The following is a 57,671-nucleotide window of genomic DNA, read 5'->3' as shown; positions in this document are numbered from 1 at the left end:
TCGCCGTGCAGTATGCCGTGGCTCTCGGTGCACGCGTCATTGGCATTGCGGGGGCCGCGAATGCCGAGTTTATCAGGTCGTTGGGGGCCGTGCCGGTTGCTTATGGCGAGGGCGTGGGGGAACGAGTGCTCAAGGCGGCCGAGGGTCGCGTGACAAAGTTCCTGGACTGCTACGGTGGCGACTACGTGACCCTAGCCTTTTCGCTGGGGTTGAAGGGCAAGGACATGGGAACCCTCGTTCCCTCGCCCAAGGTCATGATTAGGGGAGCACAGTTTACGGGCCCCCGCCATTCGGAACACGGGGACTTCGAGACCCTAGCCGAGCTGGTCGCCGATGGGAAGGTGTCAATTCGCTTGGATCGCGTGTACGGGTTCACGATTGAGGATGTCCGTGCGGCCTACCGCGATTTGCAGGCCGGTCACACGCGTGGCAAGAGAGTCATTCGCATCGCCGGTGAATAGGGGATTGGCGCTACTGATTGATGCGAGACCTCAAAAACCTTACACCCGAAAGAAAATAACTATATGTGCATAAATGTGCACATATAGCACTGTAGAGTCTACCTATTTACGTTCGCTTTAAACCCTCACCTTGAAGGGAGAGTTGAGGTATTTTACCTAGTCGATATGTTTTGCGGATGATTAGTGGGGGAGATTTGGGTAAAAAACCCGTTTTGTGGTTCATTGCATAAAAAAATAGTTGGCTCGTAAAGCGTATTGGGCCTCAAGAGGCTTTTTCTATTGATAGTGTGGAACTACCGATAAATAGAGCGATTCCCCTCGCGCGGACTTCCACCTCAGATGGAGATTGAGAGTTTTACCTCTCGGAACCCATCGCCCATGCCGAGGAGACCCCTATCGCAAGGTTACCAACCTCGCGAAGGAACCAACCGTACATCTTCCCGCCGGGAATTGAGGCGTCGTTGTCGCGTAAAGGGTATCGTTCACACTCACAGAAAAGGTGTGTTTCATGCCCGATCCCGCTCACTCAAAGACCCGAGCAACGGCCGCCATTGCGGCCTCCGTTCTGACCGCCGGCACCGGTGCGGCCCAGGCCGCGATTCCAGTGCACAATGCGGGCGGCCTTTCCTCCTCTAGCGTTCAGCAGAACCGCGCCCAACATTCTGACCGCGATGTGCGCCCCTCGGTGCAGGTCGAACAGGGTGCTGCTATCAACCCCGCGCGTTCCCAGAGCATCACCGTTAGCGGTAGTGGTTTTCTGGGCGAGGACGTTGAGAAGCATGGCATCGCCGTGTACGTCAGTGAGTACCGCAAGTACCCCCTGGCTGCCCTGAGCCGTGCCCGTGCGGTGACCATGACCCTCGTCCCCGTCTCCGATGTGCACGAGGGTAGCTTTAGCACCCAGCTCACCCTGCCTGCGGGAATCCTCGACCCCAACCAGCAGTACGTGGTGGCAACCGCCGTCGTCAACCCCGATCTCGGCTATTCCGTCGAAGACACCTCCTACAATTCATGGACGCCCCTGGAGGTGCAGCCTGCGGATACTCAGGACGAGCCGCTCAATGCCCAGATCCTGTCGGGTCAGTTGGAAATTCCGCAGGAGCAGAACCTGATCGTCTACAAGGCCACCGGCCTGGGCGATGCGCAGGCCTTCGAGATCATGACCTCGATTTACGCCGTTGATGAGCAGGGCAATCGCCACGTACTGGCTGCCTCCCCGGCACGAGCCGATGTTGTCAACGGCACGCTTCTGGATGGCATCGAGGTACCCGGTGCGCGCCTAGCCGTTCTGCAAGATGTGCATCCCGATCTGCGCTACGTGCTGAACGTTGAAATTGCCCCTTCGGCTTCCCGAGGCCTAGCAGCTCAGAGTGTCGAGATTCCCTTCATCAATGGCTGGAGCGTTGCTGAGACTGCAGTCGCGGAGCCTGCCGACGAAGAGGTTGAAGCGGTTGAAGCGCAGGCGGAAGAGACCCCGGCGGCCCCTCGCCCCGCGACCTCCGAGCCGGAAGCTTCTGAGGCTTCCATTGTTCCCGCTGAGGAACAGGACCCCGTGCTCCCGGAAACCGACCCTCGACGCCACTACGACCTGCCGCGTAACACTCAGTTCGACCGGGTGCGCGACGCCTCGGCAGACCGCGCGGAGGAGCAGGAGTCAGCCGAATCGACGAATCATTCATCCGTGGCCGTGGGTGCTCGCCTGCGCGTGGAAGAGACCGCAGTCCCCGAGAATGACTCGGAAAAGACGCTCACTTTCACCGGTGAAGGTCTCGAAGGTTCCGGTCCCGTGGCCCTGCAGGTGCACGCGCTGGATTCTAACGGCCGAACCGCCGGTGAGGCCATTGCCTCCGGGGAAGCTCGTGTGGAGGATGGTTCCTTCTCCGCGCAGCTTCAGGTGCCGGGCAACGCCCTGAAGCCGGGTACGACCTACCGGGTAAGCGCAGTCTACGAGGATTCCCGAGGAACCGTGCAGATCGTGACCGGCGGCTTCACAGTGGAGCGTGACGGCGTGGATGCTTCGCGTCCTTCCGACTCGCTGCCTGCCGAGCAGACCGAAGCGCCGGCAACTGAGGAGCCGAGCTACGGTGACTCTGTTGCTGAAAAGCCGACGGAGGAGAAGCCCTCGGTTACTCCCTCCGATAGCGCCCCGGCACCGGCCGAAGAGTCGAAGGAGTCCGCTCCTGTGGCTGTCGCATCCGAGGCTCCTGTATCCCACGAGTCGGCTTCGCCCAAATCTGCTCCGGTTACCGAGGGTGCTACCGGCGGCGCTACCGACCGTGCCGGACAGAAGCCTCAGAAGGCTACGGCTTCGACCTCCAAGGGTGAGCGTGAGCAGCTGGCTGCAACGGGTACCTCCGGGATGCTGACGATTAGCGCGGTAGGGTCGCTCTCTCTGGTTGCGGGAGCCTTCCTGACCCGCCGTGGCCGCCGTGATGTGCAACTCACTTCCCGCTCCTAAAATGCTGATAAATACCCTCTCACAAGCCATAACGTGAGATAAGACGAGGGGATGCTTCTTTGTAACAAAAGAGGCGTCCCCTCGTCTTTAACTTTTTCTAAGGTTATACCTATAATTTAGAGTGCATTGACCGGCGGTACTGCCACTCTCTCTATGCTCCGCCCTCGCGGAGCAAAACGCGTTCTGAAACGCACATGGTCACCGATAAGAGAGGCCGCCTCCCCGCTCTCACTTCCGAACTTCTGAGCGTGGGGGATTGCACAACCTATCGCTCACTTACTCACTCACGAAAAAGGTGACCATGTTTACCACGCAGCGAACTGCTCGCGGCGCGGCCCTCGTAGCATCTGCAGCCCTCGGGCTGGGAGGTACGCTGGCCCCTGCAACTTTGGCCCCCGCTTCCTTCGTATCGTCCGCCCATGCACAGCCGCATGGTGCGACTCCCTCTGCGAAGACTCCTGAACCCCACGCTACGAACGTTGATGTTTTCATCATGGATTTGCTAGGCCAGAGTGAGGATTACATCCTGATTGGTCTGGGCGGGGTGAAGTCTCTCGACCACGTGCAGGTGCGCCTGGTGGCAGTTACTATGGAGGGTCTGGAAGTTGCCTCGATGGTGGTCCCCGCCTCGCAGCTGACCGTGTCAAAGAATGATGACGGCTATCTCGATGTGAGTATTCATCAGCGCCTAAATATTGAACAGGCCTACATGGTGGAGGTTACCGACCTTCAGACCGGCAACTCCTCTTTCGTTGAGCTGAGCCCCGAATACGGTGAGAGTGTTGAGGGTCTTCTCGCCTCACGTCAGAATCTTTTCTTCCCCGATACCCCGGGTGTACAGCGTGCACCCATCAATGCGGTGAGCCCCGTGCCCCATCCTGTGCCGAATCCCGAGCCTTCGAAGGATGAGCGAGAGGAGCGTCCGCAGCCCACGGCCGCTCCGGCCCCGGCTCCGGTTACCTCGGAGAGCGCCTCGCCAACCCCCTCCGCTACTGCATCTGAGAAACCCGGTGATGTGGGGGAGCCCCGTAGTTCCGAATCTACCACCGACGTTTCTGATACGCCCAAGCCCGAGGGGGACCGTATCCTGGTGCATAACCGCTCCTCGAATCAGGTCCCCGCAGACACCCGCGAGGCCATTCTTGAGATTTCCACCGCGGAGCTGCGAGGCTCAAGCGATCTTCAGACGATTCGCACGCGCGTCAAGAACGTGGGGGAGAGCTCCCTGGGCTATGACGTCATGGTCTTCGAGATGCCTGCCGACGGGGGAGCCGTCGGCGCACCCCTGGCCACGACCCACGTGAGCCCCGAGCAGGTCAGGGACGGCGCGTTCTCGGCTGATTTGAAGGTCCCCGGAACCTCACTCGTTGGCGGTAAGCGGTACCGGGTGGTGGCGGTGGGGGGCGAGTCTCCCGATGAGCTGAGGCTCGTGGCAACCTCTGCCTTCAGCGTGAGCATTATTCAGCGCGCCAGCTCGGCGGATTCAACTGCAGACGCCAACAATCAGCCTAGGCGCACTGTGGTTCATTCTTCGAGTGAGCAGCTGCCGGCAGATATCTCCTCACCGAGTGATGCTTCACCCTCTGCGGTTGAATCTTCGTCGGCTCGAGGAATCGCTGGGGAAACCGTTCCCCATATTCCTTCGACAGATGTCGCTCTGAATCATGTGGCTCATGCCCATGCCTCGGCTGCGCGGGCAACCCCGCAGGCTCATGCGGTCACGAGTAACCCCGTTACCGCATCGAACGTCACCCCGGTCATGTCGGGATACGCAGCCTTTATTGGCGGACGCACCATCGTGAATCTGATGGGGTATCAGACCTCAGCGGGAAGCACTGAGAGCGTTGCCCCTGCCACACGGGAAGGTTCTCGCCTGAGCTCCGACGGGTTCTACACGCGAAGCACGAAAGCTCGCGGTGGTTCCGATTCTCAGAAACTGGAGGCAAGCGCTTCGGAAGATGTACCCCTGCCGGAGGGTACCGTGCCGCTGGGAATTGCGCTGGCCGGTTCGGTTGTCTTCGTGGGTAGCGCCGTGGTGGTGAACCGGTATCGTCGTCGGGCGGAGGCCTCTGCTGAAGCGGTGGCAACTGAGACGATGGACGCGAACGCATAGGCGCGGGGGAGTAGAAAATTTACCTCGAAGGGCGCCCCGTGGCGGTGATGCGTAGCATTACCGACCGCGGGGCGTCTTTGCACTATGTGAGATGTGTGTCGCATTATGCAATGGATTTTTGTCAAATCTTGTACGGCATGTAAATGATTTTGATTGTTTATAGGAGGTGGATTTGCGGGCCCCCGGTGCGAACGTTTATGCGTTATAACACCGTGAGCGGCCTGTGTTCAGGGCTTGGATTGGACACTATATGTCGTGCACCTGGGCTTTTACGGCGATTGAAATAATTGTTTGCGGGGTGTTCAGCCCTCCCTCTAAACATTCGCATTTTTCGATAACGATGTTTTATGGGGTGGCCATACAGTGTTTTACTCTGAGGTGCATATACTGCCTAATAATAAGCACACAAATGCAATGAATTTAAAATCTTAATACTCGTGTTAGGCTGGGATGTAACCGATGTACCGGCACGCATAATTATTGCATTAGAGGGGCTTGTGGTGAGCTACTCCTTATCAGCGCGTTGTGCGTCCGCTTCGATTGAAATGGCACTATTATGATCACTCAACGACCTCGAACTTTCCGCGCCCTGACGCTTTCCGTTTTAGCAACTACGGGTATGTTTGTGTTACCCAATGCTTCCGCGGTGGAGGGAACCGGTTTTTCTGTCGATCAGCAGTGTATTATTACTATTCTCAATTCGGAGAATCCTCAGAATTGTCCCTCGCAAGATTTCGACCTTGAACTCGATACGCTTGAGGTTCTAATTCATTCTGTGGAACAGAACCGGGTGACCCTCAATCTGCAACCTCTCTACGAAGAGAAGTACATCAATGATTCGAGCCGCTATCTCGTGGCCGTTCAGTACTACACCCTCTCCGGTAAAGCATCCGGAGAGGTAGTCACTTATACTCCCCAGCAGCTGAGCGCAGTGAAAGCCCAGGATGGCTCTACCCTTCTGACGCTCACGCTACCGAGTACGCCGAAGGAAGGCTACTACACCATCTCCGTCCTCGACATAGACAGCTTCGATGAGGGATACGGGGAGTTCAAAATTACTGCCGGCTCGCTTATTCCCCATACCGTTCCTGCCGGTGACGGGGACGTCGACAGTGACTCGTCGGGAATCCGTCTTGACGACGAAACGCAAAAGATTCTGGCTAAAGCGCGTGAAGAGGCCCGTTATCCGCAGCCCTCGATTTCGTCTACCCCGAAAGCGGCGGGCGATCTGGAGCACGGCACTCAGATTGTGAGTGAGGTACCCGGAGGCCTGACCTCCTCCCGAGACACCGCGAACCTGAACGCTCCAACGCTGAACGTTCGCTACGCCGAGCTGCGTTCTGACGCAGAGACGAAGCCCGTGACCGTTGTCGGAAAGAACCTGCCCGCCCGAGAGAACGGGTACGACCTGATAGTCCTTGAGACCGATATGCAGGGTAATCCCCGAGGCGATGCCGTCTCGTACACCCACGTGGACGCTGCACACATCGCCGGAGGAGAACTCGAGGTGGCTGTTGGCGTTCCGGGGTCGCTTCTCAAGACCGATTCGGTCTATACCGCGTACCTGGTGTACGTCGATGAGCAGAACAACGACACCGCTGTGGCCTCAGTTCGGTTTAAGGTGAGTGCCGGAAAATCGCAGGATACCGCGGAATCCTCCGCCACTCGCCGCGATGAAACGGGCGCTACTTCAACGTCCACTACCGCGAATAGCGATAACTCCGCGAGCGCCTCCTCCCATACTTCTTCTAATGCAGCCGACGGTAGCTCGAACGCTTCCCGTTCTAGCGGGGCCGGTTCCACCGCAACCCGTGAGAGTCAGGCGCGTGCCGAGCGCCGTCAGCAGGGGCTTCAGGCTCTGGCGCAAGCGCGCACTATGGCGCCCCAGACCAATGCATCCGCCGGGCAGTCACCCCTGACCTCGGCATACGCCGCGGGGTCCGATACCGCAACGCCTAATGGGGAGGACGGCGCCTCCGTAAAGAGCGGATCGGCATCTGCCGTGCAGCCCGTGACCCCTACCGATGGCGCCAAGGGACTAACCCCCACCCGTCAGACGGAGGGTAATTCCCGTTCCGCTGAGGTTAACGCCCCTATCTCTCAGGTGCACTCCGGGTCGACCGCGGGGCAGCAGGAAGGCGTGAAAGCGGCGTCCTCTTCGGAACACGTTATGGAGGAAGCCTCCGACTATAGGGTGACCTTCTGGACCGTAGGGCTGGTGGGATTGGGCCTGGTGGCGGGCGCCGTATGGATGGCCATTCGGAGGAATGCCTTCTCCCTGTCTCGGGTGTTCCACCGGTAAACACCTACGGGACTTGCTGACTCCCCCGAGCGTAAAGACAGCGTTTAGGGGAGTCAAAATACCCTTGAGTGAATAAACCTCGGAGTTCATGGTAGGGTTGAGGAAGCCGATATATAGACGTGGACTCCTCCTTACCCTGACCCCACATCTCAGTGGTCATATGGCGTGGATGCCACCGGACAGATACTCTGTCCAGGGCTCGGTCGATTACCCCGTGTGGGATTGGAAGAATAATCGGGGATGGGAGCACCTCGTTAAACACCACGAAAAGACACATTGCATGAGCACATTATCTATAAAACGCCGTGTAGTTGCCGTTGCGACCCTTGCTGCGGGACTGCAGAGTGGGGTGCTTGCCCCATCCATGGCCGCCGATACTGTTGCCGACCCTACGCCCTCTTTACACGATGTCGCTGGAGTAGGCGACTCGGACGACCCCATAACGCAACGTCGCGAGGGGGAATCGAACGTCGACTTCGATGGCCCTAACGAGGGCGATATCCACCTGACCATTCACCGTGAGAACGGTGCTGCCCTGCTCGTTTGGTCGGGTTTCCCTCAAGGGGTCTCTGCCGAGAGCGTGCTGGTAGAAGTTACTTCGTGCACCTCGACGGAGGAATGCACCCACCGTTTTGTCTTCCCGACCGAAGGGGGTTCCCCCGGGGAAGTAGCGCTTCTGCTTGATTTGCCCGCTGGGGGAACGTTCTACGTCATCACCCTGACGGATGCGGCCTACGGCATCACGCGCGTAGATTTTCTGACGCTAGATCGCGACACCCTGGTGGAGGTCCCCTCCGATCCTCGGTATTCTACTCAGCCGGGAGTTACCCCGCCCCACGGCGAGGATGCGTCCTCGAAGGGCCCCTCAGCAACCGACTCCACGCCGGTAGAGAAGAAAGAAACCCCGGAGTCTCCCTCGCCGCAGCCCAGCCCCACGCATATTCCTTCTACCGTAGCCCCCACTCCTCAGCCGGTGGTGACCCAGTCCCCGAACGTCACAAAGGAACCGGAGCATATTCAGCTGATTAACTCCGAAACGACAGAGGATCAGGCAAATAGGCAGAATCACCGAGACAGTCCTCGCCTGACAATCCAGAACTCCCAGGTTAACTCGAGCGATTCGGTAAAGCCCGTTACGGTGCGCGGCAAGAACTTTGCAACGAATGACAACGGGTATGACCTGATGCTCATGGAGCTCGACGGTGATGGGCATACGGTGGGTGACGCCCTAGCTATTGTGAGGGTGAACCCTTCGGACCTCTCCTCCGGAAGTTTTGAGGCGGTGCTGGGTGTACCCGGCGCCTCCCTGCAGACCGGCCGCACCTACTTGGTAGTGGCAATAGACGCCACCAGCGGTGGAGATGTCCAGGTCAGCACGGTACGCTTCACCGTCTCTCGGGGGAGTAGCGCTACCGGAAGTTCCCAGGGGGAAAGCGGCGACACCTCCACTGATGATTCCTCGGATTCTTCATCCTCAGCAGTGGCTGGCACCTCTTCTGCGGCCCCCTCAACGGCCTCGAGCGGTGAGGAACAGAATGCCGTGAAAGTGGCTGACGGGAATAAGACGAAGATCCGAGGCGTACGTTCTGCAACCGCCTTGGCCGGGGACCGGAAGGACCCCACCATCTCTGTCGAAGAGGGGACGGAGGCCGTTGCCCGCCCCGCTGCCTCTTCTTCATCTGCGCTAGGCTACCGCACACGCGATGCACAGGACGAGCAGGCTACCGCTCGTACGAGTGCGCCCGCAGAAACCGAGCCCGCTACCCAATCGCGACGGTCTTCGACGCTGGATGGTTCCTCCTCGCAGGTGCGTTCCGAGCAGAAGGGCCGTGACGGGGTGAAGGCCTCAGAAGCCGATTTGGCCCATGGCATGATGGCCTCCTCATCTGCACTGGCCGTACTATTGGCCATCGGTGGTGGAATGGTTCTGGGTGCTTTGGGTATGACCTGGGCCCATTCCTCGCGCCGCAAATAAGGCTTTCAGGAGCTGAGGGTGACGGGGCGTAAATTCCGGTTGCCGCCGGTGACTCGCCGGGCGTGGGCGCTCAGCAGTGCTGTCACCTCAACTGCTTTCGGGCCTCGAGTTTGCCTCGCCAGCCCCCGCTGTCTCACTCGATTTGAGTGGGGCAGCGGGGGCTTTTGCGGCTCATAGATTTGTGTGGGCCGGGTATTTTGCCCCGGGAATTTTTTACAATGGGAGCATGACTGTTTTGAATGTTCTCGCGACCTCTCACGGTACCGACTCCGCTGCCGGCCGTGAAGCCATCGCCCTGATTCGCGAACAGGTGCGTTCCCTGCTGGACCAGCGTACTGACGGCGTGGAATACCGCGTGCACGAGGCTTACGTTGATGTCGAATCGCCCAGCGTGGATGATGCTGCGGCGGCTCTGCCCAAGGACGAGCCCTGCGTTATTGTCCCGATTCTGCTCTCCACCGGGTTCCATACCCAGGTGGATTTGCGCCGGGCAGCCCGCGCGAGCGGTATCGAACGTATCGTAATCGCCGAGTCTCTTGGTCCCGATTCCCGTCTGGCTCGCCTGGCTCGGACCCGCCTTGAAGAGGCCGGCTGGACCCCCGAGAACGATTCCGTCGTGGTGCAGGGTGCCGCCGGCTCCTCCCGCGCCGATGGCCGCGCCGATATGGAGCGTGCCGCCGAGTTGCTCTCCGAGGCCTTGGGAACCCAGGTTCAGCACGGCTTCATTGCCTCCATTGACCCGAAGTTCCACGAGGTGGTGGCCGAGTATAAGCCGGAGTTCGCCGCAACCTACCTGCTGGCGGAGGGTTTCTTTGCCGGTAAGATGCGCCGTGACGCCGCTTCGACCGGCCTGCCGGCGAAGGTTGCCGCGCCGCTGGTGAACGCACAGGACCCTGCATCCGCCAGGGTGGTGGCCGAGTGCTTTGTCAATCGCATGGATGAGGCGCTTGCCGCCTAAGAACTATTTGGGCTCGTTCCGCGCGAAAGGCCTCCGCTTCCTCAAAGGAAGCGGAGGCCTTTCGTCAATTTGAATTGTCTATGAGCCGTCCGAATTAGTTGGCCAGCAGGTAGACATCGCCGTCACGAACCTCAACGGGGTACACGTTGAGGGAGTAGGAGGAGTCCGAGAGGCACTCACCGTTGGTCAGATCGTAGACCTCCTTGTAGAGGGGGGAGGTAATGGTCGAGTGGCCGTTCTTCTCGCCGATAATGCCGCGGGCCAGAACGAGTGCCTGGCTGTGCGGGTCGAGGTGATCGCTGGCGTAGATGCCGTGCTTGGTCTTGTAGATGGCGTACTGATGGTTGTCGACCAGAGCGACTTCGCCCCAGTTCTCTTCAAGATCGGATTCGGCGCAGATGCGGACCCAGTTATCGGCCATGGGGTTTTCCTTTCGAAACGGTGTGTGTCGCGCGGGGGCGAGCTCAATCACGGTTTGGGCGTAATTGCGATTCACGTGTTCTTTGTTTGGAGTTTACCCTATGAAACCCACATTGGGAAATGGGGCACGCGAGAAAGCTAAAGGTTATTTTCACCCTAAAATACAACCCTAAATTTTATAGATTAGCCTTACCTAAATCCGCTGCTGCCGGAGGTATGTATGCCCTCATCTGGGCTGTTATTTCGCGGAAGTTTTTCAGAATTTTTTCTCACAAAATGCTGATTTTGGCTATCCGTACCCTGCGCTACCATGTACGATGAAAGTCGTAGCTCGGAATCGCTTTTGAGCACCTGAAGAAAACAACATAATCCCACATAAAAATGTTTCGTAATTTTCAGGAGTTGCAGAAGATAAGAGGTTTCGCGGGGCCTTGCGCTCCGTTGGTACGACCCCCTTATCTTGGCAAATCCGGGATTTCCGTGTTGCGGCATGTGCGCCGCAAATAAGTTACGGGACGAATCCCAGGGACATAATCGCCGCCCGCGGCGAGGATGCAGAGCTATCGCATCGCAAACTAGGAAAGGAAAATCTATGTCGAACACCCCCCGCAACATTCTCGTTGTCGGTGCAGGACCCGCCGCATGGCGTTTTGTTCGCGCATACCACGAGGGCGCAGAGGCAGCCGGTCGTGCCGCAGACACCATCACCGTGCTGAACGATGAGCCCTACACCCCTTACGACCGCGTTGCCATTGAGCAGCTCTTCAAGGACCCCGAGAAGGATCTAACCCTCGGCGATCCGGAGCTGTGGAACGCTGAGAACATCAACCTGGTCAACAACTGCCATGCCGAGAAGCTGGACCGTAACCGCCGCGTCGTCACCGACACCGAGGGTAACGAGTACCCCTACGACGTTCTGATTTTTGCAACCGGTTCCCGCGCGGTTCGCATCCCCATTCTCAACTCGGACGCAGCACACGTCTTCCGCACCGTCGATGATGTGAAGAACATGGTTTCCGAGGTCAACCGCCTGCAGTCCACCCTGGGCCGCGCACCCCGCGGCATCGTTGTCGGTGGCGGTCTGCTCGGTCTCGAGGCTGCTGAGGGCCTGAAGGAACTCGGCGCGGAGCCCACCATTCTGGACGTGGCTCCCTGGCTGCTCTCCGTCGAGGTGGACCAGGGCGGCGGTTACGCCGTGAACGCCCAGATCAAGGCAACCGGCATTGATATTGAGACCGGCGTGTTCATCTCCGGCATCAACAAGGATGCCGACGGTAACGTCGTCTCCGTCTCCATCGCAGACTCTCCCTCCGAGGACGCAAACATCCGCACCCTGCCCGCCGACATGGTGGTCTTCGGTGCCGGTATTCGCCCCAATGACGAGCTGGCTAGTGCCGCCGACATGCACATGGGCGAGCGCGGCGGTATCGTCGTCAACGACGCCTGCCACACCTCCGACGAGCACATCTGGGCTATCGGTGAGGTTGCTTGCGTGCTGGGCCGCACCTGGGGTCTGGTTGCACCGGCTAACGCTATGGCCGACGCAGTGGCAGCCAACCTGCTCAACGACAACGAAGAGGCAAAGGTCGAGGAATTCGACATCGCCACCAAGCTGAAGTTCTCCGGCGTTCAGGTGGCCGGTTTCGGTGACCGCCGTGGTACCACCGAGGGCTGCCTCGAGGTTCTGTTCGCTGACCCCGCTCGCGGCATGTACCAGAAGATCGTGACCAGCGGCGACGCCAAGACCCTGCTGGGTGGCGTGTTCGTCGGTGACACCGCCCCCTTCGACTCCCTGAAGCCCCTGCTGGGTCGCGAGCTGCCCGCCGAGCCGAACGTCTACCTGACCGCAGCTGGCGGCGGCGACGGCATCCCCGACACCGAACTGCCCGACGACGCAATCCTGTGTTCCTGCAACAACATCAGCTTCGGCACCGTGCGTGAGGCCATCGTTGACGGTAACCACGACGTGGCATCCCTGAAGGCCTGCACCACCGCCGGTACCCAGTGTGGTTCCTGCGTGCCCATGCTGCAGAAGACCCTCGAGCAGCAGATGAAGAAGATGGGCCTGACCGTCTCCAAGGCCCTGTGTGAGCACTTCGACTTCTCCCGTGCGGAGCTGGCCGAGGCCGTGCGTCTGACCAACCTGGACGACTTCGACTCCGTGATTGCTCGCTTCGGTCACGGCGGCGACGGCTGTGCCATCTGTAAGCCGACCGTTGCATCGATCCTCTCCTCCTTCCGCAACTCCTACGTGCTGGACTCCGGCCGCGGTGGTCTGCAGGAGACCAACGACCGCGCACTGGCAAACATGCAGAAGGACGGCACTTACTCCGTCGTCCCGCGTATTCCCGCCGGCGAGATTCCCGCCAAGAAGCTGGCCGTCATCGCCGAGGTTGCCGAGGAGTTCGGCCTGTACACCAAGATTACCGGTGCACAGCGTATCGGTATGTACGGTGCCCGCCTCGAGCAGCTGCCCTACATCTGGGAACGTCTGGTCGACGCTGGCTTCGAATCCGGTCAGGCCTACGGTAAGTCCCTGCGTAACGTGAAGTCCTGCCTGGGCTCGAGCTGGTGCCGCTTCGGCGTTCAGGACTCCGTCGGTATGGCAGTCCACCTGGAGAACCGCTACCGCGGCCTGCGCTCCCCGCACAAGTTCAAGTTCGGTGTCTCCGGTTGTAACCGCGAGTGTGCCGAGGCTCAGGGCAAGGACGTCGGTCTGATTGCAACCAGCAACGGCTGGAACCTGTACCTGGGCGGTAACGGTGGCGCAACCCCCGCCCACGGCCGCCTCTTCGTCAAGGACGCTTCCAGCGAGGACGTCGTGCGCTACATCGACCGCTACCTGATGTACTACATCCGTACCGCGGACAAGCTGCAGCGTACCGCTCGCTGGCTTGAGGACCTGGACGAGGAGCACGGCGACGGTCTGGCACACCTGCAGTCCGTCCTCATTGAGGACTCCCTGGGCGTGTGCGAGGACCTCGAGCGCGACATGCAGCGTCACGTGGATTCCTACGAGGACGAGTGGGCCGCAACCCTGAAGGACGAGCGTCGTCTGCGCCGCTTCCGCGCCTTCATCAACGAGCCCAACGGCAGCGACGAGGCATCGCACCTGTTCGTGCTGGAGCGCGAGCAGATTCGCCCCGCAACCCCCGAGGAGATTGCGGCTGTCAAGGCTGGCGAGTCCAACACCGTTCTGGTGACCGGTACCAAGATTCCCGTGGGTAAGCCCAGTGACCTCAACCCGGTTCCGGCAGCCTAGTATGGGCCCGAAGATTCCGCCGTTCCCGCCCCGCGAGTTCGCCACGATTGACGAGGTGCTCGCGGGCGGGGCGCCCGGTCACAGCCTGGATGACAGCGTGACCGAGCGCGGTATCGCCCTGCCCGGTGAGCGCGCCGAGCACCCCGGCAAGGTCTACATTGTCGGTGGCGGCCCCGGCGCCGTCGACCTGCTGACCCTGCGCGCTGTGCGTGCTCTGGGTGAGGCGGACGTGGTCCTGCTGGATCACCTCGCCCCGCAGGAGTACGGCGAGTACGCCCCCAACGCCCTCATCGTCGATGTGGGCAAGGTGCCCGGTAAGCACGCTGTTCCGCAGTCCCGCATCCAGCAACTCATGATTGACTACGCGCTTTCGGGTAAGACCGTGGTGCGTCTGAAGGGCGGCGACCCGTACGTGTACGGTCGCGGCGCCGAAGAGCTGGATGCGTGCATCGCGGCGGGCCTGGAGGCCGAGGTGATCCCCGGTATCACCAGCGCTATCGCCGTTCCCGGACGTGCCGGTATCCCGGTGACCCTGCGCCGCGTGTCCTCGATCTTCACCGTGGTATCCGGCCATTCGGGTCTTTCCGAGGATGACCTGGCTGCGGTCGAGGCAACTCTGCGTGCCTCCGGCACCGTGGTGTTGCTGATGGGCGTGCGCACCCTGCCCGATACGGTGGCGTCTCTGCTCTCTCGTGGGATTGAGGGCGAGATGCCGTTGGCGACCATCGAAAACGGGTTCTCCGAGAACGAGCGGGTTACCGTGACGACCCTGGAGAATGCGAAGGCCGATTGCGCCCGAGTGAAGCCGCCCGCCATCACCGTGATTGGCGAGGTTGTGTACTACGCCCGCGATAATCAGAACCGTTTCGTGAGCGAGGTTCACGAGCGTCTGCGCGAGCGTGCCACCTCGTAACGTTCCGCTGTGTTCATGCTCCGTTTGTACTCCCGGTGCGATGCCCGCCGCGGGGGAGGAGCGTGAGGCATCAAGGCATAGCCCCGCGTCCCTGGTTTTCCTAGTTGCCAGGGATGCGGGGCTATCGTCATGTTCGGAACGCGCGCGTGGGCCGGCTGCCGGACTGGGGGGCTTAACACGGGCTTCCGTTCGCTCGGCATAATTGGCCGTGCAATTGGTTGCGTCACAATCGTCACCAGCGCAGACGGAAGGCACAGGCTAAAGGTCCAGACGAAGGGCGGGGCGGGTATCAGATGAATTGATACCCGCCCCGCCCTCATAGCGTGGAAGCAAATCGGCCAGCTCGGTCTAGACTCCGGTACCGGAATATGAGCCACCGGAGGAACTCGAAGAGGAACCACCGGAACCAGCGAAAATCTTCTTGAAGCGTTCGCTGTATTCAGACCTGAAGAATTCCGCGCTGGTCACGTTCCACTTACCCTGGTCAAAGACCAGAATCACGGGAACCTGAATCGTGCTTGCCTCCTGAACCTGGCTCGAGCCGTTCTGATAGGTCGTAAACTCGCTCGCCCAGTCTTCGCAGGGGAAGGACACCGCGCTCAGCTCAGTCGAGGCGTAAGCGCGCGTCCTGTACTCCGAGAGAATACTCATCTTATTCTCGTAGCCCTTGACCCAACCGCCCCTGGAATACAGGGTGTGGACGTTGAGAAGCTCGGCGCTGAGCTTGGTATCGTCCTTGTTCATGAGGTTGATAGCGTACTCAATCGTGCCGGTACGCATGAGGTAGACGTAAGAACTCTGATAGGCGCACAGGGTCTTGTAGGCGCCCTCGAGGGTGTTGGTGCGCCGCGCCGTCTGATCGATGACCGGGGTGGGGACGTTCTTCGCGGGGGAGGTATCGGTGGCCTCGACGTACTTGTTCGACAGCTCCTTGTACTCGTACTTCAGGGGACCGAGGTACTTGTCACTATCCTTGAGGTATTCATCCTCGGGGATAATTCGGGTGCTGCCCGAGGCGCTGGAAGAAGCCGAAGCGGACGCGCTGTCGGAAGAGCTGGGAGAGGTGCTGGGAGAACCGCTGGGCGAGTCAGTGGGGGAAGCCGACCCGTCGGCAAGCGGACGGACATCCTTGGCGCATCCGGCCAGGGCAAGAGCGGCAAGGCCAATACCGCCCAGAAGGATATTGCGTCGGCTGGGTGCTTGATTGAGGAAAGACATCGTGGCCTCCTGATGTAGGCCCGCGTGGTGCGGCGTTTGTGTGTACGCCGGTATTGCGGGGGTCCTGTCGTATGGTGCGCGGTACGGATATACCCGGATGCTCGGCCCCAAAACCTCGGTGCGAGGAACGCGGGGGAGCATACGGGTTCGACTATAGGTGACCCGTTTGAAAGGTTCGTCAAAAAACCCTGAGCGTTATCTTTAAGTGCACGCTAACCCGAACTCGGGGAGGAACAGATGCTGAACCTACCCGATGAGAATCACCCAGAATCAAGCGGCCCTAGACACCGGCGGGTCCGTGAGAATCGCCGGAGCTGCCGGAAGAATCCGAACCGGTTCCTAGACGCTCGTTCATGTAGGGGACGCTAATCCTCCACCACTTACCCTCGGCGAAGAGCATGACGTGTGGCGTGGAATTCTGGGTGATGGCCGGGACCTTCCGCTCGGTGCCGTCGGGCTGGTGAACGGCGGTGGCTGAGTACTCGGCATCAACATAAATCACCACGTACCCGTCGCCGTCCTTCACCGCGCCCACCGGCTCCGTCTTCTGCATCGAAATGCTACAGGTGAACTCCATGTACCAGCCCTTCTGCTCGTAGAGTTCCTTGACCGCGTTAATCTCAGCGATAGCACTTCGATCTTCTGGATGGATCAGCTCCACCGCCTGAGACGCGTAGTGTCCATCCTTAAGCGTGGTGATGAGGGCGCTATAGTACGCACGCAACGTCTCGTAGGCACCCTCGAAAGTCGGTTCGTCACGGTGGGGAACAGTCTTGAGGGGCTTGGGCACGTTCTGCGCCGGGGCGGATGAAGTGGCCGGCTGATACTCGCCGGTGTACTGGCCGGTCAACTTCAAAGGGCCCGGATATTTTTCCCAACCTTTGACGAGCGCATCCTCAGATTCCGGGACGCGCGGGGCGTCAGCGTTCGCGTCGTTCGTCCCGTTTGTCGCGTCGTTTGTCGCGGCGCTCGAAGGGGGCGTCGAGGTGCTCGCTGCGGGTGAGGCTGAGGCGCTCGCGGAGGGGGAGGCAGTGGGTAGCTTCCGCTTGGCTTCTTCGCTGAGCGGATGGACCCTGGCGGCACATCCTGCCGTGAGGACTGCCAGACCGCCCAGCAGGAGGGTGCGGCGGGCTAGGGGAGCTGAAGGGCTAACGGTGTTGGAACGGGCGCTCGAAGAGGGTGAGAACATCGGTGAACTCCTTGAATCTAGCCCGAGATGGGCTCGGGGCACCCGGGGTGGGTGCGTGGTTGTATTCGTGATAGGGGTGGTTCGCGCGGGACAAACCCGGCTGCGTAACCGGAAGGCCGGAAGGTGCCTTGGGCGTGCTCTGCCGTTGGGACGGAGCGCACGCATGAATCAACGATGAAACCGCGAGATGTGCGCCGTTACGGCTTGCACTAATCCAGCTCGTGCAGGTCTGGAACCGTCAGCTTTGACGGGTTCCTCATGACAGAAGCCCTAGAATCATCATTGATGCATATATGGGTTATTTTATATTAATTGAGTTCAAAATGCATTAAATTAAGCCTTAGTAATCCCTGGGGGAATTTTGAATCCGGGTGGCGGTAGCCGATTCCAAGGTGTCGAGATTGCATCACGATGACAGGAGTAGGGGAGGTGACAGGCGGGTGCGAAGCACATGGAGAACATGATTTATATCATATTTAAGACCTGGAACCTCTGGGGGAGTGACTAAATTTCTGGCAATGAGACAGGGTGAGTGGGGCGCGCAACTCCCCCTCGGGAGGGTCTGGAATCTATCGAATGGGCGAAGAAAGCGGGCTAATTAGCCAAGGAAAATCGCTCCGCAATCCCCGAATATGCACTCTATTCACTCGCTATACATCACCCCGTGGGTCGCAAGAATTAGTTCCCACACCGGGGGTGGAGGGGCGAAAAAATTCGCGGGATGAATATCTAGTGGACGAGTCTTCTTCTCAACCCAATATCTTGTGGTCGCCCGAAAGGTGCTTTCAAAAATTCGATGCCAAAATTCAAAACCAACTTAAAGCCACAATGCGTCGATGCAAAAACATACATTGGGTGGCACATCCGAGTACGCGGCTCGCGGGGGTCTATTAAGGACCCTCGGGGCTCGGAAACTCGCGGAAGAGTGACCCGTCTATTCCCCGGACCCTGTGGGGACAGTAGGGGAGTGAAGGCGTTCAAACCCACACCGATCGGGGTTGCATTCGGAACCAAAAGCCACATAAACTATTAGTGTTTGCAACGACCCGGCCATCACCGGCGAGCAATTCGGAAGAACGGACCGCACCTGCGGGCGCCCGTCAATCGCTGCGGCGAGGGCGTCTTAGCGGAAGAGATGTAGTCCCAGTAGAACCGGACGGTTAAGCCCGATATAGCTGTAATAAGCGACTGATACCCGCCCAACGCGCCGCTCTTCCGGTGGCTAGGCATCGCGGACACGCGACGCCACGCAGCCCCGGAAGGGTTCGGTGCGTTGAGCTGGTTAACTCAGTAAGCAAGGTGGTACCGCGCCGCATCCTAAGCCCCGGCACAGCCCGGCAGTCTAGTGATGCCCAGGCGTCCTTGCACCCGTCATGTCAACCCTCACCGGCTGAGAGGCGACGAGTGCACGCACCCGCGTACCGCGCCCGTTGCCTCAACGATGAGAACAACAAGATAAGGGCGCACCCAATGTCTAACGTATATCCCAAGGCGAGTGCCTTCGAAGCCGCAGGAAGCGGCGTCACCGCATCGCCCAAGTTCCCCGCACTCGAAGAAGCGGTCCTCGACTACTGGAAGAAGGACAATACCTTCGCCGCATCCATCGCGAACCGCCCCGCCGGTAAAAACGGCGAGAACGAGTTCGTCTTCTACGATGGCCCTCCCTTCGCCAACGGCCTGCCCCACTACGGCCACCTGCTCACCGGCTACGCCAAGGACCTCGTCGCCCGCTACCAGACCCAGCGCGGCCACAAGGTCGAGCGTCGCTTCGGTTGGGACACCCACGGCCTGCCCGCAGAGCTCGAGGCCATGAAGCAGCTCGGCATGACCGACAAGCGCGAAATCCTCGAAATGGGCATCGACAACTTCAACGATGCCGCCCGCGCCTCCGTGCTCAAGTACACCAACGAGTGGGAAAAGTACGTCACCCGCCAGGCACGCTGGGTCGACTTCGAAAACGACTACAAGACCCTGAACGTTGAGTACATGGAATCCGTCATCTGGGCGTTCAAGCGCCTCTACGACAAGGGCCTGACCTACCAGGGCTTCCGCGTGCTGCCCTACTGCTGGAAGGACGAGACTCCTCTCTCCAACCACGAGCTGCGCATGGACGACGACGTGTACAAGGACCGCCAGGACCAGACCGTCACCGTCGCATTCCGCATCACCGCAGACACCTCCCTTGGCGCCGACGATAAGGTCGCCGCAGAGCTCGAGGGCGTCGAGGCAATCGCCTGGACCACCACCCCCTGGACCTTGCCCACCAACCAGGCGCTCGCCGTCGGACCCGAGATCGAATACTCCGTCGTACCCGGCGCAGGTAAGTTCGAGGGTCGCTCCTTCCTGCTCGCCTCCGAGCTGCTCGGCTCCTACGCCAAGGACCTCGGCTACGAAGGCGACAACCCCGCCGAGGACGCCGCCGCAGCCGTCACCGCACGCTACACCGGCTCCCAGCTCGAGCACGTGCGCTACACCCCGCTGTGGGACTACTTCGCAGACGCCGAAAAGTGGGGCACCGAAACCTCCTGGCAGATCCTGGTCGCTGACTACGTCTCCACCACCGACGGTACCGGTATCGTCCACCAGGCACCCGCCTACGGTGAAGACGACCAGAAGGTCTGTGAGGGCTACGGCATCCCCGTGATCCTCTCCCTCGACGAAGGCGCAAAGTTCCTGCACCTCTTCGCCGAGCCCACCGCATCCGGCTCGACCGCCCTGGCAGAAATCGCGGGCGTGCAGGCGTTCGATGCGAACCGCACCATCATCAACGCCCTCAAGGCAGACGACGTGCTGATTCGCGAGAAGTCCTACGTGCACTCCTACCCGCACTGCTGGCGCTGCCGCACCCCGCTCATCTACCGTGCAATCACCTCCTGGTACGTGAAGGTCACCGACTTCAAGGACCGCATGTACGAGCTGAACAAGCAGATCAACTGGATCCCGGAAAACGTGAAGTACGGCCAGTTCGGCAAGTGGGTTGAGAATGCACGCGACTGGTCCATCTCGCGTAACCGCTTCTGGGGCTCCCCGATTCCCGTGTGGGTTTCGGACGACCCGAACTACCCGCGCATCGACGTGTACGGCTCCCTCGAAGAGCTCAAGGCAGACTTCGGCCGCCTGCCCCTGAACAAGGACGGCGAACCCGACCTGCACCGCCCGTACATCGACGAGCTGACCCGCCCGAACCCGGACGACCCGACCGGCAAGTCCACCATGCGCCGCGTGGAAGACGTGCTCGACGTCTGGTTCGACTCCGGCTCCATGCCCTACGCACAGGTGCACTACCCCTTCGAGAACCAGGAATGGTTCGAGAACCACTACCCGGCAGACTTCATCGTCGAGTACATCGGCCAGACCCGCGGCTGGTTCTACGTGCTGCACGTACTGGCGACCGCGCTCTTCGACCGCCCCGCGTTCAAGAACGTCATCAGCCACGGTATCGTGCTCGGCTCGGACGGCCAGAAGATGTCCAAGTCGCTGCGCAACTACCCGGATGTCTCCGAGGTCCTCGACCGCGACGGCTCCGACGCGATGCGCTGGTTCCTGATGTCCTCGCCGATTCTGCGCGGCGGCAACCTGATTGTGACCGAGCAGGGCATCCGCGAGGGCGTTCGCCAGGTTATGCTGCCGCTGTGGAACGTCTACCACTTCTTCGCCCTGTACGCCAACGCCGCCAACAACGGTGAGGGCTACAGCGCCAAGCTCAAGTACGACTCGCAGCACGTGATGGACCGCTTCATCCTCGGCAAGACCCGCGAAATGATTGAGCAGGTCACCGCGGCGATGGACTCCTACGACATCTGGAACGCCTGCGAGTACCTGCGCCAGTACGCCGACGCGCTAACCAACTGGTACGTGCGTCGCTCCCGCGAGCGCTTCTTCAACGAGGACACCGACGCATTCGACACCCTCTACACCGCGCTGGTAACCGTGTCGAAGGTTGCCGCATCCCTGCTGCCGCTCAGCAGCGAGGAAATCTACCGCGGCCTGACCGGTGAACGCTCCGTGCACCTGGCTAACTGGCCCGAGGCATCCGCCTTCGCCGACGAGTCTGACCTGCTGGCTCTCATGCAGACCGTGCGTGAGGTCTGCTCTGCCGGTTCGGCACTGCGCAAGGAGAAGAAGATTCGCGTGCGCCAGCCGCTGCAGCAGCTGACCGTGGCGATCGCCCCCGAGCAGTTCGCAGCCCTGGGCACCGCTTTCGGCGAGAAGGGCGCGGAGTACTTCGCGACCATCGTCGAGGACGAGCTGAACCTGCGCGAGGTGACCCTGGTCAGCGCCGACACCGTCGACCCGGCTGACTACGGCATCTCCCAGCAGCTGAAGGTGAACGCTCGCGCCGCTGGCCCGCGTCTGGGCAAGCAGGTGCAGGTGGCCATCAAGGCCTCCAAGTCCGGTGACTGGACCGTGACCGAGGACGGTACCGTCCTGGTCGGCGTGAAGGCTCTGGACGGCGGTCTGGCCCTGGAAGAGGGCGAGTACGAGCTGGTGACCGTGGTCGACGCCGACGCTGAGGGCGCCGAGCACACCGCCGCGGCTGTTCTGCCCGGCGGCTTCCTGGTCCTCAACATCGAGCTGACCGACGAGCTGGTTGCCGAGGGTATCGCCCGCGACACCATCCGCGCTATTCAGCAGGCACGTAAGGACGCCGACCTGAACGTTGCGGACCGCATCAACCTCTCCATCGAGGCACCCGAGGAGACCCTGGCAGCCCTGCGCGCCAACGAGGCACTGGTGACCGGCGAAACCCTCGCCGTGTCCCTGCAGCTGACCGAAGGCCCCGAGCTGTCCATCAGCGTGGCTAAGGCCTAATACGCCTGAACCGTACGGCCGTCCCGCCCCTTCACGGGCGGGGCGGCCCGTCGTCTATCCCGCCGCACGGCGGGGACTCGGCCGGTGCCGCAACCGGCTATCCCAGTGAGGAGAACAATGAGCGAGAAGAATTACCCCGCAATTCCCGATCCCGAGGGCGTGGAGCGGGTCTACGGCGAGCTGCTGGCGCGCGCCCCCGAAAACAAGATGGCACCGCGCCTGGACGCGGTAGCCCGCGCCGTCGAAATCCTCGGCGACGTGCACCGTGCCGCGCCGGTGATTCACATTACCGGCACGAACGGCAAGACCAGCACCGCCCGCATGATTGAGGCGCTGCTGCTCGGCCACGACCTGCGCGTGGGCCGCTTTACCAGCCCGCACCTCGAAAGCGTTACCGAGCGTATCTGCATCAACGGCGCGCCCGTGCCGGACGCCACCTTCGTGCGCATTTGGGAGGAAATCGCCCCCTACCTGCAGATTGTGGACGCAGAGATGACCTCCCGCGGCGAGCCCGCCCTGACCTTCTTCGAGTCCATTACCGTGCTCGCCTTCGCGATTTTCGCGGACGAGCCGGTGGATGTGGTGGTGCTCGAGGTCGGTATCGGCGGCACCTGGGACTCCACGAACGTTGCCGACGGCGTGGTCTCCGTGGTCACCCCGATCGGTCTGGACCACACCGACATGCTCGGTGAAACCCTCGCCGAGATCGCAACCGAGAAGTCCGGCATCATCAAGCCCGGTGGCTTCCTCGTCTCGGCCGTCCAGGAGCCCGAGGCCGCCGACGTCCTGCTCGCCTCCGCCCGCGAGAAGGAGGCATCCTTCGCTTTCGAGGGCGTGGAGTTCGGCGTGGTCTCCCGCGAGCTCGCGGTCGGCGGTCAGCTGCTGACCCTGCGCGGCCTGGCGGGCGAGTACCCGGATGTGCCGCTGTCGTTGCACGGCGCGCACCAGGCGCAGAACGCCGTGGTGGCTCTCGCCGCCGTGGAGGCGTTCTTCGGCGGCCAGCGTCAGCTGCCCGAGGACGTGGTGCGTACCGCGTTTGAGACGGTGCGCTCGCCGGGCCGCCTGGAGGTGGTGCGTACCGAGCCGCTGACCATCCTGGACGCTGGCCACAACCCGCACGGCGTGCGCGCCTCCGCGGCCGCGCTGACCGAGGCGTTCAAGCTTTCGCACCTGCACGCCGTGGTCGGCATCCTGGGGGAGAAGGACGCCCTGGGCATGTTCGAGACCATGCGCGAGGAGTACGTGGACGCCTCGGACGGCACGTTCCGCCTGTACCTGTCGGCCTCGGATTCGCCGCGCGCGATTGCCCCGGAGCGCCTGCACGAGCTCGCCCTGGACGCTGGCATTGACGAGGACTCGATTGAGGTGTTTGAGCACCTGGACGAGGCGATTGCCACCGCCATGGAGAACGCCCTCTTCGAGCAGGAATCGGCGGGTGTGCTGATTACCGGCTCGATTACCGTGATCGGCGAGGCACGTACCCTGCTGGCCAAGCACGCGGAGGCGAAGACCCCCGGTGCCGAGGCCGAGGAACTGCCGGACGAGCTGCCCGCCGAGGCGGGCCTGTACGCCGGTTCTGCGGGTGCCGCCTCCGCGGCGACCCTGGCGGCTGCTGCTGCGGCGGCTTCTGAAGCCGAGCCGGACGAGCTGCTGAACGACATCATGGCCGAGCTGGGCGGCGAGCCCGGGCAGGGTTCTTCGCTGGAGGACTCGCTGGGCCTGCCGCTGGGCGACTCGTACACCGAGGATTTCTTCGGCGACGAGGACTCCGAGGAGGACTAGCCCGGCTAACCGCCGGACGGCCCAAATCCCCGAAGACCCCGGGAAAGAAGCGAGAGAGAACAAACGGTTACGTCTGACCCCGAACGGGCCAAAAAAGCGCGGTATCGCGAAATAATTGGTCGGATGACGTACTGATTACCGCCGGAAGAGGCTAGGATAGTTGAGATGCCGAATCCGGGGTGCCTCCGTGCACCACCGGATATCGCCCGTTCCCGAAGCCTCGGCTCGGGCCCGCCCAGCGGGACGAAACCACCCGACCCGAGCTCGCCTCCGGTCCTTCCGGGACCGCGAGTAGAACGGGGCACGGCATATTCCGGACAAACCACGGTGACACACCACGGTCAACCAACTACCACAAGGAGTCGCATGAGTACCGCCGCATCGAGTACCACCGAACCGCCCCAGGCCGAGAACGAACACACCGGTCGGCTGGAGGGAGCGGAGGGAACGACGACCTCCATGGATCGCCGACTGGGGTGCTGGCTGATTTGTGCCGGTCTCATCGCCCTGGCCTCCGCTGCCATTCTGGTGTACGAGCGACTGCAGATTTACGTTGACGCCGGCCACACCACGGTCTGCGACATCAACGGCCTGCTGAGCTGTGGCACGGTCATGCGCACCCCGCAGGCCGAGGCCTTCGGCTTCCCGAACCCCTTTATCGGCCTGGTCGGTTTCTCCATCGTGGTGACGATTGGCGCGGCGATTCTGGCCGGGGCACAGTTCAAACGGTGGTTCTGGATTTGCCTGAACATCGGCCTGGGTGCCGCGGCGGCCTTCATCATGTGGCTGTGGTTTGAGACGACCTTCCACATCAACGCTCTCTGCCTGTTCTGCATGATCGTGTGGGTCATGACCATCACCCTCTTCGTGAAGACCACGGTGCGCAACATCTCGGCTGGCGTCATTCCCGCCTCGCCGTCGGTTCGCGAAAGCGCCCGCGCCTGGTCGTGGTTCGCGATTGGCCTGTGGCTGATTCTGATTTTTGGCATCATCGTGATTCGTTTCTTCGACGTCATCATGGGCATGATGCAGTAACCCCTCGGTTTCGGAGCCGAAGGGAAAGCCCCGGTAGCCCGGCTGCCGGGGCTTTTCTGCACCCCGTTTCTGCACCCTGTTACTGCGCCCGCTGCACCGAATAGGGCGGAGCGGATGCGCGCCCGCCTCAGCCTCTGCGAGGGGAGGGGCCCCGCACGTGCGGTTCCTCGTGCGTATAATGGACGGGTACATTCCTTTGCCCACTGAGGAGAACCGTGAAGACTGCCGGAATGGCCACGATGGGTGGCGCCGCCGTAATTTTCCTGATTGCCCTTCTGTTGCTGACCGCCGGTCACTTTTCGCTGCTGTGGGTTATCCTGCTGGTCCTCTCGCCCTTCGTCTTTATCCTGGGGGTTCCCTTTGCGACCGGTTCGGGCCCGGAGTATCTTCCGACCGACCCGAAGCTGGCGCAGCAGGCACGCGAGGCTCGCGACGCCGAGCTGGGCCTGGACTAACCTCTCTCTTTGGCGATTCCCGCAGGGTCACCGGGGGAGTTCCGCCCTATGCGCACCCCGCTTCGCGCGGGTGTCTCCAAAATTTTTGAACGAAGCCGGATGGTGCACGCGCGCCGTCCGGCTTTCTTGCGCTTCGCCGGGTTTTCCGCCCGCCTCTTAAGCCCGCATCCCGGGTAGCCTCGAGGGGGCCGCGTACGGGTATAATGAAAGACGGTGTCTTGTGCGCCCCGCACGCGCAGAAGATCCCCACCACCGCATCGAGGGAGAGTACCCGTAAGCACCGGCCGTAAGCCGCGGAGCATGACTGTCGCACCGCGCGGACCGGACCGCATCGGCGAAGAATCCCGAAGACCGGCAGGACGCCCAGGGAGGGCGTGGCCGTGCTCGATTGCGGGGTGGCTGTGACCGTTGCGGTGCGCGTTGCGTTCCGCCCGCTCGCCCCCACGAATGACGGCGCTGAAAGAGATAGCGCCCGGGCCGCGCCCCACGTATGCGCGCTCGCAGGGAGAGGCTTGAGCCACGGTGACGGCAACTAGGCTTTGCGCTGTATGCGCGCTGTCAAAAATCCTCGCGATGCGGAGCGGGGTATGACGAAAGAAGATTAATGTCTGACGAGAAGAACGTCGAACTTGGGGTTTTTGAGGCGCTGAACGCCCTCGCGGAGGAGAAGAACGCCTCCGCAGAAACCCGCGAAACTCTGCGTAAGAATGTTCGCCAGAGCTCCGAATCTCAGGCCGCTCCCGCCGAGCGTCGCCGCCCGGGACGTCCGAAGAAGGAGAAGGCTCCCGAGCTTCCCCTGGACGAAGCCATCGCCACGGGCCTGACCAATCTGCGTAACGCTAAGGCTAAGCACGCCCCCGCGCCGAAGGCCGCCGCTCCCGCGGTGTCCGAGGCCGAGGTTGCTTCGACCCTGAACAGCCTGTTCGCGGCAGCTGAAAAGCAGCCCGCCGAGGCTGAGGCGGCGGAGGCTCCCGCCGCCCAGGAGCGCGTGGCGAAGGTTGAAGAGGTCGCCAAGGTTGAGAAGGTGGCCAAGGTCGAGACCGTCGAGAAGACCGCCAAGGTCGAAGAGGTCGCCAAGGTCGAGAAGGCGACCACGGCGGAAAAGGCCGAAGAAGCCGCAGAAGAGACCGCCGAAGCCGAATTTGTTGAGGGCGAAGCCGCCGCGGAAGCCGAGGTTGAGGCCGAGGCAGAGGAGGCCGCCGAGAAGCAGGCTGAGAACGCCGAGGCCGGCTCCGCAGACGCGGAGCCCGCCGCAACCGAGGGCGTGGCCGAGGTGCTCGAGGCCGAGGTCTCCGCCGTCGAAGAAGCCGCCGAGGAGAAGGCACCCGAGGAGCCCGCCGAACCCGTTAAGACCCTGAGCGACCTGCAGCGCGAAAAGTTGCAGGAGCTGCGCTCGCGCACCCCCATGGGCGCGATGCCGCTGTTCGTGGCCCCCGAGCCCGAGGAGCTGAGCGAGCTCGCCGTGGCCGCCAAGCTCGAGCGTGAGGCCCGCCGCGCCGCCGCCGAAGAGCAGAAGCGCAAGGACCGCATGGAGCGCCGCCGCGAGGAGGCCGCCGCGGAGGCAGAGGTCACCAGCCACCGTCGCCGTCGCCGCCGCCGCGGTACCGAGGACATCGAGATTGAGGGCGGTGCTGAGGATGACGTCGAGACCGTCACCAAGGTGCGTGCACCGCGCCTGGCCGATTCCCACGCATCCAACACCGTGACCGGTGTGCGCGGCTCCACCCGCCTGGAGGCCAAGCGCGTGCGTCGTCGCGAGTCCCGTTCCCTGGGCCGCCGCCGCCACATCGTGACCGAGGCCGAGTTCCTGGCTCGCCGCGAGTCCGTGGACCGTCAGATGCTGGTTCGTCAGAAGGATGGCCGCATCCAGATTGGTGTGCTCGAGGACGGCGTGCTGGCCGAGCACTTCGTGTCGAAGACCCAGCAGGACTCCCTGATTGGCAACGTGTACCTGGGCAAGGTGCAAAACGTGCTGCCCTCCATGGAGGCCGCCTTCGTCGATATTGGACGCGGCCGTAACGCCGTGCTCTACGCGGGCGAGGTCAACTGGGACGTCACCGGCCTGGACGGCGTGCCCCGCAAGATTGAGAACGCCCTGAAGCCGGGCGATTCGGTGCTGGTGCAGGTCACCAAGGACCCGATTGGTCACAAGGGCGCCCGCCTGACCAGCCAGGTCTCCCTGCCGGGTCGCTTCCTGGTGTACGTGCCGGGCGGTTCCATGACCGGTATTTCCCGCAAGCTGCCCGACACCGAGCGTGCGCGCCTGAAGAAGATTCTGAAGGACAAGCTGCCCGAGGGTGCCGGCGTGATTGTGCGCACCGCGGCCGAGGGCGCCTCCGAAGAGGAGCTGACCCACGACATTAACCGCCTGCGCGCGCAGTGGGAAGAGATTCAGGAGAAGGCCAACTCCCGCAAGGTGCTGGCCCCCGAGATGCTCTACCAGGAGCCCGACCTGATGATTAAGACCGTGCGTGACGTCTTCAACGAGGACTTCACCGCGATGATTGTTCAGGGTCAGGACGCCTGGGACTCCATCGAAGCCTACGTGACCTATGTGGCACCCGACCTGATTTCGCGCCTGCAGAAGTGGGATGGTGAGGACGACCTCTTCGACCACTACCGCATCAACGAGCAGCTGGCTAAGGCACTGGATCGCAAGGTCTACCTGCCCTCGGGCGGCTCGCTCGTGATTGACCGCACCGAGGCCATGACCGTGGTGGACGTGAACACCGGTAAGTTCACCGGTAGCGGCGGCAACCTCGAAGAGACCGTCACCAAGAACAACCTGGAGGCGGCCGAGGAGATTGTGCGTCAGCTGCGTCTGCGCGATATCGGCGGCATCATCGTGATTGACTTCATCGACATGGTGCTCGAGTCGAACCGCGACCTGGTGTTGCGCCGACTGATTGAGTGCCTGGGCCGCGACCGCACCAAGCACCAGGTGACCGAGGTGACCTCGCTGGGTCTGGTTCAGATGACCCGCAAGCGTCTAGGCACCGGCCTGCTCGAGGTCTTCTCGGAGCCCTGCGAGCACTGCGCCGGCCGCGGTCTGATCGTTCACGATCAGCCGCTGAGCGGCCGCAGCGGTGGCGCCTCCGACTTCATTCACCGCCACGACCGTAACGAGCGCAAGCGTGCCCGTTCGGCCTCCCGCGAGGATTCGCGCGACCAGCAGAAGCAGGACGCCCTGGAGTCGAAGAAGGCCGAGCGCCGCAACGCGATGGCCGCCGTGGCAGCCGCCTCCGTCCAGAACGAGAGCGGTTCGGAGGAGACCACCTCGACCCGCAAGAAGCGTAAGCGCCGCAAGCGTTCGCGCCGCGCCGAGACCGCTGAGCTCTCGCTGGAGCAGGAGATTCAGGGTATCGCCGAGGCGAGCGAGCAGGCCCACGCCGAGGTCGCCGAACGCGAGCAGAAGGTCGCCGATGTGACCGACGGCCAGTGGGTCGGCGAGCAGGGCGGCTTCTCCCTGGAGCAGCTGGCCAGCGCCTTCGACCGCGTGGAGGAGGAAGCGGTCGCCAAGGAGAAGGACGAGGAACAGCCTCAGCGCGAGGAGAAGAAGTCCCGCTCGGGCCGCTCCCGTAAGAACCGCTCCGAGAAGCGTCGTGAGCTGGACGATACCGCAATCGCAGCGGTGGAGGGTTCGGATGCCGGCGTGCTGGATCACCACGTTGATCCCGAGCTGGATCCGCGATTCAGCCGCTCTTCGGATCGTTTTGAGGCGATTCGCGCGGGTGAGGCGAAGGCCCGTGCCTCGCAGAAGGCCGGCCGCATCGCTCGCCCCGAGGGTGAATCTTCCCGCCCGGATCGCGAGGAGCGTTCCTCCAAGCGTCGTTCTGAGCGTGCGGAGCGCGCCGAGCGTTCTGAGCCGAAGAAGGCCGAGTCGAAGCGCGTTGAGCGTGAGGACCTGCGCATCGAGGACGTCCGCGAGACTCCCCGCGCATCGCGTCGCCGCGCACGCCGCGCCGCCGAGTCGGCCGAGCAGAACGGTCAGCGCGAGCAGGGTACCCGCCCGGTTGTGACCGGCGTGATTGGCACCCCCTCGGCTGAGCCCGCCGCGCCGCAGCAGGAGAAGGCGGAGCAGAAGCCGGCCCAGCCCGCAACGGTTGTGTCGTCCGCTCCGGCCCCGCGCAAGCGCCGCACCCGCCGCGCCGCTTCGAGCGCCGGCGTGGGTTCGAAGGTCGTGACCGTCGATACCGCCGAGAGCGCTCACGGTTCCGTGGTGGCTTCCGCATCCGTGGCGGATGTGGCCCCGGCCATCGAGGAGGCTTCGGCTCCGACGATGCTCGGCATCGGTGTTGCCGCCGCCGATATTAAGCGCCTGGGCAAGGACGACTAGCCCCGCGGCTCACGCGTAGCCCCAACTGACGAAGGCCCCGACGGGTGGAGAAATCCATGCCGCCGGGGCCTTCGCCGTTTCAGCTTTGTTATTTCGCGCCCGCCGTTCGCCCGCCGGGGGAGCGCGTGAGGGAAGCCTACCGAGAATGTGCCGGGGGAATGCGCCGGGAGGCGGGGTTGAGGAGCATCACGCCGCATCCACACATTTCGGTGAGGTGACTCTATTGCGCGGCCCGTCCCTCATGCCGTATTCTTAAGGACTGGTGTTTATCTCAGTGAAGCCCTATCGACGCAGGGCCAGCGGGAGACACCGCTCCCACCCGCATCGTCTTCGGCTCGGTCGAGTACTCGGCCAAGGTTGGAACGTGCGGGAGAGAGACACCACCGGTGAGCCTCGCGTGTTGGCTCCGGCGGGCAATCCCGTCGGAACGCACGGGCCGTTCCTCCTTTTCGCGGTTATTCGACCGGCGGGGGAGGGCGCACAGCAATGAAAGCGCAGGCTGCTCATTCGAGTGAGATTCAAGAAGCAAGTTGTCGAGAAAAGTGAGTCCCATAGTGGCATACGCGATTGTACGCGCTGGCGGCCGCCAGGAGAAGGTTTCCGTCGGCGACCTCGTTACCCTTGACCGTGTTGCAGGCGAGCCCGGCAGCACCATCGAGCTGCCCGTGCTGCTGCTCGTCGACGGTGACAAGGTCACCGCTGACGCAAAGTCCCTGGCTTCCGCCAAGGTTGTTGCTGAGAAGGTCGAGGACCTGCGCGGTCCGAAGATCGTTATTCAGAAGTACAAGAACAAGACCGGTTACAAGAAGCGTCAGGGCTTCCGCGCTGAGCTGACCACCGTCAAGATTACCGCTATCAACGCGTAATCGAAGCGAACCGGAATTCAACCCTAAGGTAGGAATACAGAATGGCACACAAGAAGGGCGCAAGCTCCACCCGTAACGGTCGTGACTCGAACCCCCAGTACCTCGGTGTTAAGCGCTACGGCGGCCAGTCCGTCAACGCAGGCGAGATCATTGTTCGTCAGCGCGGCACCCACTTCCACCCCGGCCTGAACGTTGGCCGCGGTGGCGACGACACCCTGTTCGCTCTGGCAGCAGGCACCGTCGAGTTCGGTACCCGCAAGGGCCGCAAGGTCGTTAACATCCTGGCAGCAGCTGAGTAATACTCACCGCTAGGGCAGAGGGGGTAGGCGCGAGTCTACCCCCTCTCGCTATAACTCCCATTCCGCGAGCAACCCGCACGCTGTGCGGTCCTCGCGAGGAGGCGCGCCCCAACCCGGCTGCGCCTGCCGATGCATCCGCCCACCGGGCGTTGAGGCGTCGGCGAAGAGAAGACTTTCCAAGATAGGAGAACCCGTGGCGGAATTCGTGGACCGCGTGGTCTTGCATGTTTCCGGCGGTCGCGGAGGCAACGGCTGCGTCTCCGTGCGACGCGAAAAGTTTAAGCCGCTGGGCGGCCCGAACGGTGGTAACGGTGGTAATGGTGGCGCGGTGATTCTGCGCGTCGACAACCAGACCACGACCCTGCTGGAGTACCACCACAGCCCGCACCAGCACGCCCCGAACGGTGATATCGGCCGCGGCGATATGCACCACGGCTTTAATGGCGAGGACCTGATTCTGACCGTGCCGCAGGGCACCGTGGTGAAGGACCGCGAGGGCAATGTCCTGGCTGACCTGTTGCACGTTGGCGACGAGTACATCGCCGCGCGCGGCGGTATGGGCGGCCTGGGTAACGCCGCGTTGGCCTCGACGAAGCGTAAGGCCCCCGGTTTTGCTCTGCTGGGCACTCCCGGTGAAGAGGCCGACATTGTTCTGGAGCTCAAGTCCATTGCGGATGTGGCCCTGGTGGGTTACCCCTCGGCGGGTAAGTCCTCGCTGATTGCCGCTATCTCCGCGGCACGCCCGAAGATTGCGGATTACCCGTTCACGACCCTGATTCCGAACCTGGGCGTGGTGCAGGCCGGCGATGTGCGCTACACCGTGGCCGATGTGCCGGGCCTGATTGAGGGCGCTTCGGAGGGTCGCGGTCTGGGCCACCGCTTCCTGCGTCACGTGGAGCGCTCCTCGGCGCTCGTGCACGTGATTGACTGCGCGACCCTGGAACCCGGCCGCGACCCGATTAGCGACTTCGAGGTGATTCGCGGAGAGCTGCAGAACTACGAGGTCGACCCGACCGCGGGTGTGACCGTGCCGCTGCACGAGCGTCCGCAGATTGTGGTGCTGAACAAGATTGACGTGCCCGAGGCCCGCGAGCTAGCCGAGTTCGTGCGCCCCGAGTTCGAGGAGATGGGCTTCAAGGTCTTCGAGATTTCGACCGCCTCGCACGAGGGTCTGAAGCCCCTCATCTTCGCGATGGCCAAGCTCGTTGAGGAGGACCGCGCCGCCCGCGCCGCCGCCGAGAAGGAGGCCGAGCGCGTGACCGTCGAAACCCCCGTGATTCGTCCGAAGGGCTTCCGCAACAAGAAGAAGCAGGAGTTCACTATTCGTCGCGAGGAACGCAACCTGGAGCCGCTGTTCCGCGTGATTGGCGAGAAGCCCGAGCGCTGGATTCAGCAGACCGACTTCAACAACGATGAAGCGGTCGGCTACCTGGCGGACCGCCTGGCCCGCCTGGGCGTTGAGGACGAGCTGTTCAAAGCTGGCGCCCGCGCCGGCGACGCCGTGGTGATTGGTGAGAGCGACAACTCGGTGATTTTCGACTGGGAGCCGACCATGATCGGTGGCGCCGAGCTACTCTCCTCGCCGCGCGGTACCGACGCCCGCCTGGAGGAGATTATCCGCCCGACCCGCGCCCAGAAGCGCGTGGAGTACAAGGAGCGCATGGACGCGAAGGCTGCGGCTCGTGCCGAGCTGGAATCCGAGCGCGTGGCAGGCGTCTGGACCGAGTCCGTGGAGTACCGCAAGAAGCTGAAGGAAGGCAAGGTCGACGAGAATATCGACATGCCCGGCACCGAGGACTAGGTAGAGTCCACATCGTGGCGACGGGGGTGAGCCGGGTCGCGGGTATTCCACCCGCGGCTTAGCTCACCCCCGTCATTTCGTTGTTTTTAGCGCCGAGACGGTAGCATAGATGGGTGTACGCACGTGCATCCGGCGTCCCGCGTGGGCCCGCCGAGTGGCGCGCGTGCATCCGTGTATTTGCCCGTATCCTCACCGGTGGGCGCGTTGTTTTCCGGTGCGGTCTCTGTCCCCAGCAAGGACGGCTTCTGTGAGTGATCAGCCTATTCAGCTTGATTTCGGTGCCCCGAGCTCCGAGTCGATTCCCCCTCGTATCCCTGGACGGGTGCGTTTGGGCGTGATGGGTGGAACGTTTGACCCGATTCATCACGGGCACCTGGTGGCGGCCAGCGAGGTCGCCGCGGTGTTCGACCTGGACGAGGTCGTGTTCGTTCCGACCGGTCAGCCCTGGCAGAAGGTGGGGGAGCGGCACGTGAGCGATGCCGAGCACCGCTACCTGATGACGGTGATCGCGACCGCGTCGAACCCGCGTTTTACGGTGAGCCGTATTGATATTGACCGTGGCGGCGCCACGTACACCTTTGATACGCTTAACGAGCTGCGCAGCCTGCGCCCCGATGCTGACCTGTTCTTCATTACCGGGGCGGACGCAATCAGCCAGATTATGACCTGGCGCAATGCCCATAAGCTGTGGGACCTCGCGACGTTCGTGGGCGTGACCCGCCCCGATCACACGCTGGATCCTCCCCTTGCGGAGGGGCGTCATATTACGACGCTGAAGATCCCCGCGATGGCGATTTCTTCGACCGATATTCGCCGCCGCGCGGCTGAGGGCGCCCCCATCTGGTACCTGGTACCCGATGGCGTGGTGCAGTACATTGCGAAGTATGGGCTGTATAAGAAGGACGCTTTGACGGCCTACCGTGACGGCCTGCCTCGAGTTAAGGATGAGGCGGAGCAGTCACCCGAATCGACGAATAATGAGGGAACACATGAGTGAAGCTGCGGGTTCGAAGCCCTATAGCGAGGACGAAGCGTACCTCTACGAGACGTACGTGACCGAAGACGGCATTGAGGTGCCGCCGCCGACTAAGGTGATGGGTCCGCGCCGTCTCGCCCGTTACCGTGAGGAAGTCGCCGAGTACCTGCGCGCACACCGCCGTGGGGAGAACCCGAAGCCCGTTGAGAATATGGGTTCCGTGGTGAACACCGGCGCGATTGATCCGCAGGTTCTGGCGGTTCAGCGTCGTTTCGCGGCGCTGGCGGCCCAGGGCAAGATTGAGACCGAGGCGAACGACGAGGAGAAGCTGCACGAGCCGGCCCCTCTGACCAGTAGCCTGCGCGTTCTGCGTCCCGACGAGATCGCGAAGAACCGTGTGGATGCCACCAGCCCCTCGGCGGTGGATAGCCCGCTGACCTCTTCCATTCCGGTGATTACCGTGGTCAAGGAGGAGGAGCCCGAGCCGAAGATGCACGAGTACCTCGTGCGCGATGAGCCGAAGGTTGACGAGAGCGTCGTCGGCTACGCCTCCGCGCCGGCTGAGGACGAGGAATCCCCCGAGCCCAAGGACGCCCAGGAGCCCAAGGAAGCTCAGGAACCCAAGGATGCTCAGAAGCCCGAGGCTGCCGAGGCGCAGAAGGAGGACGCATCCTCCAACCTGCCCACCCGCGTGAGCGCCGTGAACGCTCAGGGCCTGGACCTGAGCGTTCTGGACGGCTCCGTTTCTGGCGACACCGTGGATTCGGTGGACGGCGACCCGACCGTGGCCCTGAGCCCGGACGAGGTGGAGGAACTGCTGCAGCGCATGGTGGACCGCCAGGATCCCGAGGATTCCGTGGCGATGGCCGAGCTCGCCGCAGAGGAGTCTGCCGAGTCGAAGAGCGCACCGGTGGCATCCGTGGAGCGCGCGGACAGTGGATCTCAGAACAGCGGCGCTCAGAAGAAGGACTCCGATAAATCCTTCGCCGAGAAGGTCACCGAGAACCAGTCGGAGCACGAGGTGCTGAAGCCGGCCCAGAAGACCTCCCTGGCCTGGCTGTGGATGGTTCTGCTGCTGGCCCTGGTTGTTGTCGGCTTGATTATGATTTTTGGCCCGAAGTAGGCCGTGAGAACGCACCCCGCGGGGTGCTGCCGGTGGGAATGACCGGCAAGAAAGGAAGATATGACTGCTGCACAGTCCTCGGTTGAGGCTCTGCGCATTGCCGCCCGCGCGGCGGAGGAGAAGCAGGGAACGAACCTGTTCGCTGTGGATGCCTCCGACGCCATGGGCCTGATTGACGGTTTCCTGGTGGTTTCCGCTCACAACGAGCGCCTGGTGAACGCCGTGGCTGACGAGGTGGAGGACGCCCTGCGCGAGCAGGCCGGCCTGAAGCCGGTGCGCCGCGAGGGTCGTTCCTCGGGTCGTTGGATTCTGTTGGACTTCGGCGATATCGTGGTTCACGTTCAGCACGAGGAGGACCGCGAGTTCTACGCCCTGGATCGCCTGTGGGCTCAGGCCCCGCGCATCGAGCTGGGTGTTGAGAACGAGGCTCCCTTCGACATCGAGGCTGAGTCCGAGGAAGAGGCCGCGCGCATCATCCCGGCGCAGGACGAGGCTTAGGCCTTCGGGCTGTCGCTCGGCGCGCTACGTTTTCGCGGTGCGCGTTCTGTAGCGTTTGCGTGAGGGGCGGGTTCGGCGCCCTGCATGTGGTGCACATGCGGGGCGCGCGTGCCCGCCCCTTCGCCGTATTCGCGGTGCTTCGTAGCCCTTGGACGGGGCGGCTTGGAGCCCCTAAAGTTTTTGGAAAATTTTTTGAATTTGAGCTGTTCTCGATTTGCGTAGCCCTCTGAGGTGTGTGTAATATATTCATGTTGCCTCGTTGAGGAACGTAACAGAATATGGGGATATGGCGCAGCTGGTAGCGCACCTGCATGGCATGCAGGGGGTCAGGGGTTCGAGTCCCCTTATCTCCACGGAAACCTCGGTTGAGGTGCCAATCGCCCGTTTCATATGAATCGGGCGATTTTGCTATCTCTAGACTTTTTGCATCGTGGTTTCGTTCTGGAGGCGACGGACTCTCAGTTGTTTGCGTCGCCTGCCGGCTTATGCCGGTCTTCCCGCGCTGGTCATCTCACACCAGCCACATCTCAAGGAGAGGTTCATGGGAGAGTACGCACACGCTCACCACGACGGTCATCATCACAACCATTCGCACGTTCCGAGTCCGGAGGATGCCGCTTCGATGCGTCCGCGTCTTCTGGTTGCCTTTAGCCTGGCGGTCATTATTGTGTTGGCGCAGGCGGTTGGCTCTCTGGTCACCGGGAGTCTCGCCCTGCTGACCGATACGGCGCACGCTATTACGGATGCATCCGGCCTGCTGGTGGCGCTCACCGCGGCTTCGCTCATGACGCGCCCGGCAACCTCGCGCCACACGTGGGGCTTCCGACGCATTGAGGTGCTGGCGGCCCTGGGCCAGTCGGTGCTGCTACTGGCCGTGGGTATCTACACGGCGGTAGAGGGCGTGCATCGCCTGTTTGCCCCGCCGGAGGTGCCCGGCGCCGAGCTGCTGGTCTTCGGCGTGGTCGGCCTGGTGGCGAACGTTATCGGCATTGCGGTGCTGGCTTCGGGCCGAAACGCGAACTTCAATATGCGTGCCGCGTTCCTGGAGGTGCTCAACGACGCCCTGGGCTCGCTGGGCGTGATCGTGGCGGCGGTGGTGATTTGGCTGACCGGCTTCTACCGGGCGGATGCGCTGGCAGGCTTGTTCATTGCGGTGCTGATTGTGCCGCGTGCGGTGCGCCTGATGAAGCAGACCACGGCGGTGCTCATGGAGTTCACCCCGGACGGCCTGGACCTGGATGCGATGCGCGAGCACATGCTGCGCGTCGACGGTGTGGTGGAGGTGCACGATGTGCACGCCTCGATGGTGGCGACGGGCCTGCCGGTCGTGACCGCGCACGTGGTGGTTGCGGATTCTTGCTTCCGCGACGGATCTGCGGTGGTGATTCTGGACCGTATTCGCTCCTGCGTGGCGGGCCATTTTGAGGTGTCGGTGGAGCACTCGACCTTCCAGCTGGAGACCGCCGAGCTGGGCGGCCAGGAGCCGCAGTCGGTCCGCCACCCCTAGCCGGCTTTACGTCCCCGGCACCCAGAACCCGGTCGTGCGCGCGGGCGCCGCGCGTTAGCCCACGCTGTCCACTCCGTCGTCATTCTCGGCAGTAGTTGGTAGCTTTTGGCGGCAAAAGATACACTCGTAGATGGGGTATGCCCGGGTTCTCCGGCGCATCCGGGAACGTACCCCGAACACCGAATCAGCATCACGGAGGAGACCATGCATTCACCCATCGCCACGTACCTCACTGAGTCCCTGACGACGGTCGTCTCCGATACCTCCGGGGAGCTGGCGAACTACATTCCCGAGCTGGCCGCCGTGGACCCGAATAAGCTGGCCGCATCCATCGTGATGGTGGACGGCGAGCAGTACGCCGCCGGTGACAGCGACGTGGAGTTCACGATCCAGTCGATTTCCAAGCCCTTCGTGTACGCGCTGGCCCTGGCCGACCGCGGCTTTGACGATGTGCTGGCGAAGGTCGGCGTTGAGCCCTCGGGCGAGCCCTTCAACGAGCTGTCCCTGGAGGACGGTTCGGGCAAGCCGCTGAACCCCATGATTAACGCCGGTGCTATCACCACCCATTCGCTGGTGGGCCCTCCGGGGGCCACGCAGGGTGAGCGCATGGAGCGCGTCATTTCGGGTCTGTCGGCCTTTGCGGGCCGCCGCCTGTCGGTGAATGAGCGCGTGTACGAATCCGAGCTAGAGCACGCGCACCGCAACTACGCGATTGCGCACATGCTGCGCGGCCACGGCATCCTGACGGGTGACCCGGAGGTGTCGGTGCAGGGGTACACGCGCCAGTGCTCGCTCATGGTCACGGTCAAGGACCTGGCGCTGATGGCCGCCACCCTTGCGAACTACGGTGTGCACCCGGTGACGGGGGAGCAGGTTGTGCCGAAGGGCGTGGTGCGTCAGGTGCTGAGCGTCATGTTCACGTGCGGCATGTACAATTCCGCGGGTGACTGGGCGACCCAGGTGGGCGTTCCGGCGAAGAGCGGCGTGGGCGGCGGCATCATTGGCGCGGTTCCGGGTCAGCTGGGTGTGGCGACGTTCTCTCCGCGCCTGGATAAGCACGGCAATAGCGTGCGCGGCGTGGAGCTCTTCGAGAAGTTCTCCGAAGACATGGGCATGCACGTGATGAACGTGCCGACGGTGGCGCGCTCGGCCTTGCGTGCGGACTACCAGATTGGTTCCGGCCCCGAGGCCATGCGCCTGATTCAGCTGCAGGGCCGTATTCGCTTCGCGGGTGTGGAGCGCGTGATCCGCGAGATTGTGGACGCCCCGATGGAGGGCTCGAAGGTCGCCCTGGACGTGACGCGCGTGTACGCGGTGGATGAGGTGGCGCAGAATATGCTCCTGGAGCTGATGCGCCGCCTGACCGCAGACGGCTACCGGGTGTACCTGATTGATAACGACGACACGATTACCGATACGGATGCGCTACGCCGCATGAACGTGACGATCCTGTCGGGCCCCGAGGGCTCCTCTCCCTCGCAGTTGGTGGGGGAGGACTCCGTGGTTGAGCTGTCGGGTAGCGCCGCGGCTTCTGTGCCCGTGGAGGGTGCGTCGGTTAAGCCTTCGGGTGAGCTGGAGGGCGAGTCCGGGGCCTAGTCGGTGCTTCGGCGTGGCCGTGCCGTGCGGCTGGATATACTGGTGATATGAAGAAGCTTTATCAGAATCCCGTTGTTCGGCAGGCTCACCGTTTTCGCGAGGCTCTCCTGTACCCGGCGTATTTCGTGTTTTCGCTGCTGTCGCTGAGGTGGGTGCGTCGCCGTCACCCGCGCGCGGCGGGTGTGCTGTCTGCGGCGCTGTGGATTGAGCTGGTGATGCGTGGAATTAAGCAGCTGGTGCGTCTTCTGGTGCCGGTTCTTCGGGATGCCGAGGCGCGCCGCGCGCGTGCGGAGCGCGGCCGCACCTACCAGCCCCGCTAACCTCACTGGCTGAGCTAACAGAACGAGGCTGATACGACGAAGCCCCCTCGTACTAGAAATAGTACGAGGGGGCTTCGCTATACCTGGGGGTAGAAGCTTAGTGCTTCTTCTTCGGCTCGCACGCCACGCCATCACCGTCTTTATCTAGACCAGGGCGGTAACCCGGATCACCACGATGCAACGGCGCCGCACCAGCCGCACGAGCATCAGCGCATGTTTCGTAGTAAACACTCGACTGCGCCGGAGCCTGCTGAACCGGCTGCGCGGGAGCTTGCTGAGCAGGAGCCTCAGTCGCCGGAGCCTGCGCGGGCGCCTGCTGCGCGGGCGCCTCCGTAGCTACCGGCGCCTCAGAAACCGGAGCCGCCGGCGCCTCCGCAGAAGGAGCCTCAGTAGCCGGTGCCTGCACGGGAGCCTCAGTCGTCGGAACCGGAGACGGGGTTACCGTCGGGGTAGGAGACTCCGAAGGAGTCGCGGACGCACTCGGCGTCGGAGAAGAACTAGGAGTAGCTGAAACCGAGGGGCTAACCGAAGCAGAAGCCGACGAAGACACAGACGGCACAGGCTTCGGAACGCGAACAGACGAAGAGCAACCGGTCAGCAGCAGAGCACCCGCAAGAACACCAGCGGTCGCGGTGTGAATTTTCAACACAATATTCCTTGAAAAGTGAGTGGATAAGCGTGTTCACCGTAGAACACACACTCCAGTGTAAAGGAAAACCACCCAGTCTGTGGACAACGTTGGACCGCATCAAACAATCTGACAAGGGAAGATGCAACCTGCAGGCATAGCGAAGCCCCCTCATGCCGGTTCACGCAAGAACCGGCACAAGGGGGCTTCGCTCTATTAAGGTGTCTACATCAGTTAGGGGTGCTAGGGGAGTAGCACCCCCGCCGCGCACTTCTCAGCGGCTACTAGGAGCAGTTGCCGTTCATATCGCAGGACGGACCTGCCTCCGCGGCATTGGCACCCGCGACGTCGTCCGAAGCACCTGCCAGAGGGTTCAAAAACTCAACGCGGTGAGTCTCCTCCCACACCTGACGCAGCGCCTGCACCAGCATTTCCGCGGGCTGCGCACCACTGACCGCCCACTTCGACTCAATCAAGAAGAACGGCACACCATTAATGCCCAGCTGGCGCGCCAACTGCTCATCAGCACGCACATCCGCCGCGTAACGGTCGCTATTCAACACCGCCTCAACCTCGGCAGTATCCAGGCCAATCTCAGAAGCAATATCCAGAATCGACTCGTGATCCTGCACCGAACGGCCCTGCGTAAAGTACGCCAGCTTAAACGCCTCCTCCGCCGCCGACGCCAGGCCCTGCTCCGCCGCATAATGAATCACACGGTGCGCATCAAACGTGTTACCGTAGCGTGCCTGACGCCAATTGAAATCCAAACCCACCTCGCGGGCACGCTCCGCCAACGACTCCTGGCTCGCAATCGCCTGCTCCAACGACATCTGATACTTACCGGCAATCAGCTCAGGCAGCGAACCGGCAGGATGCTCCGTAGCCGACGGGTCCAGCTCAAAGCTATGCCACACCACCTCAACCTCGTCGCGGTGCTCAAACTCGGCGAGCGCCTGCTCCAGGTTACGCTTGCCCACGTAGCAGAAGGGGCACACAATATCGGACCAAATATCAATACGCATGTTATCTATTCCTCTCATACTCGGATGCGGCACGCTGCCGCCTGTATGCTCACCTAACGCCCCGGCTACCGTGTTTATTCCCGCGCTACCCGCCCGATGTTCAGCGAGTCGGGGAAAGAAAACCGGCAGCGGCGGGCACGGCGAAGCCCCTTCCCTCCCGCGCAGGGAGAGAAGGGGCTTCCAATAATCACAGCCTCGAGTGCACCTCTCGGAATCACCCGATCCGAACCGGCCTAGCGGTTTGCCGCGGCGGGGGCACCCGCAGTGGCCGAGGCCGTGGTCGAACGCGAAGCCGCGGGCTGGGGCGGCTGGGATGCGCGCGTGGTGGCGGCCGGCTGCGAGGGGGTCCTGGTTGCGGCTACCTCATCCTCGTACCGGGGGGTCGGGGCCGGAGTAGGAGTGGGGGTGGGGGTCGGCGAGGGAGCCTCGGTCGTTGCCTCCGCGGAGGGAGTCTCGCTCGGCTCGGGGGTTGCGGTCGGGCTGGGAGCCGCTGCCTTAATCTCCTCCTCCGAGGCGTCGCCGTAGTAGTCGCGGATCGTGACCGGGGTCAGGCCGCGCTCGTCCAGCAGGCCCTTGAGCTTATCCAGAATCGGAATAATCGTCTCGTAATTCAGGTGGCCCAGAACAATCTGCTGCGGAAGCATGTAGCGCAGCGAACGCATGTAAATCACGCGGGCGCTGGTCTTTGCCTCGTCGCCGGTCGTGCCGTTCCACATGACCGGGCGGGTAAAGCCAATCTCACCGGCGGCCTTCAGCACGGCCTCGTTATAGCGGCCGTACGGCGGGCGGAAGTAGGGCTTCGACGAGACACCGAAGATGCTCATAATCTCGTCCTCGTTGCGCTGCAACTCCTCCTTCACGCCCTCGGCGTCCAGGGTGGTCAGGTCGGTGTGGTTGTAGGTGTGATTCGCAATCTGAATCTGCCCGCTCTGAACCAGCGGACGGAGAATATCAACGTTGTTCTTGAAACCCACGTACGAGGCGTTAATAAAGAAGGTCAGGCGAGTATTCGTACGCTTGGAGAACTCGGCATAGCCGCGAATAGCCTCGGGGCTGGCACCGTCGTCAACCGTCCACGCGATGTACTTGCCCTCACCCACGAGAGCGTTGCCCACGCCGGGCCACTCGCGCGGCTTATCAATCGGGTTACCGGTGACGGACTGGGTCGGCGAGTTCGTGGCTACAGGTCGGGGAGTAACGGAGGGGCTATCGCTACCGGCCTGGTAGGGAGTAAAGTTGCCGCTCGTGCTGTCGTAGTCGTTATTCGACTTGTTCGAGCAGGCTGCGATGAGCGGAAGCATAGCGGTGCCGAGCACAAAAAGTCGGCGGTTAGGCTGTGAGTGGATCATACCTTCCAGGATAACGCCCGCGTGGGTCCTACAAGAACCTGAACGGCCCCGCCACCCCAAATAATGCGCATATCACAGCGGGGTCTCGTCCTCACCCGCGTATTTAAAGGTATCGACGTGCTGGGCTCGGCCCGCGAGGGGACGGGCTCAGTTACACTAGTGGGGTAAGAGTCTGAGGGGATAACGAATTGCGCAACCTAGTCAATGACGCCGCTGACGAGGCGGTTAATATCGGTTACCGCGTGGCCGACCGCCTGCACCGCTGGCGCGAGAAGCGTGCTATCGCCGCCGGCCGCGAGCCGATTCTCGTCCCCAGCGAGGGGTACGGACGAGTTGCATCCGAAGGGAACCCGGGTTGGGTTCGTATCATCGCCCGAGCCCTCTACAACACGGTCGACCTTGAGCGACTCCTGCAGGTCGTGGAGGGAACCCAAGACACCGCTAATCCCATGCGAGGCTGGCGTGCCTTCACCGCGATCGCTATGTCGGATGCCCCGGTCACCATCGTTATCGGCGGTACCAAGTACGAGGCGTACACCGACCGCGGCGGCGTGCTCGACGTGAAGCTTGAGATCGACCTGGAACCCGGCATGCACGAGGTCATCATGTACGTGCCCGGGTCGCGCGCCGTAGCCACCAGCGTTTACATCGTGCCGGAGTCGCAGAAGCTAGGCGTCATCATGGACGTCGACGACACCGTCATGGTGACCATGCTGCCGCGCCCCCTCGTGGCCGCCTGGAATTCCTTCGTGCTCGACGAGCACGCGCGCATCCCGACCCCCGGCATGGCCGTCATGACCGACCGTATTCGCCGTAGTGAGCCGAACGCGCCGTTCATGTATCTGTCCACCGGTGCGTGGAACATTACCCCGACCCTGCGCCGATTCCTGAGCCGTAACGGCTACCCGCGCGGCACGTTCCTGCTTACCGACTGGGGGCCGACCCCTGACCGCTGGTTCCGGTCCGGCACCAAGCACAAGGTGGATTCCCTGCAGCGCCTGGTTGAGGAGTTTCCGCAGATGAAGTGGATCCTTGTCGGCGACGACGGGCAGCGCGACCCGTACATCTACAACGGCTTCGCGGTGCGTTACCCGGACAACGTGGCGGCCATCGTGATTCGTAACCTGACGGTGGGGGAGTCCGTGCTCGCCTCGGGCCGCGTGTGGAGCGATCACCGCGCCGAGCAGATGATGCGCTCGCCCCTGTGGATTGAAGCCACCGACGGCGTGACGCTCAGCAAGAAGCTACGCGATCTGGGAATCATCGATTTCTAGACGTTCTCAGCTGCGCGCTTTTGCGCCCACGCATACCCTATATACGCGTATATGCGGTGAAGGCCGACCACTCCAGCACGGGTGGTCGGCCTTCTCTGCGTACTGAGCTCTGTAGGCTCCAAGCCCGCCCCGGACCCTGCCCCGAAGATTCCGGTTCGTCCATCGGGGCTGTGGGGTGTTTAAGGCTTAACCAACTTAAACCAACGACACACCGGCCAGCCGCGAAGAGTTAAAAATCTTTTGTACAGCTTTAATCACACCCCTTCGTCGCGGTCAGCCCCCGGGTTAAGGGTTCATTAAGAAAACCTGTTCGTCTTTAAAACCCCGTCGTTCCGCGTCATGCTGGGCGAGTGTTAAACCTGCGCTTAAATCAAGCCCGAGGAATACGGCCCCGGACGTCTTAAAACGTCAGAGGGGTTAAAAGCACCCTAAGAAACGAACGGGGAGGGCCAACTAAAATGCCACCCAACTTAAACCCCACCTGTGGATAACCCCGCGAGGTCCCCGAAAATCCGGCGAACTCCACCACCGGGCGGGTGTGGATAAGCCCGCGAGGCACCCCATTAAGTGGGTTCGGCTGTGGGTTTATCGAACGAAACACGACCCGCGCACCACATCATCTTGTGGTGCAGAAATTTCTTGGCACTAGATGTAGTATTAATACTCGGTTCCACCGCTTAGGCCCCTCGGGGCCCTCCCCGCAGAACCGCGAGGCAGCAGATCCGCCCCCGCACGACGGGCGGCACCGCCCCTGCAGGGTAGAGGTACGACGGTGGAGCCCCTAGGAAAACACGCCAGAATCATTCACAAGATAAACCCGCCTGAGCGGGAGAAAGTAAGAGGCACTCTCATGGTAGTGACCGTGTACACCAAGCCCCAGTGCGTTCAGTGCAACATGACCTACCGCGCCCTCGACGCGAAGGGTATCAGCTACACCAAGGTTGATATCACCGAAGACACTCAGGCCCTTGAGATGGTTAAGTCCCTCGGCTACCTGCAGGCCCCCGTCGTCATCGCAGGCGAGGAGCACTGGTCCGGTTTCCGCCCCGATAAGATCAACGCTTTGGAAGCGTAAATCCAGCCGAAACCCACATAAACGGAATCGGCGTCACACAGCCATACCGGCACATACGAAGTAAGGAGCTCACGTTGAGTACCGTCCTCACGCCCAACCCCGCAGATGAACACGCAAAAATCCGCAAGATTCTCATGGATGCGCGTAACTCCTCTGAGGGTCGAGCGACCGAGGCTCTGGCGGACGCATCCGCGCCACTCGTCGTGTATTTCTCCTCCATCTCCGGCAACACCCACAAGTTCGTGGAGAAGCTTCGTGCTCGCCGTCTCCGCCTGCCCCTGCGCACCGGCGAAGACACCCTGGTGCTTGATGAGCCCTTCGTGCTGATCGTTCCCACCTACGGCAAGCCCGAAGGCGCAGGCAATGTTCCCCCGCAGGTGGTAAAGTTCCTAAACGTGGATCAGAATCGCGCGAACATGCTCGGTGTGATTGGATCCGGCAACACTAACTTTGGCCCGCTCTTCGGCATCGCGGCAGATATCGTCGCGAAGAAATGCAACGTGCCCGTGCTCTTCAAGTTCGAGCTCATGGGTACCGAAGCAGATGTAGAAAAAGTCAACGAAGGATTGGAAGCATTTTGGACGCAAAACTGCCCTCAGCACTAGAGACTCTCGGTGCGAGCCACACCGGCAACACCGTACCCGAGAAGTTCCGGGGTATGAGCTACCACGAGCTGAACGCTCTGCTGAACCTCTACGATGAGAACGGCAAGATTCAGTTCGACGCCGACCGCCAGGCAGCACGTCAGTACTTCCTGCAGCACGTCAACAACAACACCGTGTTCTTCCACGACCTGGAAGAGAAGATTGAGTACCTGATCGAGAACCAGTACTACGAGCCTGAGCTCTTCGAGAAGTACAACTTCCAGTTCATCAAGAACCTGTTCAAGCGCGCCTACGCCGTGAAGTTCCGCTTCCCGACCTTCCTGGGTGCCTTCAAGTTCTACACCTCCTACGCGCTCAAGACCTTCGACGGTCAGCGCTACCTGGAGCGCTTCGAGGACCGCGTCTGCATGGTGGCGCTGCTGCTGGCAGAAGGTAACGAGAAGCTGGCCGAGGAGATCGTGGACGAGATTATCTCGGGCCGCTTCCAGCCTGCCACCCCGACCTTCCTCAACGCGGGCAAGAAGCAGCGCGGCGAGCTGGTCTCCTGCTTCCTGCTGCGCATGGAAGACAACATGGAATCCATCGGTCGTTCCATCAACTCGGCCCTGCAGCTCTCTAAGCGCGGCGGCGGCGTGGCATTCGCCCTGACCAACCTGCGCGAATCCGGCGCGCCCATCAAGAAGATTGAGAACCAGTCTTCGGGCGTTATCCCCGTCATGAAGCTGCTGGAGGACGCCTTCTCCTACGCTAACCAGCTGGGCGCACGTCAGGGCGCCGGCGCGGTGTACCTGCACGCGCACCACCCCGACATCTACTCCTTCCTGGACACCAAGCGCGAGAACGCCGACGAGAAGATTCGTATCAAGACCCTCTCCCTGGGTGTCGTGATCCCCGATATCACCTTCGAGCTGGCCAAGAAGAACGAGGACATGTACCTCTTCTCCCCGTACGATGTGGAACGCATCTACGGTGTGCCCTTCTCCGACATCAACGTCTCCGAGAAGTACTACGAGATGGTCGACGATGCACGCATCACCAAGACCAAGATTAACGCTCGCGAGTTCTTCCAGACCATCGCGGAGATTCAGTTCGAGTCCGGTTACCCGTACGTGATGTTCGAGGACACCGTCAACCGCGCGAACCCCATCGCCGGTAAGGTCATCATGTCGAACCTCTGCTCCGAGATTCTGCAGGTTTCCGAGCCGTCCACCTACCACGCCGACCTCGGCTACGAGACCGTCGGTAAGGATATTTCCTGCAACCTCGGTTCGCTGAACATCGCCCTCACCATGGACGGCGACGACTTCGGCAAGACCGTGGAGACCGCAATCCGCGCGCTGACCTCCGTCTCGGACCAGTCCGACATCCGCTCCGTGCCGTCCATCGAGCGTGGCAACAAGATGAGCCACGCCGTGGGCCTGGGCCAGATGAACCTGCACGGCTACCTGGCACGCGAGCACGTCTTCTACGGTTCCGAAGAGGCGCTGGACTTCACCAACATGTACTTCTACACCGTGACTTACCACGCAATCCGCACCTCCATGCTGCTCGCTAAGGAGCGCGGTGAGCGTTTCGAGGGCTTCGAGAACTCGAAGTACGCCTCCGGTGAGTTCTTCGCCAAGTACATCGAGAAGGAATGGGCACCGCAGACCGAGCGTACCCGCGAGCTGTTCGCCAAGCACCACATCCCCACCCGCGAGGAGTGGATTCAGCTGGCAGCCGACGTCGCACAGCACGGCATGTACAACCAGAACCTGCAGGCCGTTCCTCCGACCGGCTCGATTTCCTACATCAACGGTTCGACCTCTTCGATTCACCCAATTGCTTCGAAGATTGAGATCCGCAAGGAAGGCAAGCTCGGCCGCGTCTACTACCCGGCACCGTACATGACCAACGACAACCTGGAGTACTACCAGGACTCGTACGAAATTGGTTACGAGAAGATCATCGACACCTACGCCGTGGCAACCCAGCACGTGGACCAGGGCCTGTCGCTGACCCTCTTCTTCCGCGATACCGCAACCACCCGCGATATCAACCGCGCCCAGATTTACGCATGGCGTAAGGGCATCAAGACCATCTACTACATCCGTCTGCGTCAGATGGCTCTTGAGGGTACCGAGGTTGAAGGCTGCGTATCCTGCATGCTCTAGGCCCGAACGTCGGAGATATTCAGCCTGAGCTGACACACCATAACTACTAAAGGGGGCGGGGCGGCCGGCCCGCGGCTCCGCGCGATTCAGGGTGACTCGCGCGGAGCCTGACGCGGCCCAGATGAGTCGTCACCGCCCCCAAGAATCGGAGAATTATCATGAGCGAAAAGGTGAAGCTCGTCGACCACGTCGTTGAGGCCATCAACTGGAACCGCATCGAGGATGAGAAGGACCTCGAGGTTTGGGACCGCCTGACCGGTAACTTCTGGCTACCGGAGAAGGTGCCGCTGAGCAACGACGTGCCCTCCTGGAAGACCCTGACCGACGAAGAGAAGCAGCTGACCATGCGCGTCTTCACCGGTCTGACCCTGCTGGACACCATCCAGGGCACCGTCGGCGCCGTCTCCCTGCTGCCCGATGCCGTGACCGCACACGAGGAGGCCGTGTACACCAACATCGCGTTCATGGAGTCCGTGCACGCGAAGTCGTACTCCTCGATCTTCTCGACCCTCGCCTCCACCAAGGAAATTGACGAGGCATTCCGCTGGGCTTCTGAGAACGAGCACCTGCAGAAGAAGGCCAAGATCATCCTGGCCTACTACACCGGTGACGACCCGCTGAAGAAGAAGGTTGCCTCGACCCTGCTCGAGTCCTTCCTGTTTTACTCGGGCTTCTACCTGCCCATGTACTGGTCCTCGCACGCGAAGCTGACCAACACCGCCGACCTGATTCGTCTGATTATTCGTGACGAGGCTGTGCACGGCTACTACATCGGCTACAAGTTCCAGCGTGGCCTGGCCAAGGAGACCCCGGAGCGTCAGGCAGAGCTGAAGGAGTACACCTTCAACCTGCTGTACGAACTGTACGAGAACGAAATCGCTTACACCCACTCCCTGTACGACGGCGTGGGTTGGAGCGAGGACGTGAAGAAGTTCCTGCACTACAACGCCAACAAGGCCCTGATGAACCTGGGCTACGAGGCAATGTTCCCGGCTACCGTGACCAACGTTTCGCCGGCCATCCTCTCGGCACTGTCCCCGAATGCTGACGAGAACCACGACTTCTTCTCCGGTTCCGGCTCCTCCTACGTGATTGGTAAGGCTGTGAACACCGAGGACGAGGACTGGGACTTCTAAGCACCCTTTCTCAACTTTCTCAACGTGCCTCTTCTCGACGTGAGATAACGTGAGATAAACCGAGCGGAACCCCCGCGTGTCCACTGTGGATGCGCGGGGGTTCCGCCGTTTAACCGGGCCATTTAACCTGCCAGGATGCAGTGGGCAAGCGCTAGGGAAGCGGGGGAGCGGCACCCTGGTTCCAGCTGTGGGCACCTCGCTACAAACTCTTCACCCCGTAGCATAAAAGACTGTTGATATATCGGGGTGCGGGGCGTACTGTGGAACCACTATCCCCAAATCCTGGAAGGAACATCATGCGTTCAGTCGTCATGGAAGCCCCCGGTAAGGTCGTCGTCAACGAAGTTGAGAAGCCGATCCTCCTCGAACCCACCGACGCCATCATTAAGCTCGCGGCTTCCTGCATCTGCGGCTCCGACCTGTGGCCCTACCGCGGCGCACAGCCCGTCGACCACCAGGCCATGGGCCACGAATACATCGGCGAGGTCGTCGAAGTAGGCTCCGAGGTCACCACCGTAGCCCCCGGCGACTTCGTCGTAGGCTCCTTCTGCATCTCCTGCGGCGAGTGCGAAACCTGCATCGCGGGCTACCCCTCCCGCTGCCTGAAGGCAATCGCAGCAGGCGACGCCTTCATCGGCGCACGCTCCAACGGCACCCAGGCAGAATACGCCCGCGTACCCTTCGCAGACGGCACCCTCGTCAAGACCCCCGCAACCCCCACCGCGGAGCAGATCCCGCACCTGATGGCGGCATCCGACGTGCTCGGCACCGGCTGGTACGCGGCAGACGCCGCCGGCGCAGCCCCCGGCAAGACCATCGTCGTCGTCGGCGACGGCGCGGTTGGTCTGAGTGCAGTTATCGGCGCTAAGCAGCTCGGCGCGGAGAAGATTATCATCATGTCCCGTAACCCCGAGCGTCAGGCGCTCGCTAAGGAATTCGGCGCAACCCACGTGGTGGAGGAGCGCGGCGAAGAGGGCATCGCCAAGGTCCTGGAGCTCACCGACGGCGTGGGCGCGCACGGCGTGGCCGAGGCTGTCGGCACCCAGCAGTCCTTCGACCAGGCTCTCGGCTGCGTACGCCACGGCGGCTACATCGGCTTCGTGGGCGTGCCGCACGACAGCTCCATCGGCACCGATGCGCTCTTCGGCAAGCAGGTTCACCTGGAGGGTGGCCCCGCCCCCGTGCGCAAGTACCTGCCGACCCTCATCGACCTGATTTACAAGGGCGAAATTGAGCCGGGTAAGGTCTTCGACCTGGTCCTGCCCATCGACGAGGCCCCCAAGGGCTACGAGGCAATGGACCAGCGCACCGCCACCAAGGTGCTGCTGACCATGCCGTAATAGCTGGTCGTAGAGCCGGTTCCTGTACCGGCAATCCGGCATGTACGCGTTACTCATCCCCGCATCCGACCCTGCCCACTCCATGTGAGCGTAGGGTACCGGAGGCGGGGATGACTTTCGTTAAAAACCACTTTCTTGATGCGCGGGACGGCGAGGTGAGGGACAAATGCGTGAGCTAACACATAGAATAAAAGAGCATGATTCGTACAACTCGAAGGATGACAATGACGAAGAAGCCTTTCCCCTCCGACCTCGAAATCGCGCTTGCTGCCGATCTGTGGCCGATTAGCAAGATCGCAGCAGAGAGCGGCATCAGCGAAGATCGCCTCGAACCCTACGGCAAGTACGTCGCCAAGGTTCTGCTCGACGAAAGCACCAACGCAGAGACCGCCCGCAAGCGCGGCTCCAAGTACATTGTGGTGACTGCGGTGACCCCGACCCCGCTTGGCGAAGGCAAGACCGCGACCTCCGTCTCCCTCGCACAGGGCTTCGCACAGACCGGCCGCAAGGCTGCGCTGGCTCTGCGTCAGCCCGCAATGGGCCCGACCTTCGGCATCAAGGGCGGCGCCGCAGGTGGTGGCTACTCTCAGATTGTCCCCATGGAGAAGCTGAACCTGCACCTGACCGGCGACTTCCACGCCGTGACCGCGGCCCACAACCTGCTGGCCGCAATGATTGACAACCACCTGCACCACGGCAACGAGTTGCGCATCGACCCGCGCGCAATCGAGTGGCGCCGCGTTATCGACATGAACGACCGCTCCCTGCGCAACATCGTCGTGGGCCTGGGCGAGCGCATGGACGGTGTGGTCCGCGAGACCGGTTTCGACATCACCAGCGCCTCCGAAATCATGGTGATTCTCTCGCTGGCCACCTCCTTCAAGGATCTGCGCGAGCGTCTGGCCAAGATCGTGATTGGCCTGAACTATGACGGCGAGCCCGTCACCGCGGCCGACCTGAAGGCTGACGGCGCAATGTCCGTGATTCTGGCCGACGCCATCAACCCGAACCTGCTGCAGACCCTGGAGCACACCCCGGCCCTGATTCACGCCGGCCCCTTCGGCAACATCGCAACCGGTAACTCCTCCGTGGTTGCCGACTATGTGGGCCTGGAGTACTCCGACTACGTGATTACCGAGGCTGGCTTCGGCGCCGATATGGGTGCCGAGCGTTTCTTCAACGTCAAGTGCCGCGTCTCCGGTCTGAAGCCGGACGCCGCAGTGCTGGTCGTGACTGTGCGCTCCCTGAAGTCCCACTCCGGCCTGTACAAGATTGTTCCGGGCAAGCCCCTGCCCGAGGGCATGCTGCAGGAAAGCCCCTCCGATGTGGAGAAGGGCGCGGAGAACCTGAAGAAGCACATCGAGATTGTGCGCGACTTCGGTGTTCAGCCGGTCGTGGCCATTAACGCCTTCCCGACCGACTTCGATTCCGAGCACGAGACGATTCGCCGTATCGCCGAGGAAGCCGGCGCTCGCGTGGCCATCCACCACGGTGTGGCCGAGGGCGGTAAGGGCACCATCGACCTGGCGAACGTTGTGGCCGAGGCCTGCGACGACGTTTCGGACCTGAAGTACACCTATGATCTTGAGGACTCCATCGAGACCAAGATTGAGAAGGTCGCGACCAAGGTCTACGGCGCGGACGGCATTTCGATTGCTCCGGCTGCCGCTAAGCAGCTCAAGCGCTTTGCGGAGCTGGGCTACTCGCACCTGCCCGTGGTCATTGCGAAGACCCACCTGTCCATCTCTTCGGATGCATCGCTGAAGGGTGCACCGACCGGTTGGACCCTGCCCGTGCGCGAGGTTCGCCTGGCTGCCGGTGCCGGCTACGTCTACGCAATCTGCGGCACCATGCGCACCATGCCGGGCCTGAGCAAGAGCCCCGCGGCTGAGCGCATCGGCTTCGACGAGAACGGCGTGATGGTCGGCCTGTCCTAAGACGGCTGTTTCAGCTAATCTGTAGCTGGTAAGAGGCGGCGTTCCTTCCCTAGAGCAGGGGAGGGGCGCCGCCTTTCTGCGCGCCGTGTGCCGATATGGGGTCTGCCGGGTGGTGATCTAGCCCCGTAGGTGATGCTGATTCGTCGGTTGTTTTCGCCGCTCGTCGTCTGTGGAGAGCTCCGCTAGGTGGCTTGAAGACCACCCTCACTATGAGCTGGAGGGTTTATTTACGGGGTGATATACGGACTGTAAGGGGTTGCCATGAGGGGCTCTTTCGGGGTCTGTAAATCTTAAATTGGTCTGTATGTGTTATTTTTCCTCCTCGATATTTGCTTGAGCCTTATCTTTCGTTAAACACCCTCTGGAGGTTGATTTTTAAGTGAGTCATACACCTGCATTTTGTGAAAATATGGCTTTGACTAGTATTTTTTCTTTTTCATGAAAATTTTCGAGGTTGCACTTTTGGGTCCATGGAAGGGTGGATGATGAAGCCTTTGTTTATAAAAGCGTTGGCCAACGGGGGGTTTTTAGGGGTGGAGCAGACCAATAAGATTTCCCATTGGAGGCTTTTGTGGGCTGTTTTGTGGCGGGCAATGCGAAGGGATGTGGTCAAAACGAGGTGAAAAGTAGTTGCTTCAACTAGAAAGTTTCTTTAGGTTTAGGTTGATATTCCGCGGAATATCAAGGGAAAACGGGGTATTCAACCCTCGTAAATGTCCCAGCGGGACCCTCCGGGAAAGATGCACCTGAGTGTCAAATTGAGGGAAAGCTAAAAATTTTTTCCAGTGATATGGCTCACTTATTGGAGCTGAAAAATAAAATTGGTACGTATGTATATCCTGAAAAACGGGTGCAATTATTACAGAACGGTTACAGTGAGGCTTCGGTCACTTAAATTGGCACTCCGTACCAAAATGGCCCGCCGGACAGGGTGAAAAAACTCCGCTATTATGGATGCATCAAGTAATCGTGAGATTTCCAAAGTCCTCGGGTTGCTTGTGTTTGAGTGAGTGATAGATACCCCTGGGTGTCATGAGAAGCGACTGTGTATCGATGCACGGTCGCTTCTCTGTTTAACTTTTAAAATTCAAGCGGTGCCTCGACCGGAACCTCATCCGAGCTGCACCCGTCCCGGGCAAAGGCTGTGCGTTCAAAGTCGAGCGCACCCAAGAAACCGCCGAGGCGCATCCCGCAGGGGAGTACCCCGGCACCTCCTCAACCGGAACACCCCCTACACTGGAAGTATGACTACATACCCCGAATCCACCCTCATCTTCGAGAACCCCGAACTGACCGTGCGCGCGCTCAGTGTTTCCGAGATGGACAATAGCGTCTACCTCATCACCATGCGCGCCACGGGCGAACAGGTACTCATCGACCCGGCCGCAGAAGCCGAGGAGCTCTACGCCTTCACCCTCGATGCACTACTTCAGGACTGCCCGCAGCTGGAACTCACCGATGCCGAGGACCGCCGCGTGCGCGTCATGGAGAAGGAAGAAGACTTTGATGCCCTCAAACCCCGCGCAATCGGCCTGACCGGCATCCTGGTTACCCACGGCCACTGGGACCACATTCGCGCCATTGCCGAGCTCGAGAAGCTCACTGGCGCAATCACCTCCGCCGGGGATGCCGATGCCGACGCCATTAAGGAGCAGGAGAACTTCGAAGTGGAGGAGCGCCTGCACGGTGGTGAGGTCTTCGATTTCTACCTCTCCGACACCGTGGTGCGCGCCCTGCATGTGCCCGGCCACACCCCCGGATCCATCGTCTACGTGCTCGAAACCGCGTGGGAGGACGGCACCCCCGTCACGTTACTCTTTACCGGCGATGCGCTCTTCCCCGGCGGCGTGGGCAAGACCGACTCCCCGCAGCAATTCGGCGAACTCTTCTCCAACGTGCTCGAAAAGCTCTTTGGCGGCTTCGATGATGACGCAATCGTGCTGCCCGGCCACGGTCGTTCCACGACACTCGGTGACGAGCGCCCGCACCTGGAGGAGTGGGGCACCCGCGGCTGGTAGCTCGGCCTCGGTGCGCTTTCGCCGCCACGCGAATTTGGAGTGTCTCTTCGTGCGTGCGCGACGCCCCTCCTTCCGCGCGTTTTTGCGGATGCTTCGCGCTTGCCGTGCGGCTTCGCACTGCACCCTTACGGCCCCGTACGCCGGCAACTTAATCCCGCCGGCTACGGGGCGCTAAGGTGTAGAATTTAAATTCGAAGATAAGACGAAAGGATTTTCGATGACACCCCGTCCGGCACACGGAAGCACCGCGCTCAAACCCAATGACCTGACCAGTATTCGTGTGCAGGGTGCCCGAGAAAACAACCTTAAGAACGTAGACCTGACCATCCCGCGCGATGCGATGGTCGTCTTCACGGGCCTCTCCGGCTCCGGCAAGTCCTCCCTCGCCTTTGACACCATCTTCGCCGAGGGTCAGCGCCGCTACGTCGAGTCGCTCTCCTCCTACGCCCGCATGTTCCTGGGCCAGGTCGACAAGCCCGATGTCGACTTCATCGAGGGTCTCTCCCCGGCGGTGTCTATCGACCAGAAGTCCACCTCCAAGAACCCCCGCTCGACCGTCGGCACCATCACCGAAATTTACGACTACATGCGTCTGCTCTGGGCGCGCATCGGCCACCCGCACTGCCCCGAATGTGGCGAGGAAATCACCCAGCAGACCCCGCAACAAATTGTGGACATTCTGCAGGAGTACCCCGAACGCACCCGCCTGCAGATCCTCGCGCCCGTCGTCAGCGCACGTAAGGGCGAGTTCGTGGACCTCTTTAAGGACCTGCTCACCCAGGGCTATTCGCGAGCCCGCGTGGACGGCGAAACCGTGCAGCTCTCCGACCCGCCCAAGCTCGCCAAGCAGTACAAGCACACCATCGAGGTGGTCGTCGACCGCATCGTCATTAAGGACGGTATTCACCAGCGCCTGACCGACTCCATCGAAACCGCGCTCAAGCTCGCCGACGGCCGCGTGCTCATCGACTTCGTGGACCGCGAGCAGGACGACCCCGAACGCACCCGCTCCTTCAGCGAAAACCTCGCCTGCCCCAACAACCACCCGCTGCAGATCGACACCATCGAGCCGCGCGCCTTCTCCTTCAACTCGCCGTTCGGCGCGTGTAGCGCCTGCGACGGCATCGGCTCGCGCCTGGAGGTAGACACCGAACTGCTCGTACCCAACCCCGACCTGACCCTCGGCGAGGGCGCTATCGCCCCCTGGTCGCAGGGCAAAGCAACCACCGAATACTGGCTGCGCCTGCTCGCCGGCCTGGGGGAGGAGCTCGGATTCGACCTGAACACCCCCTTCAAGGACCTGCCCGCCAAGACCCGCGCCGCCATCCTGGACGGCAAGGACTACAAGGTTGAGGTGTCCTACCGCAACCGTTTCGGCCGCGAACGCCGCTACACCTCCGGATTCGAAGGCGTGAAGGCATACATCAAGCGCAAGCACGAAGAAACCGAATCGGACTTCGCCCGCGACCGCTACGAACAGTACATGCGCCAGGTCGCCTGCCCCTCCTGCGGTGGCGCGCGCCTGAACCCGACCATCCTCGGTGTGAAGGTCGGTGGCCAGTCCATCGCAGACATCACCGACCTGTCCCTGGCCGACGCGCTCGCCTTCGTGCGCGGCCTGCAGCTCAGCGCCCGCGAAGCCAAGATCGGCGAGCAGGTCCTCAAGGAAATCGACGCGCGCCTGCAGTTCCTGCTGGACGTGGGTCTGGACTATCTGACCCTCTCACGCTCCGCCGGTACGCTCTCCGGCGGTGAGGCCCAGCGCATCCGCCTGGCCACCCAGATTGGTTCGGGCCTGGTCGGTGTGCTCTACGTGCTCGACGAGCCCTCCATCGGCCTGCACCAGCGCGACAACCGCCGCCTCATCGAGACCCTGACCAAGCTGCGCGATATGGGCAACACGCTTATCGTGGTTGAGCACGACGAAGACACCATGCGCGAAGCCGACTGGATCGTGGACGTAGGACCCGGCGCCGGCGAGCACGGCGGCGAAATCGTGCACTCCGGCAGCTTCGAGGACCTGCTGAAGAACACCCGGTCCATCACCGGCGACTACATGGCTGGCCGCCGCAGCATTGAGGTGCCCGCCTCCCGCCGCCCCGTGGACAAGAAGCGACAGCTGACCGTGCGCGGCGCCCGCGAAAACAACCTCAAGAACGTGACTGTGTCCTTCCCGCTGGGCGTGTTCACCGCGGTGACCGGCGTATCCGGCTCGGGTAAGTCCACCCTCGTCAACGACATTCTGTACACCTCCCTGGCGAACAAGCTCAACGGCGCCAAGCAGGTGCCCGGCCGCCACAAGAGCATCGACGGTCTGGAGCACCTGGACAAGGTCATTCACGTGGACCAGTCGCCCATCGGTCGTACCCCGCGCTCGAACCCCGCCACCTACACCGGCGTGTTCGACCACATCCGCAAGCTGTTTGCAGAGACCAGCGAGGCGAAAATGCGCGGCTACACCCCGGGCCGCTTCTCCTTCAACGTCAAGGGCGGCCGCTGCGAGGACTGCTCCGGCGACGGCACCCTGAAGATTGAAATGAACTTCCTGCCGGACGTGTACGTGCCCTGTGAAACCTGCCACGGCAAGCGCTACAACCGCGAAACCCTCGAGGTGCACTACAAAGGCAAGACCATTGCAGACGTGCTCGAAATGCCCGTGGAGGAGGCCGCCGAGTTCTTCGCCGCGTTCACCCCGATTGCGCGCCACCTGAACACCCTCGTGGACGTGGGCCTGGGCTACATTCGCCTGGGCCAGCCCGCAACCACCCTCTCCGGCGGTGAGGCGCAGCGCGTGAAGCTCGCCACCGAGCTGCAGAAGCGCTCCAACGGCCGCTCCATCTACGTGCTGGACGAGCCGACCACCGGTCTGCACTTTGAAGACATCCGCAAGCTACTCGCCGTGCTGCAATCGCTGGTGGACAAGGGCAATAGCGTCATCACCATCGAGCACAACCTGGACGTCATCAAGTGCGCCGACTGGATCGTCGACATGGGTCCCGAAGGCGGTAGCGGCGGCGGCACCGTAATTGCTGAAGGAACCCCGGAGCACGTGGCGACCGTCAAAGGCTCGCACACCGGTGCCTTCCTGGCAGAGATTCTGAAATAGCGTAGGCAGCCCGACCCCGCGCCCGTGTGGCGCGCAGGGTCGGGCTGAGACCGTATTGCCACCCCGTCTCCCCGTCGATGACACTGCGGCGGGATGCGGTGACCGCATCTCAACCAAAAACTCAATGACGAACGAGAGGACCCCGTGAACACCGAAGATCGCGTCAAAGCAGCCCAAGCCAAGCTCACCGCCCTCGGTGCGCGTCGCGGTGCCGTGACCACCCTGGACCGGGCGCGGCACATCCTGCACACCCAGCTGGAGGCGGACTTCTGCCAGGCGCCCGGTTCGATTAGCCGCGCCCTTCAAGAGCTACGCGACTACCCGGACGCTGAAAGCCTGCCGTTACTTGCCACCGTACAGCCGCCTTCCGAGAAGATGGGTGCCGCACGCCGCCGCAACGACGACATCTGGGAGCTGCGCGTCGCCAACTACGCGAGCGTAGGCATTCTCTGCGCCAAGCATCCTCGCGTGCTGGACAAAGCCATCGACTACATGCTCGGCGACCAGTCGAACTGGCTGGGCGACTATGCACAGCTTCGCCAGCTTAACGAACTGCTCACCCCCTACACCCAGCAGGTTAGCGGCACGAGCATCTACTATACGCCCGGCCGCGCCCTGCTGAACTCGGTCGTACCCGAGGGCGTGCAGGCGCAGGAGGTCAAGTGCGCCGTGCCCGGTGTGGGCATGATGCGCCGCGTTGACCCCGCCGAGCTGAAGGCGGCACTGCTTACCGAAATCACCGGCGAGCGCACTATTCGCAGGGAGGCGAACGCCTCCGCGGGGGCGCTTGAGGTTGCCCCGGAGGATACGGAAGCGCGCGTAACCCGCCTGCGCGTGGACCTGCTGAGCGAAGAGCAGATCGAGTCGTTCCGCGGGGATAAGCGTTACTCAAACGCCCTGGGCTTTAGTGAACGCCGCCCGGATGTGCTGGTGCTCGCCGCCTACGCTGTAGACGGCGCCGGTGACACCGAAGGTGCCGGCATCCCCGCAAATGCCGACCCGGTAGCCATGGTGGGTATGAGCGACGACTCGCCGATTATGCGTCAGATCGGTATTGATGTGCTGCCCGCCTTCCGCGGCGCGGGTATTGCGAGTGCCCTGGTGCGCGATGCCGCACGCCTGACCCTGGCGGAAGGGTACCTGCCGTTCTACGGTACGAGCCCGTCGCACATGCTGTCGCAGCGGGTTGCGTTGAACGCGGGGCTGGTGCCGACCTGGTGGGAGTACGTTTCCACCAGCATGAACGACCTGCCCATGGACTAGGTATTATGTACGTAAAGGCCCCCGAGATTCTGCATCTCGGGGGCCTTTTATATGCTGAGTTTCGCGTGCTAGTTTCGCGGGGGGGGG

The 57,671-nt window shown here is 62.0% G+C and carries 38 protein-coding genes and 1 tRNA gene (1 of these 39 cut by a window edge); 33 read left to right on the top strand and 6 right to left on the bottom strand.

Annotated features, from left to right (window positions below; all coding sequences use genetic code 11):
• The 6 genes from HMPREF2944_RS07720 to HMPREF2944_RS07695 all read left to right on the top strand — a co-directional run.
• Positions 1 to 461, top strand: partial view of a zinc-binding dehydrogenase gene (locus tag HMPREF2944_RS07720; protein WP_246826293.1) — the 3' portion only. It extends 163 nt beyond the left edge of the window; 461 of the gene's 624 nt are visible here — the last part of the coding sequence; the start codon falls outside the window, past its left edge; it ends in the stop codon at positions 459 to 461.
• Between the two features lie 508 nt (positions 462 to 969).
• Positions 970 to 2,919, top strand: coding sequence for an LPXTG cell wall anchor domain-containing protein (locus tag HMPREF2944_RS07715; protein WP_070682148.1), 1,950 nt, complete (start codon positions 970 to 972; stop codon positions 2,917 to 2,919).
• A 493-nt stretch (positions 2,920 to 3,412) separates the two neighbouring features.
• A complete protein-coding gene (locus tag HMPREF2944_RS07710) occupies positions 3,413 to 5,032 on the top strand; it encodes a propanediol dehydratase (RefSeq protein ID WP_246826292.1) in 1,620 nt (539 codons plus the stop codon).
• Positions 5,033 to 5,822: 790 nt separating this feature from the next.
• Complete coding sequence (locus HMPREF2944_RS07705; protein ID WP_083313104.1) at positions 5,823 to 7,334, top strand: hypothetical protein; 1,512 nt, start codon at positions 5,823 to 5,825, stop codon at positions 7,332 to 7,334.
• Positions 7,335 to 7,698: 364 nt separating this feature from the next.
• Positions 7,699 to 9,309: an enoyl-CoA hydratase gene (locus HMPREF2944_RS07700; protein ID WP_141755751.1), complete on the top strand. Its 1,611-nt coding sequence runs from the start codon at positions 7,699 to 7,701 to the stop codon at positions 9,307 to 9,309.
• A gap of 226 nt (positions 9,310 to 9,535) precedes the next feature.
• Complete coding sequence (locus HMPREF2944_RS07695; RefSeq protein WP_070682139.1) at positions 9,536 to 10,267, top strand: sirohydrochlorin chelatase; 732 nt, start codon at positions 9,536 to 9,538, stop codon at positions 10,265 to 10,267.
• A gap of 94 nt (positions 10,268 to 10,361) precedes the next feature.
• Here the strand turns inward: HMPREF2944_RS07695 and nirD are convergent, their stop codons facing one another.
• Entirely contained in the window at positions 10,362 to 10,688 is a 327-nt protein-coding gene (gene nirD / locus HMPREF2944_RS07690; protein ID WP_049331302.1) for a nitrite reductase small subunit NirD, read from the bottom strand.
• Between the two features lie 591 nt (positions 10,689 to 11,279).
• Between nirD and nirB the strand changes: the two genes are divergently transcribed.
• Positions 11,280 to 13,949, top strand: coding sequence for a nitrite reductase large subunit NirB (gene nirB, locus HMPREF2944_RS07685; protein ID WP_070682137.1), 2,670 nt, complete (start codon positions 11,280 to 11,282; stop codon positions 13,947 to 13,949).
• Position 13,950: 1 nt separating this feature from the next.
• Positions 13,951 to 14,862 (top strand): uroporphyrinogen-III C-methyltransferase, encoded by a 912-nt coding sequence (gene cobA, locus HMPREF2944_RS07680; protein ID WP_070682134.1) that lies wholly within the window; start codon positions 13,951 to 13,953, stop codon positions 14,860 to 14,862.
• Positions 14,863 to 15,210: 348 nt separating this feature from the next.
• On the opposite strand, the gene HMPREF2944_RS07675 is transcribed toward cobA, so the two are convergent.
• Positions 15,211 to 16,080, bottom strand: coding sequence for a DUF6318 family protein (locus tag HMPREF2944_RS07675; RefSeq protein WP_049344179.1), 870 nt, complete (start codon positions 16,078 to 16,080; stop codon positions 15,211 to 15,213).
• A gap of 280 nt (positions 16,081 to 16,360) precedes the next feature.
• Complete coding sequence (locus tag HMPREF2944_RS09425; protein WP_246826291.1) at positions 16,361 to 16,936, bottom strand: DUF6318 family protein; 576 nt, start codon at positions 16,934 to 16,936, stop codon at positions 16,361 to 16,363.
• Positions 16,937 to 18,739: 1,803 nt separating this feature from the next.
• Here HMPREF2944_RS09425 and ileS point away from each other — a divergent pair.
• The 15 genes from ileS (at position 18,740) to HMPREF2944_RS07595 (ending at position 38,675) form a co-directional block, all read left to right on the top strand.
• Complete coding sequence (ileS, locus tag HMPREF2944_RS07665; RefSeq protein ID WP_070682126.1) at positions 18,740 to 22,081, top strand: isoleucine--tRNA ligase; 3,342 nt, start codon at positions 18,740 to 18,742, stop codon at positions 22,079 to 22,081.
• A gap of 117 nt (positions 22,082 to 22,198) precedes the next feature.
• The gene (locus tag HMPREF2944_RS07660) at positions 22,199 to 23,863 is read left to right on the top strand and encodes a bifunctional folylpolyglutamate synthase/dihydrofolate synthase (protein WP_070682123.1); all 1,665 of its coding nucleotides are present in this window, start codon (positions 22,199 to 22,201) and stop codon (positions 23,861 to 23,863) included.
• Between the two features lie 366 nt (positions 23,864 to 24,229).
• Positions 24,230 to 24,898 carry a vitamin K epoxide reductase family protein gene (locus HMPREF2944_RS07655; RefSeq protein ID WP_049344173.1) on the top strand — a complete coding sequence of 223 codons (669 nt, stop codon included), beginning with the start codon at positions 24,230 to 24,232 and terminating at the stop codon, positions 24,896 to 24,898.
• A gap of 215 nt (positions 24,899 to 25,113) precedes the next feature.
• Positions 25,114 to 25,353 (top strand): hypothetical protein, encoded by a 240-nt coding sequence (locus HMPREF2944_RS07650; protein WP_049332532.1) that lies wholly within the window; start codon positions 25,114 to 25,116, stop codon positions 25,351 to 25,353.
• A gap of 604 nt (positions 25,354 to 25,957) precedes the next feature.
• The gene (locus tag HMPREF2944_RS07645) at positions 25,958 to 29,689 is read left to right on the top strand and encodes an Rne/Rng family ribonuclease (RefSeq protein WP_070682120.1); all 3,732 of its coding nucleotides are present in this window, start codon (positions 25,958 to 25,960) and stop codon (positions 29,687 to 29,689) included.
• Positions 29,690 to 30,243: 554 nt separating this feature from the next.
• Positions 30,244 to 30,555, top strand: a complete 312-nt coding sequence (rplU, locus tag HMPREF2944_RS07640; RefSeq protein ID WP_005505764.1) for a 50S ribosomal protein L21 — start codon at positions 30,244 to 30,246, stop codon at positions 30,553 to 30,555.
• A gap of 41 nt (positions 30,556 to 30,596) precedes the next feature.
• Positions 30,597 to 30,854, top strand: coding sequence for a 50S ribosomal protein L27 (gene rpmA, locus HMPREF2944_RS07635; RefSeq protein WP_049332527.1), 258 nt, complete (start codon positions 30,597 to 30,599; stop codon positions 30,852 to 30,854).
• Positions 30,855 to 31,047: 193 nt separating this feature from the next.
• On the top strand, positions 31,048 to 32,655 hold the full coding sequence (obgE, locus tag HMPREF2944_RS07630; RefSeq protein ID WP_049347433.1) for a GTPase ObgE: 1,608 nt from the start codon (positions 31,048 to 31,050) through the stop codon (positions 32,653 to 32,655).
• Between the two features lie 247 nt (positions 32,656 to 32,902).
• Positions 32,903 to 33,652 carry a nicotinate-nucleotide adenylyltransferase gene (gene nadD / locus HMPREF2944_RS07625; RefSeq protein ID WP_049347435.1) on the top strand — a complete coding sequence of 250 codons (750 nt, stop codon included), beginning with the start codon at positions 32,903 to 32,905 and terminating at the stop codon, positions 33,650 to 33,652.
• Positions 33,645 to 34,754 (top strand): sulfite reductase subunit alpha, encoded by a 1,110-nt coding sequence (locus HMPREF2944_RS07620; protein WP_070682116.1) that lies wholly within the window; start codon positions 33,645 to 33,647, stop codon positions 34,752 to 34,754. Before nadD ends, HMPREF2944_RS07620 begins: the two co-directional genes overlap by 8 nt.
• Positions 34,755 to 34,814: 60 nt before the next feature.
• A complete protein-coding gene (gene rsfS / locus HMPREF2944_RS07615) occupies positions 34,815 to 35,252 on the top strand; it encodes a ribosome silencing factor (RefSeq protein ID WP_070484021.1) in 438 nt (145 codons plus the stop codon).
• A gap of 280 nt (positions 35,253 to 35,532) precedes the next feature.
• Positions 35,533 to 35,605: transfer RNA gene (locus tag HMPREF2944_RS07610), tRNA-Ala, on the top strand.
• A gap of 188 nt (positions 35,606 to 35,793) precedes the next feature.
• Entirely contained in the window at positions 35,794 to 36,759 is a 966-nt protein-coding gene (locus tag HMPREF2944_RS07605; RefSeq protein ID WP_070682113.1) for a cation diffusion facilitator family transporter, read from the top strand.
• A 204-nt stretch (positions 36,760 to 36,963) separates the two neighbouring features.
• Positions 36,964 to 38,355, top strand: a complete 1,392-nt coding sequence (locus HMPREF2944_RS07600; protein WP_246826290.1) for a glutaminase — start codon at positions 36,964 to 36,966, stop codon at positions 38,353 to 38,355.
• A gap of 47 nt (positions 38,356 to 38,402) precedes the next feature.
• Positions 38,403 to 38,675: a hypothetical protein gene (locus HMPREF2944_RS07595; protein WP_070682110.1), complete on the top strand. Its 273-nt coding sequence runs from the start codon at positions 38,403 to 38,405 to the stop codon at positions 38,673 to 38,675.
• A gap of 97 nt (positions 38,676 to 38,772) precedes the next feature.
• On the opposite strand, the gene HMPREF2944_RS09045 is transcribed toward HMPREF2944_RS07595, so the two are convergent.
• From HMPREF2944_RS09045 to HMPREF2944_RS07585, 3 genes are all read right to left on the bottom strand, one after another.
• A complete protein-coding gene (locus HMPREF2944_RS09045) occupies positions 38,773 to 39,324 on the bottom strand; it encodes an excalibur calcium-binding domain-containing protein (protein ID WP_083309813.1) in 552 nt (183 codons plus the stop codon).
• A 263-nt stretch (positions 39,325 to 39,587) separates the two neighbouring features.
• The gene (locus tag HMPREF2944_RS07590) at positions 39,588 to 40,328 is read right to left on the bottom strand and encodes a DsbA family oxidoreductase (RefSeq protein ID WP_070682107.1); all 741 of its coding nucleotides are present in this window, start codon (positions 40,326 to 40,328) and stop codon (positions 39,588 to 39,590) included.
• 233 nt (positions 40,329 to 40,561) lie between these two features.
• A complete protein-coding gene (locus HMPREF2944_RS07585) occupies positions 40,562 to 41,677 on the bottom strand; it encodes a polysaccharide deacetylase family protein (RefSeq protein ID WP_070484588.1) in 1,116 nt (371 codons plus the stop codon).
• 188 nt (positions 41,678 to 41,865) lie between these two features.
• On the opposite strand from HMPREF2944_RS07585, the gene HMPREF2944_RS07580 reads away from it, so the two are divergent.
• The 10 genes from HMPREF2944_RS07580 (at position 41,866) to HMPREF2944_RS07535 (ending at position 57,584) form a co-directional block, all read left to right on the top strand.
• Complete coding sequence (locus HMPREF2944_RS07580) at positions 41,866 to 42,951, top strand: App1 family protein (protein WP_049343013.1); 1,086 nt, start codon at positions 41,866 to 41,868, stop codon at positions 42,949 to 42,951.
• 850 nt (positions 42,952 to 43,801) lie between these two features.
• A complete protein-coding gene (gene nrdH / locus HMPREF2944_RS07575) occupies positions 43,802 to 44,026 on the top strand; it encodes a glutaredoxin-like protein NrdH (protein ID WP_049343012.1) in 225 nt (74 codons plus the stop codon).
• Positions 44,027 to 44,100: 74 nt separating this feature from the next.
• Positions 44,101 to 44,631, top strand: coding sequence for a class Ib ribonucleoside-diphosphate reductase assembly flavoprotein NrdI (nrdI, locus tag HMPREF2944_RS07570; RefSeq protein ID WP_070682104.1), 531 nt, complete (start codon positions 44,101 to 44,103; stop codon positions 44,629 to 44,631).
• Entirely contained in the window at positions 44,604 to 46,784 is a 2,181-nt protein-coding gene (gene nrdE / locus HMPREF2944_RS07565) for a class 1b ribonucleoside-diphosphate reductase subunit alpha (protein WP_070648769.1), read from the top strand. Before nrdI ends, nrdE begins: the two co-directional genes overlap by 28 nt.
• A gap of 158 nt (positions 46,785 to 46,942) precedes the next feature.
• Positions 46,943 to 47,920 carry a class 1b ribonucleoside-diphosphate reductase subunit beta gene (gene nrdF / locus HMPREF2944_RS07560; RefSeq protein WP_049343010.1) on the top strand — a complete coding sequence of 326 codons (978 nt, stop codon included), beginning with the start codon at positions 46,943 to 46,945 and terminating at the stop codon, positions 47,918 to 47,920.
• Between the two features lie 296 nt (positions 47,921 to 48,216).
• On the top strand, positions 48,217 to 49,260 hold the full coding sequence (locus HMPREF2944_RS07555; protein ID WP_070682101.1) for a zinc-binding dehydrogenase: 1,044 nt from the start codon (positions 48,217 to 48,219) through the stop codon (positions 49,258 to 49,260).
• 224 nt (positions 49,261 to 49,484) lie between these two features.
• Positions 49,485 to 51,197: a formate--tetrahydrofolate ligase gene (locus HMPREF2944_RS07550; protein ID WP_049343008.1), complete on the top strand. Its 1,713-nt coding sequence runs from the start codon at positions 49,485 to 49,487 to the stop codon at positions 51,195 to 51,197.
• Positions 51,198 to 52,441: 1,244 nt separating this feature from the next.
• The gene (locus HMPREF2944_RS07545; RefSeq protein WP_070648770.1) at positions 52,442 to 53,215 is read left to right on the top strand and encodes an MBL fold metallo-hydrolase; all 774 of its coding nucleotides are present in this window, start codon (positions 52,442 to 52,444) and stop codon (positions 53,213 to 53,215) included.
• Positions 53,216 to 53,432: 217 nt separating this feature from the next.
• Positions 53,433 to 56,321, top strand: coding sequence for an excinuclease ABC subunit UvrA (gene uvrA / locus HMPREF2944_RS07540; RefSeq protein ID WP_070682097.1), 2,889 nt, complete (start codon positions 53,433 to 53,435; stop codon positions 56,319 to 56,321).
• Positions 56,322 to 56,465: 144 nt separating this feature from the next.
• Positions 56,466 to 57,584: a GNAT family N-acetyltransferase gene (locus tag HMPREF2944_RS07535; protein ID WP_070682094.1), complete on the top strand. Its 1,119-nt coding sequence runs from the start codon at positions 56,466 to 56,468 to the stop codon at positions 57,582 to 57,584.
• Positions 57,585 to 57,671 lie beyond the last annotated feature (87 nt).

The organism is Rothia sp. HMSC072E10 (assembly GCF_001813965.1).
Lineage (GTDB): Bacteria > Actinomycetota > Actinomycetes > Actinomycetales > Micrococcaceae > Rothia > Rothia mucilaginosa_A.
This window is presented reverse-complemented; position numbering and strand designations above follow the sequence as displayed.

Excerpts from the sequence above, each read along its gene's own strand:
- HMPREF2944_RS07710 (WP_246826292.1), top strand. The coding sequence starts at position 3,413 with ATGGATTTGCTAGGCCAGAGTGAGGATTACATCCTGATTGGTCTGGGC.
- HMPREF2944_RS07555 (WP_070682101.1), top strand. The coding sequence starts at position 48,217 with ATGCGTTCAGTCGTCATGGAAGCCCCCGGTAAGGTCGTCGTCAACGAA.
- nrdF (WP_049343010.1), top strand. The coding sequence starts at position 46,943 with ATGAGCGAAAAGGTGAAGCTCGTCGACCACGTCGTTGAGGCCATCAAC.
- HMPREF2944_RS07605 (WP_070682113.1), top strand. The coding sequence starts at position 35,794 with ATGGGAGAGTACGCACACGCTCACCACGACGGTCATCATCACAACCAT.
- cobA (WP_070682134.1), top strand. The coding sequence starts at position 13,951 with ATGGGCCCGAAGATTCCGCCGTTCCCGCCCCGCGAGTTCGCCACGATT.
- HMPREF2944_RS07700 (WP_141755751.1), top strand. The coding sequence starts at position 7,699 with ATGGCCGCCGATACTGTTGCCGACCCTACGCCCTCTTTACACGATGTC.
- HMPREF2944_RS07715 (WP_070682148.1), top strand. The coding sequence starts at position 970 with ATGCCCGATCCCGCTCACTCAAAGACCCGAGCAACGGCCGCCATTGCG.
- uvrA (WP_070682097.1), top strand. The coding sequence starts at position 53,433 with ATGACACCCCGTCCGGCACACGGAAGCACCGCGCTCAAACCCAATGAC.
- ileS (WP_070682126.1), top strand. The coding sequence starts at position 18,740 with ATGTCTAACGTATATCCCAAGGCGAGTGCCTTCGAAGCCGCAGGAAGC.
- nirD (WP_049331302.1), bottom strand. The coding sequence starts at position 10,688 with ATGGCCGATAACTGGGTCCGCATCTGCGCCGAATCCGATCTTGAAGAG.
- HMPREF2944_RS07545 (WP_070648770.1), top strand. The coding sequence starts at position 52,442 with ATGACTACATACCCCGAATCCACCCTCATCTTCGAGAACCCCGAACTG.
- HMPREF2944_RS07585 (WP_070484588.1), bottom strand. The coding sequence starts at position 41,677 with ATGATCCACTCACAGCCTAACCGCCGACTTTTTGTGCTCGGCACCGCT.
- nirB (WP_070682137.1), top strand. The coding sequence starts at position 11,280 with ATGTCGAACACCCCCCGCAACATTCTCGTTGTCGGTGCAGGACCCGCC.
- nrdH (WP_049343012.1), top strand. The coding sequence starts at position 43,802 with ATGGTAGTGACCGTGTACACCAAGCCCCAGTGCGTTCAGTGCAACATG.
- HMPREF2944_RS07675 (WP_049344179.1), bottom strand. The coding sequence starts at position 16,080 with ATGTCTTTCCTCAATCAAGCACCCAGCCGACGCAATATCCTTCTGGGC.
- rpmA (WP_049332527.1), top strand. The coding sequence starts at position 30,597 with ATGGCACACAAGAAGGGCGCAAGCTCCACCCGTAACGGTCGTGACTCG.
- HMPREF2944_RS07695 (WP_070682139.1), top strand. The coding sequence starts at position 9,536 with ATGACTGTTTTGAATGTTCTCGCGACCTCTCACGGTACCGACTCCGCT.
- HMPREF2944_RS07655 (WP_049344173.1), top strand. The coding sequence starts at position 24,230 with ATGAGTACCGCCGCATCGAGTACCACCGAACCGCCCCAGGCCGAGAAC.
- HMPREF2944_RS07645 (WP_070682120.1), top strand. The coding sequence starts at position 25,958 with ATGTCTGACGAGAAGAACGTCGAACTTGGGGTTTTTGAGGCGCTGAAC.
- rsfS (WP_070484021.1), top strand. The coding sequence starts at position 34,815 with ATGACTGCTGCACAGTCCTCGGTTGAGGCTCTGCGCATTGCCGCCCGC.
- HMPREF2944_RS07550 (WP_049343008.1), top strand. The coding sequence starts at position 49,485 with ATGACGAAGAAGCCTTTCCCCTCCGACCTCGAAATCGCGCTTGCTGCC.
- HMPREF2944_RS07660 (WP_070682123.1), top strand. The coding sequence starts at position 22,199 with ATGAGCGAGAAGAATTACCCCGCAATTCCCGATCCCGAGGGCGTGGAG.
- HMPREF2944_RS07600 (WP_246826290.1), top strand. The coding sequence starts at position 36,964 with ATGCATTCACCCATCGCCACGTACCTCACTGAGTCCCTGACGACGGTC.
- HMPREF2944_RS07590 (WP_070682107.1), bottom strand. The coding sequence starts at position 40,328 with ATGCGTATTGATATTTGGTCCGATATTGTGTGCCCCTTCTGCTACGTG.
- HMPREF2944_RS07620 (WP_070682116.1), top strand. The coding sequence starts at position 33,645 with ATGAGTGAAGCTGCGGGTTCGAAGCCCTATAGCGAGGACGAAGCGTAC.
- HMPREF2944_RS07595 (WP_070682110.1), top strand. The coding sequence starts at position 38,403 with ATGAAGAAGCTTTATCAGAATCCCGTTGTTCGGCAGGCTCACCGTTTT.